The sequence below is a fragment of the Vibrio kagoshimensis genome (genome assembly GCF_050337535.1).
Classification (GTDB): Bacteria; Pseudomonadota; Gammaproteobacteria; order Enterobacterales; family Vibrionaceae; genus Vibrio; species Vibrio gallaecicus.
Map to the genome: position 1 here is coordinate 173,015 of NZ_JAKJSZ010000012.1, position 56,695 is coordinate 229,709.

Here is a 56,695-nt window from a genome sequence, read left to right on the forward strand (position 1 = left end):
GGGCTCGTCAGAAAACAGGGAGCTTGCTGGTCAACTCAAAGTTGGCGCAAAAAATTTAGCAAAACAAGTTAGTCAGTTTAAGTTTTAGCACGTTTATCGCTCTTGGCTAGCTGTTAACGTGAAGTCGTATGTTGAAAGATTATTATGGGTGGTATAGGTGGTATGAATAGGTTGGTTACGCCTCAAAGACTTGCTGATTTATTTGACAGTGCCAGTGAAGGTTTATGGTTTATGAGTGATGATAATGTCGTCCAATTTTACAATAATACATTCTATAAGCAGTTTAATGTGTCATTAGCCCACACAAAGTTTGATGATTGGCTTGAGTTAGTCCACCCTGAAGATAAAAGGCTATTAAAACAAGATGTTGATATTCATCAAAAAGATAAAGTTGACTCTCGGGTAACAACTCGATATCGAGTTAAAAATCGATCAGGTTGTTATGTCTGGATTGAAGCTACAGGATTGAGGATCGAAGAACGTGGTGGGCTTGCTATGGTCGGCACTCATAAAGACATTTCTGAGACTACTCTCCTCAATGACTACTTGATGTACACGGCAGACCATGACTCTGAGACAGGGTTGCCCAATCGCAAGTTGTTCCTTCAAACTTTATCTAAGATGGGTGAGGAACACTGCATTATTGTTTGTTGCTTAACTCATTTACGGCAGTTTCAAAGACAGATTGGAGTTGACGCTACTCGTCAATTAGTTTCAATTTTAGTTTCAACTCTGGATCATTTTCTCTCATCAAAATATGAGTTATATCGTATTAGTTGGGATGTATTTATAGCTGTTGTGAAAAAGTCCTCAAACTATAGGGTGGGGGTAACATTAATGAGTCAAATAGAAAAAGATTTCCAAAGTCGGGGGCAAGAATGTAATTCGACGGTAATGAGTCGACTGGGGGTTGGGTATATTCCCGTTAAAAATATATCTCGGAATTTATTATTGAAAAATATATTTGATTTATCTGAATATGTTCGTTTGGTTCGGTCACCTATCGCGTACTTAGGCGATGAAAAAGAGGGTGTAGATCGTTATTTTCAAGTGCTAGATTCCCTAAAATATGGCATTGACTCGCATCAACTAAGCATCTCTTTGCAACCAATAGTTGAAGTTTCTACAGGGAGTATTATCAGTTTTGAAGCATTAGCTCGCTGGCAGCATGATAAGTTAGGTGATATTCCTCCTAGCGAGTTTATACCAATAGCTGAAAATATGGGCTATATCCATGCACTTGGAATGGAAGTGTTAGAGTTGGCATGTGAATTTTTAGATACGCATGATAGTACAAGTCTCCAGAAGCCTCTTATTAATGTAAATATATCTGGGTATCAGCTTTTGAAAGCAAGCTTTGTTGATGATGTTTTAGCTTCAACATTAAAATTTGGTATTAATCCTGAGCGTGTTGTAATAGAAATAACGGAGTCCTATTTACTTGAAGAAGAGCCTATTATAATGAGCACTCTCAACTCACTCCATAGACATGGTTTTAAGCTTTCTATTGATGATTTTGGCTCTGGTATGAGTGCTTTTACTAGTCTATATCGTCTTCCACTATATCAAATCAAGCTTGATAGAGCTTTGGCTAATGAAGTAATGAAATTGGATGCTTGCTCTAAGCTTGTTGCATATTTATGTGATTTTTGTTTGTTACAAGGTGTAAAACTTGTAGCTGAAGGTGTGGAGAGTAAAGCAATGCTGACTAAACTGACTAGTTTGGGTGTACCATATTTACAAGGTTACTATTTGTACAAACCTTCTTGGGCACATGTTTGGTTGGAGCGTTGTAAGTGATTCTATAGCTTAACCTTTGAGGACATTGTTTCTTCTCTAGAGTTTAGTGACAAAAGCCCTTAAATGCTGACTGATGATGTGAGAGCTACCGCTCGGGAATCCCTAACCCATTCAGCTTGTTCAGTACTTTTTTATTATGGTGTAAGATTTCTCCAATCAGAACGTTGTAATTTTTAAGCTTAATGTAACGCCAAAAAACATCTTAATAAGAACATCGTAGCTGGTTAGTTTTTTAAACGAGGGGGGGGGGGGGGAAATATCTGATTTGGTGTGTGCGTATTTACCTTTGAAGCAATATAGAATGAAGCTTTTATAAGGTAACTATGAATTTACCATTAATTAAAACACTAAAATACCTGTAGCAGATGCCATGATATGCCTGTAATGAAAGCTTAGATACAATACAATTCCAAATATTGAAGTTATTTCAACGATATGGTGAATTTAGAATAGATCAAGTCGTTGAAAATACGGGTCAAAACTCGAAAATTTCGTTACCTGCATTACATGACTTGATAGCAAAACGTTTATTAAGTTTCGATTGGCATGCACCTATTGGCTGGGATACGTTAGCGATCAAACCATTGTTATCCAACAATTGCGTGTTCTAAGTTTAATTCGATTTCACTATCAATCATGGAGTGAAATGAGCTTGGCCTGTTTGAGAAAAATTGGATGAACGAAACGTGACCGAATTCCTTTTTGCTGATATGGACCCACCAATGAATCAAACCCCAACGATAGCTTTTGGGGACGCCAGGTAGATCTTTTGACTCATTGCCGGCGAGCCAGTTTGCAACAGTGAATATTGCATCATGACTCATCTCTGGACTCTTTATGGCGATAGGTTCTTTGCAATTACTGCAACTTTCTTTTAAATCAGACTGCGGTAGTCAAATTCAGTGCCACAGCTACAGCTGTTGACTAAGGGTACATCATGAATGTGGTAGTGATCGTAACCCTCAAAATGCCAAAGGTAGGAGGCATAGCTATTTTGTTGTAGGCACAAAGGGCTGCAGGGTATGGACTTTGTTCGGAGTAAACTGCGAGGAAAAACTTCTGAACCATGAATCACAGCACTAGTGGATGGAGAGTATTTTAAATTTGTTCTGTTTATTGCTAACCCAAGCTGGTCCGGAGCAGGAACTGTTATTAGCCGAGCACGGGTTTATCCTCGTGATGTTCGTAGCAAAGGTTTGATAGCCGTGATGGTCAATGTATTGAAGGAAGCGCTTTGTGGGCTCAAGGAAACGATGACATCATCATATCCACACGGATAAAGAAGCTTTCTAGTGATTCACCTTTGTATGGTGTTGGACGCTGAAGAAACATAATTAAACTACAGGCTCCTTAAAAATCCATAGTATTAATTTAGTCTATTGAACTATAAGAAAAAGGTTCTATTTCAATTCTGTGGGTAGCTTCTCCCCCCTAGCTAATAGAGATTGTAGTGTAATTAGGTTTAAACACGTTTTTGCCCATTGTGAGCCACGAGAGCTGAATTTTGAATAACAAAAACTAATACATTGCCAGCTCGAACCAGAGTATGGTTACTGATTGTAACTACTTCGTTATTTGATGTAAGAATCCAGAACTTTCAGCACTATTTCCATATCAGCTTCACGTTGCTCTTTGTCTTCCTCTAGTACAACGTGCTCAAGCAAGTGTCCTTTGATCACCTCTCGCATCAAGCCATTTACCGCGCCTCGAATAGCAGCAATCTGCTGCAACACATCTTGGCACTCATGCTCGTCTTCTAGCATTTTTTTAAGTCCATTCACTTGACCTTGTATTTTACTAACTCGGGTATTGAGCTTCTTCTGATCTCTAGTTGTGTGTGACATGGCTTATCTTCTCTATGTTTTAGGCTGAGTGATTCTAATCGATAATGTAGCACTCAATTTATACTGGGGGGTAGTATTTAATACTAGGGGGGAGTATAGTTTGCATCAAATTTGAACTAGCAACAGAGAAAAAAATGGATTTTGTAACGCTGCTCCAACAAGGTAATGGGTGGTTCTTTATTCCCAGTGCTATTTTACTTGGTGCTTTGCACGGTCTTGAGCCTGGACATTCGAAAACGATGATGGCTGCTTTCATTGTCGCGGTTAGAGGGACTGTCAAACAAGCAGTGATGCTGGGGTTAGCTGCCACACTTTCTCACACTGCTATTGTGTGGTTAATCGCTGTTGGAGGGATGTATATCAGCCAGAAGTTTACGGCTGAAGCTACTGAACCATGGATGCAGCTGATTTCAGGGTTCATTATTGTCTCGACAGGTTTATGGATGTTCTGGAGAACGTGGAGCGATGAGCGTGCTTGGCGTAAAGCTCATTCCCATGCTCATGATTGGACCACTCAAGTCGTTGATACAGGGCACGGGCATGTTTCGCTCTCTATCACAGAAGAAGGGTGTCATCATCGTTTTCAGTTGCGAACACTCAAAGGGAAGCCTCTAACGGCTGAAGGTGCCAAGATTTCAGTACCGAGCAATAATTCTCTATGTGCTGATATCTATCACTTTATTGAGCGCAATGGGTACTTAGAATCGGCATCCTGTATTGAAACCTCTGATGATATTTCTGTCACATTGATTATCGGACACCACGATCATACACATGATTTTGATGTACATTTTAGTTCAGATTCTCATTCAGAAAGTGACAACAAGGAATACCAAGATGCTCATGAACGCGCTCACGCTTTAGATATACAAAAGCGTTTTGAGAACCGAGATGTCACTAATGGGCAAATAGTGCTTTTTGGTTTAACAGGTGGTTTGATTCCATGTCCTGCTGCGGTAACGGTTTTGCTTATCTGCTTGCAGCTTAAGGCGATGACACTTGGTGCTACCTTGGTTGTGTCATTCAGCATTGGTTTAGCTCTAACTCTAGTTGCGGTTGGTGTTGTGGCGGCCGTTGGGGTGCAAAAAGCGACATCTAAATGGAGTGGCTTGAACGATGTTGCACGTCGAGCACCTTACTTATCGGGCGTCTTGATCAGTGCGGTTGGCTTATACATGGGGATGCACGGATATACATCATTGATGAGCTAAGATCTGTGAAACAGTTCGCTATTGAGCTTACATAAATAAGCCAGAGACTGTTGATGTTTCAGGTTTGTTATAATATAACAATAGTTATTTTCCTCACTCTCAATTAACTATCTCAATGTTGGCAAAGGTGTATGGTTTCTAAAGCTCTAACACAATGTATTAGCTTACTGATGCTATTTATCATTGCATTAGGCACTACCACATCTGCTATAGGCGAGTTTCGTTCTCATAGTTTGTCGTCAATATCGCAAACAGATAGTAGCCACACACATTCTCATCCATCAAGCCATTCACATGATGTCGATAGTGAATACTCATTTCACCATGACGCGAGCAATCATAATCACACGTATGACAGTGCAACATTAAAAGCGGTGGCTCATACAGTCTTTATGAGAGTGATGGTATCAATCTATGGTGGGAAAGTCAGCGGTACGCCTGTCCATAAACCCTTCAGAATAGAGCGTCCTCCAAGAGCATTGTTGTTTACTTGATAACTGCCGTAATCAGCGGTGAAAGAAGATTCAACAAACAATGGAGTTACTATGAACTTACTCTCTTTACGCGAAGTGATTACGTTGCCTATCGGTATGGCGACGTCGCTTCGTAAGAGGATACTTTATCTCGTTTTAGCCTTACTTACGGTGATGAGTACTGACGTATTTGCACATGCCGTCGCACAGGGTGATAAAGGCTATATCCAAGAAATCACAGGCACCAATATCATTGCGTTTATGTATCTAGGTGCGAAGCACATGGTGACAGGATACGATCATATCTTGTTTTTATTTGGCGTGATTTTCTTCCTCTATAAAATGAAACACATCGCTTTGTATGTGAGCCTTTTTGCGCTAGGACATTCGTCTACCATGCTGCTTGGTGTGTACTTCAATATTGGCATTAACAGTTACATTATCGATGCCATCATCGGGTTATCTGTGGTCTACAAGGCATTGGATAACTTAGGCGCGTTTCAGCGATGGTTTGGCGTACAACCCAATACAAAACTTGCAACCTTGTTGTTCGGTTTCTGTCATGGTTTCGGGTTGTCGTCGAAGATCATCGAATACGATATTTCTCCTGACGGATTAATTCCTAATCTACTGGCGTTCAACATAGGTGTAGAAATTGGGCAATTGATTGCCTTAGGCACCATTTTGATTGTTATGGGCTTTTGGAGGCGACATACCAGTTTTTATCGCCAAGCCTACTCAGTCAATGTCGTTATGATGAGCTTGGGTTTCATGCTTATCGGTTATCAACTAACGGGCTACGTTGTTGCTCAGTAAAAAGAAAAAGGAATCAATCATGTACAACACAGATATGCCAAATCGTGCCCAGCTACCGACAACTAAACAGCTTGTTCGCTCAACCTTTATCGCACTAGCAACCGCTATTGTTCTGCTCATCACAGTCATTCTGCCTGCTGAGTATGCTATTGACCCAACAGGTATGGGCAGAGCGTTGGGATTAACCGAAATGGGTGAGATTAAGGCTCAACTAACCCAAGAAGCAGAAAGAGACCAAGTTAATAGCGTTGTGGTTGCCGCGACAAAAAAGGCTCAAATCGAGCCTATGAATGCCGAACTCGAAGCTGCTCCTCAGCAACTTGAGATAACTTCTACAAAAGCGGAGGTCGCTGCTGCCGTCGAGCCTGTTTGGAAAGACAAGATTATGCTTTCACTTAATCCAGGAGAAGGTGCAGAAGTTAAGTTGGTCATGGAAAAAGGCCAAGTTGCTCAATTTGAATGGACATCGAAAGGTGGCCCTGTCAACTACGACACTCATGGCGATGGCAATGGAAATTCGATCAGCTATGAAAAAGGACGTGGTGTACCCAATGACGAAGGGAACTTAGTCGCGGCTTTTACTGGAAACCACGGTTGGTTTTTCCGTAACCGAAATGACAACGTTGTTATGGTTATCCTGAGAACCAATGGTGATTATGCGGAAATGAAGCGTGTTCTGTAGCTGAGAACTTAGCCTCTATCGAATTTCGAGTCGTAGAGGCTATTTTTTACGTTTACCATTAGTTTTTCTATTGAGCGCTAACTCACTTTTGTCCAGGAATGTGTTTGAAGATTTATTGGTTAAGATTTATTGGTTAAAAATAAATTTTAAGCTTGCCTAGACTGGTGTGATGAAAGTAACTTTCTTACTGCTGTAGTTTGGCGAAAATGTATAATTCACAAAATTATCAACTTATGGTTGTTTTGGTCGATATCAACATATGGTTGTTTTTTTGGTAACTTTCTGAAATGAAAGGAATTACATTTATCACATTATGGTTGTTTCAACATTTGAATTTTTAAGAATTGAGCCACTTTAGAGTGGCTCTTTTTTTACCTGAAATTTGGCAAGTGGCGACAGGTTACAGGTTTGAAAGAGGATTATGGATAATTGCTTCAGATAGGTGATCAGGTGCGAAGTGAGCATAGCGCATTGTCATACTGATATCGGCGTGACCTAGAATATCCCTTAGCACTAAAATATTACCGCCATTCACCATGAAGTGACTTGCGAGCGAATGACGCAAAATATCGGAGGCTTGCTCTGAGGTTGGTTTATATATCTCGTTGTAAGACCCTTCAGATATGGGTACAGAGCAACTCTTCTTCAAAGCAAAGCGTTCTGAGTTTGGTCTTGATAGGGAGAAAGCGGATTTTCATTACATGTGGGTAGCTGAAAGCCCAATGAATGAAGATGGAGAGCCGAACCCTCACGTACATTTATTACTGAAGTGGACTGTCGATAAAAAGTATTTTCGAGATTGGGCAAAGCGGCTGGAATCTTTATGGGGTCATGAAATGGCGCATATTGAACGAATCAAACATCCTAAAGCGGCGAGTTCTTATCTTATTAAGGCGGTAGGTTATGCCGCGAAGGGTACAAATGCTGATCAGGGTTTAATTAAAGGTAACCGATACAGTATTGCTCGGGTATCAAGAGCACCCAGCTGGGAAACCCTTGCCTCATTTGATGCAGATAATATGACGGCAATTATCAGGGAGCTAGATTATAGGCTAGAGCAGTGGAAGAAACCGCTTCAAAGGTCAATTTCTCGAATCAATAAGCAAAAAACTCAAACCATTAAGGCATCCAGCATTGCCAGAGAGCAGGGGAAATCAGAGGTACATCTTAAAAAACTGCAGGCTCTAATTATCCGCTTAGGACATGCAGCAAAGAAAACCGCGCAAGAAATGAAATCAAAACAGATGCACGCCTCAAGTGGGAATAGGTTTTCGCTGACTTTTGATGGTGACGAAGCTAAAGAACGTATGGATAAGTTTTTATTGTGGGCTGCTGGTGCTCGCGGTTGGTCGATGGACTGCCGAGATATAGATTGTAGTGATCTTAAAAAAGAAGCAGATGAAGCATACCAAGAGCAGTTTAGTCACTTTCAAGATAGGTGGGCGTATTGGAAATCGGTCTTTGAAGATAGTCCACCAATCCAAGATGTTGATGAAGACGAGCGAAGCTATTGGTTGGGTGTCCAGGAAGGGTATTTGTCAGCGCAGAATGAAACGACGTTACATTGATTGGTTGTCGAATGTCTAGATATAGAGAACGATGATTTAAAATCATATTCGAATGTGTATTATGAATTGGTATGTAGTACGTCAGCGAGGTCAGTTAAAAATAAGGAGTATTTTTAATGTGGAAAAAAAAGCCGAATTTCAAAAGAAGTCACGGTTACTCGTTTGCTGAAAGAAAGGTTACACGCAACTCGCGAGGAAAGATTAAAGCCATACAAGAAGATTGGAAAGATTCATCATTAAAAAAGCTTCTTATTAGTTTAATTAGCATACTTTTTCTAGGTATTAGGAAAGGGCTATTTATTGCTTCGTTAAGTGTGAGTATTGGATTCGTTGGGACATTTTTATCACAAAGAGATGCATACTCAAGCAGAGTGCTTTCTGCTTGGTCAATTTTGGGAAGCGGTATAGGAGGAGGTCCACAGTCAGAAGCATTACGTTATCTATCATCATGGAAATGCTATGGGCTTGACGCCTTTTTGTCGTCAGATCTAAACGGTTTGGATTATAGCCTTTTTGGTGAACATAGAATTAATTTACCCAGAGTTATAGCCCCAGAGGAAGAATCATTTTATGAACAATTTTTGAAACATATTTGCATTTATCCTAGTAGCTTTGACAGTTTTGATTTCTCATCAAAAAACAATGCTGATGAACCCCGAAATAAAATACAGTATCAACATTTAGATCTTAAATATTTAAATTTTTCATATTCCACTTTAAATTATGTGAGCTTTCGTAAGGTGTATTTTTATAAATCATTGTTTACTAAAGCAAGTTTTGATGAGTCCTTTTTTTCAGAAACTAAATTTAAGAGCGTATATACTCTGGGTTTGACCCGGTTTAAAAAGACTTTTTGGGCAAATTCGGAAATCCTAGACAGTACTGTACCGCGTTCAAATTTCTCGGGTTCTACATTTTTTTTTGGTGTTGTGTTTAAAAAAAATAATTTTGAGCATTCTAGTTTTAATGACTCTGATTTTGGATTCGGCTCTAGTTTTCAGAATAATTATATGGAACGGGCAGATTTTAGAAATTCTGTATTTAGCTCTTCTTTCTTTGGTAACAATATCGAAAAAGCCGATTTTAGAGGCGCAGAGTTTTCATCCAAGATTGAACCATGTGACTTTTTTAAACAAAATACAAATTGGGAATTAGCATATAGAGATGAGGAATATGCTTGCGGAGCTACTGTTCCGGATCCAACAGAAAAAGATAGATTAGAAGCAAAGAAAGTATCTAAATGACGCCTTACAGATAGTTTTAATTGATATCAGTGAATTAGAAATGACGTTAATGGATAGGAAGAAAGTCTATATTAATATTGAGATGAGAATTCACTGCGCTTGATACTAATAATTAATTGCCTACAGAATTGAAAGTTGCTGTTTAAGCTGCTGCTCTGGCGCTAATGCATTCACTACTTCAAAAGCTAACTGTGAAGTTGTCTTTGCTGAAGGGCTAAGAGTATGACTGAAGGTTAGTTCATCACGAAGGAGTGACCGCATTCGGAGTCAATACAACTACAATATAAGTCGCTATAACTCGCTGAAATACGGTTGGATTTCTGTATGCGGGCTTTCTCGCCATACTCGGGAAAACTACTCTCATTTGGGCACCATAAATCTAGTAAGGTATCAATAATACTTCACTATCAATATTATTAATACTGACCAATACAGTAGTTTTATTTAACCCAGCAAGGTAACTGTAATACCCCTAATATTGTATGGAATAAAATAGTTACCGTTTCATTATAAGTAGTTTGGTTTGCCAGTCTTACGAAAAATTATACGATCTATATCATCCTATTGATTCTTTTTATAAATTTACTCTTGCTAATTCATTGATGGGAATGATAATTATTGCCATTCAAATGGAGATATATAATGAATAGAAAAGTTTTAGCAATTTCAGTGGCTTTGATTCTCAACACCCCTTTATCAGTTTCAGCTTTATCAATTGTTCAACCAGGAAGTGAACCAAACAATCGAGGTGGTTTACCTGGAGTCGGTCTTTGTGGGACAGCAATATGTACAGATGGCAATGGTGGTGAAAACGATTTTTCAGGAAATAGTGATCGATTTTCAGGTTATGCTACGGAACTGATTTATCCAACGAATGCAGTTGGTGGTAAGTTTAGTATCGATGGTCCAGATCTATTGAGTAGTGTTTGGGGAGCATTTACAGCTGGGGGAGGAGGTCTTCCACCTTGGGTTACTCTTGTTAAAAGAAAAAATGGTACAAGTTGCACTTCTAATTGCGGTACTGGCACCGGAGGAAGTGGTTCCGGGGGAAATAGCACCGGAGGAAGTGGTTCTGGGGGAAATAGCACCGGAGGCAGTGGTTCTGGGGGAAATAGCACCGGAGGAAGTAGCACCGGAGGCAGTGGTTCAGGGGGAAATAGCACCGGAGGCAGTAGTTCAGGGGGAAATAGCACCGGAGGCAGTAGTTCAGGGGGAAATAGCACCGGAGGCAGTAGTTCAGGGGGAAGTAGTACCGGAGGAAGTAACCCAAATAATATGGATAAAGTATTAGATGCAGTGGACAAAGCTTTAGATAGATTAAGAATGGAACTTGGTGGCAGTTATCATTCCGATGAATCTATTACACCGGCAACAGAGACAACAACCTCAATAGATGAAAATGGGAATCCAGTAACAACAGAGACTACAGGAGAAGGGAAAAAAGATGTTCGTACTTTTTCATTTAGTTTCTCAATTGGTGGTAAAGAAGAACGTCGAGCTCTGGAGTTCAGCTATGGTATTGGACATAGAAATCTTATTTTTCAGATGGATGGTTCTAATCCATGGCATTATATACGAAGACCTAGTTTAGCAGAGTCTGGTTACTCCTTTGACGTCACTAAAGGTAATTACTTTAAAACTTCAAATGACGAATTTAAGTTTTATGAAAGTACTCATATGGAGAATGCGAGCAGTACATTCACTTTTTCTGGAAATAAGTTTGCATTATCAGATGAAATTGGCGAGCGGTATGGTGCTTTTGAAATGACTATATTTGATTTGGCCAACTCATCGCAGATGAAGTTAATAGATGTAATGTCTGATCCTATTATCGGTGGGCAGATTTCATTCTTACCTATTGGGGTTATATATTCAGAAGAATTAATATTTAATAAGTTAGACTCGTTAAATACATCTGAAGAAAGAAAGAGATTTTCAAAAGAAATGATGGCTGTAAATTTAGCTTGGCTGTCATCTTTGGATGGATTTAGTGATATAACCCTTTATGATTTTATTAACGACCCTTTAGTCGGTGATAATTTTAAGAAAATGAGACTTTATCAATTAGCCGATGCTAATGTTATTGATGAAATATCTCGTAAGGGTTGTGTTTATATTAAATCTATCGATTATGAAGTTTGTCCGAATTAGTGTTAAGTAATTATAAGCATTAACAACACTATCAATTACAATGTTCAGTTAAGCACCATGAATCTATCAAGTGATAGGTTCATGGTGTGTCTATCTAGATAAATATAGCAATGTAGTTACCTAAAAAGAGACTGCTTTTACTATATCCCCGCCAACTTTCTCATTGAGTTCAATTAAATCGGGTAAGTCGTCACTAATTCCCTTAGATTTTATTGCCTCTGCTTTGATCTTATTTTGCAATGCGATTTTCGCATCTAAATGAGCTATTTTTACTTCAGTTATTTTGGCTAGTAAGTTACTGCAGTGCTTTTTGATTTCATCATCGTAGTTCTTATCAAGAACTACGCCTAGGCACATTGCTGAGTAGTCATCTGCATTAAGAATTTCCGTGACAATTTCTTTCACTGCCAATGATACTTCAGTAGTAATTGCACTGTTCGCGGAATTATTAGTTGTAACTATCGATGCATTTGCTTGGCCACTTGCAACTATTGACTTGGAGTTCTTAATGCTTTCGTCATATAGAGCTTTTTTATTTTTTAACTTAGCCAAATCTTCAGTAGCTTTCGTCTTTTTAACTTCATCTGTTTCAGACTTGATTGATGCTTCAAGTTGCTCGATCGCATTATCATTTTCTTCAGAAATCAATAACATTTCATCTAGGTCTCTTGCCACACTGGCAACACCATTTGTACTCACAGTTGCCCCTGGCGCCTTAACAACACCCGTTAACTGTTCTATCGCTAATAAGGCAACCATATTCTTTTGGTACCTTCGGACGAGAACTGCATAAGTACTTTTATCAATAGCTCCACTCATGTGCGCTTCACACAATCTATACATACCATCTCTAAGGAGTTGTATGCTTTGTGTTCTCAATCCGGTATAAGTTGCACCTTCTTGAAATGCGGTAGCTAGTTTGATTTTTTGTGGAATGCTCAATGAATTCTCAGATGCGTAAGCAGACATACTGTCAGGACTTGGCTCTGCACAAACCACAGTCCAAGAATTTTCTTCTGTTACTCCATTTACAGTTGTTTTAAAGGTGCGATTTGAAGCGAAGACTCCTCTTTGTTTGATGTCTATTAAGGCACCTTCTCCTTTATCTACCTCAATAGTCCTATGAACACTGCTTAAATTACCGCAGCCATAGATAAAAGGGATAAGCCCGATTGTTAGCCATAACGTTTTATTAATTTTCATATTAATTCCCATGCTTTATATCCATCATCACTTCATATAGACCAGAAAATCAGATCATGTCGTTATGCAGTGAAGATAAATGCATAAATTAAGCTACTTTGACATAAGTGAGACCGTTTCCACGGAAAACGCACTAATCCTCCCCACCTGCGAGGTGTTTGATCTGCTTTTTTTCGCAATTCTGTTTTGCGAAATTAACTGGAGGCTTAATCGGGCTGAATCATGATGCTGTAAGGGCTTCGAGAGGTGGTAATGATGCAATTTTTGATTAATAAGAATTTCAATCAGTGAAGTTTTTTGCGGTTAATTGAAGTTCTGGCGATCACTATAGATCTCTTTGTGTGTTTAGACGATCTCTTGTGATTTGCGTTAGCCCTTATAGAGTAAGGGCTGAACACTAGTTAGTGGCTAACTAAAATTGCACAAACCTATGCAATGAGTGAGTACACCGCAATGATTTGGCCTGAACATAAACGCTTTGCTGGCTATGGCAGTAACTGGGGAAAAGTGACAGAAGTAAAAGTGGAAGAAGTCGACGGGAAGATGCGCTTGTTTGCCAAGCTTGAACCTAACCAATACTTACTTGAAGCGAATAAGTTTGAGCAGAAGCTGTTTACCTCGATTGACCCAATCCAGACTATAAAGGACAAGGTAAGTGTTACCTCATGGGTATTGCTGTGACTGATTCCCCTGCATCCTCTTGTACGGTAATTTCAATTAGTCTTGCTCTGTATGAGTGTGTTCTGTGGTTGCAGCGTTACTACGAGAATCAAAAGAGCGGAGCATACGCGAGTAATAGTGTTGAGTGGCTTTGACATTTGGTATACCTCTTTAAGTTGGGTAGATTTGTTCTACTTGAAGCAAAGTACACTTGTCGGTATTTTTAGATAAATGTAGCTATATTTATAGTCTCAATAAATAGAACAATAAGGATATCAAAATCCAACTGTACGGTTTTTATTGAGGGCTGGTTTTTTGTGACTCAAATAAGTGGCTGTGGCTTATCAAAAAGATAGCCTTGTGCTAGATCGATGTTCAGTTGCTCCGCCATATCGAGCTGTACTTGCTCCTCAATTCCTTCAGCTAAAACAGCTCCACCGTAGTCATGAACCGCTTTGACGACCGCTTTTATTTCATCGACTAGAGTAGGATCAAACGTAAGTCTGCTGATGATTTTGATGCAAAGTTTGACAACCTCTGGTTTGACTTCATCGATCAGCGCCAAATCAAAAAATCCGCAGCCAACATCGTCAAGCCAGAACTGATAGCCTTGCTTTCTCAATTGAGCCATTCGCTGTTTTATTGGTTGCCAGTCTCGTATCGGTAAGTGTTCAGTGAGCTCAATCTTAATTCTTTCAGCCAGTGCGTAGCGGTTTAGTATCTGAAATACGGTTTTATCTAACAACAGGTTAGGAGCAAGATTAACGGTGTAACATCCTATAGATGTATGGGCGGCAATGTTTGCAAGATGAACTTCGAGGATGACAATTTCCAATTGCCTGCTGAGCTGTTGTGATTGAGCAGCGATAAACAACTGATCGGGTCGATGCCACAAGGAGTCTGAAGGACCACGAACTAAAACCTCATGCCCATAAGTGGTCTGGCGTTTAAGATCTCTAATAGACTGAACATATGAATACAGTGAACGCTCACTTAAGATATCACTCAGTGAAACAGCAGTCCCTGTTTCAAGTGGTGTTTGGCTTTGGTTCATGTCGCAATTCTCCTTGCTTGCTTACATGCTATCGGAGCTAAGCATTTCTTTTCTGGTCCGTTTTATCATTCAGTTGCAGATAAGATAAAGAGTTGACGATCTGTTCCGCGAGTTCATGATTGTTGCCCGAGAGGCTTATTGATAGCTTGGTGTCTTCAACTAGGGCTTCCATGTTTTGCTTAACCGTGTTGGAGTCGGACAGTTGAGCCTCAATGGCGTCCATGATGGTTTTAGAAGCTGTTTTACTATCAAGCGACATGTTCATCAAGTTCTGCATGTTATGCATGGTGTCTTTGGTTACTTCTGAGCTGAGAATAATGACGTCCTCAACCTCTTTTTGTTTGTTGAAAATGCTGTCTGATATCTTTGAAATCGATGCCATTTCAGTATCGATGTTCTCAGCGGACTGATTCGCCGTGTTCGCAAGTTGACGGACTTCGTCTGCGACTACTGCAAAACCGCGGCCGTGCTCCCCAGCTCGAGCGGCTTCAATCGCGGCATTAAGCGCCAACAGGTTTGTTTGTGCAGCGATACCTTTAATAGAATCCACCAATTGGGTGACGTTCTTGTTAATCTCATCCAGTGATTCGAGCAGTTCGCTAAACTGGCAGATCTTTTCTTTAGAAACCAATACCTGTTCTTCCAAAGCCTCCAGCTTGTCGATGGTATTAGCCGCAGTTTCTGCCGTTTGACTAGAGTATTGATGGCTCTCACAAGACAGCTTGTTAATACTTTCTGACTGCTCGATGAAGTGATTCACTAACTCATAGCTCTGTTCAATTGACTTCGCACGACTTCGTGATGCTTTCTGAACATTGGCCGCATTGACGTGAATTTTCTTCGCATAGTCGGTGGGATCATTCTGTTTGAATAGAGAGTACTTTTCAGAAGTTTTCTTCAGTTCTGCAAGATGGGTAGTATGAACTTCGACAGTATTCGATGACTGTTTTTTAAACGAAAATATCATTATTAGACGACCTTCTTTCGGGATTGAAGAGTTGCAGAAACGCTGGCTTGGGTAGACACACAAAAGGGTACGCAGTAAGTCATTAAGATCTTAATGATCAGCGTTGCGTCAATGTTGCTGGAGAGCAATTTGTCACCGTGATTAATGAACATAAGAATGGTGCCAACTATGATAGAAACCTTGAGTGAGCGTTTCAGTATCGTAGGTTCGCCTGCGGTTTTAATAAACTGAGCTAAAGGCATCTGCAACCTCTGTTTAGATGAATATTGTTTTGGTGAATCATACACCTTGTTGAACGATTGTTCAAATTAAGAGTGGTGTTCAACTGCAACTTACGTAAAGTTAATTGCAGTAGTATATTCAATCGCTAAAAATTCTATGTGCCTTAGAAGTGTTCTTTCGCATTGAGGCTTTATTGCGTAATTCGATTTAAGTAATTGTTTTTAAATAAATTAATGATAATTCAGACTAATGGTGAGACCTTACTAAAATACAAAACACTTACCGGAAGGTAATATGTTTGATCGATTCTAATAAAGTTTGTTAGGGACTTTTTATGAAATAATGGAAGCGCCAACGTATTATTCGTTGGCGAATGTTCAATAAGTGACGTCACCTATTTTTGTGTCGAGAACCTTGCGTGATAAGGCGTCAATTCATCCCCTTCCATTGTTAAGGGAGCGTAGAGGTTAGGTCTACGACCTCTGATCCAGCGTTTGCCTGTACACATGTTTAGATCTTTCGCATTGAGTTCGGCAATAACCATATCATTATCGATGCAGTCAGTTTCAACGATAATTTCACCATATGGATTGAGCACCATTGCATTCCCCGTTCTAACTTCATCCATATCAACCCCAACACCATTACTAAAGATCAGGAACATGCCATTGTCATGGGCACGCGCAGGTAGCCAACGCATTAACCATTTTCTTCCTTTAGAACCTTGCATTTCAGAACGAATCGAATCTGGATCTCGGTGACGATTATGCCAAAGTTGGGGATCAATCAACCCCATCGCATTAGGGCTGCGAGAGTTCGTTCCGCCTGTTTGATGAGGCGCGACTAGTATATCAGCCCCTTTTAATGCTGTTATTCGAGCATTCTCGACTAAATTATTATCCCAGCAAATCAAGATTCCTACACGGCATCCATGTGGCGTATCAAATACAGTGTATTCATTGCCACTTTTCATGTGTTCACTGACAAACGTATGCAGCTTTCTGTGTTTGGCTATCTGACCATCAGGCATTGCCATTACGTAAGAATTATAGAGATTTCCGTCCTTGTCCTTTTCAATTAAACCTGCGCCGATGCTGAGTTGGTATTGTTCAGACATTTTTAGCAAGCGTTGAGACGTTTCCCCTTGTGGAATGAACTCGGACAAATCATTGATCTCTGATTTTTTAAGTTTCGAAACATGCCAATAACCAGTGACACACATTTCAGGGAAGGCGATGATTTTTACCCCTTGTTTAGCCGCCTTTTCTGCGTAACTTTGAATGACCGATAAGTTGTAGTTTTTGTCGTTCGCATGGTGGTTAAATTGGACAGTCGCAACACGGATATCTTTCATAATTGTTCCTTTTACTTGGTGAATATCAACCATTTTAAAAAACACTTTTGATTCCGTATAATGAATAAAATTCCTATTATTAATGAGCGCATGGAATGGATTTTGTGGACTTACGTACATTTTGCCAGTTAGCGGTAGATGGTAACTATCGAATAGCTTCAGAGCACTTACACATCACTCAGTCAGCTTTAACTAAGAAGATTCAGCGCCTTGAAGCTTTTTGTGGAGTGGTTTTATTTGAGAGAGGAAGACAAGGAGCCAGTCTAACTGCGGCAGGCGTAGCTCTTTTACCTGAAGCGCAACGAATTGTATCGAGTTTTGAATCTTATAAATCACTAACTCAACGAGTCGCCAAGGGAATTGCAGGAAATCTCAATATAGGTTTTGGTATATCTTCCTACCATCTTGCTCCAGATTACATAGCTAAGTTTAAAAAACACTACTCAGAGATCCATATTACGCTAAACGATATACCATCTCAAAAGCAGTCAGAGCTTCTACTTCTAGGGGATCTTCATCTCAGTTTTAGCCGACTACCAACTGTAGCTCCGCTGAAGGGGGTAAAGCTCTGTACAGATCACCTAGTGCTTGCGACGCATAGAAGTCAAATCATAGACAAAAACAAACTATGGTTTTCGTTAGATTCAATCGATTATTTACAGCTTAACCCTGAGCGAGGGAAGGGACTAAGCCAACAAATAAACATGCTATTAGAGGAGCATGAGAAAAAATTGAATATAGTTCAGGAGGCCGATGATATTCAAACATTGTTGGCACTAGTATCAGCAAATTTGGGCTTCACTATTGTTCCTGCAAGTGTAAAGCATATTGCGAATGAGCATGTCGTTTTTTGGGAACTGTCAGGGGAAAATAGCTCATGGGATGTCGGTCTAATTTGGAATGAGCAGTTAGAGAGCTTTGCAAAAGATAATTTCATTCAATTTGTCGAGAAGATGACAATTGAACGGCGTTGATTCTATTGTTTGTGGTAACTCATTTCTGTCCATTACTGCACCGTTCTTTGTTTAGCGGTAGAAATAGAGCGTTCCTTTATTTCAAGCCGTACTAAAGAAGCGTTAGATGCCAAACGTAAGCTGGGCATCATCTGTGGTAGAACAAGAAGACTGGCTAAAAACTTAAAGCTCGATAAGCAAAAAGATAAAGTAGTGGAATACTTACGTAAGGGATTAAGCCAGGCATCGATTGCCAAGTTGCTCGATATTTCAGCCAGTACGCTCATTGACTATCTTCGCTGGCAAGACCTTAAAGCGAAACTAAACGTGGGTTGTGAAACGAGCGTATAGTTGGATGCGTACATTACTATTTATGATTTTTTTGCATGTTGCTTTTAATTAAGAAGTAAGAAAAAAAACCGCCAACAAAAGGAAGTAACAATGAAAGAGCGATTATAAAAACTCTATTTTTCATGCTCTTATCAATAATGGCTATAACTATTGGTGTAAATGAAGTGAAGAATACACTTCCTACGGTTAGCCATAGGAAAAACCAAGACACACTTTCTTTGTTAACTATTTCAGGGAAAAACTCTTGACCAATTAATCTAATAAACAATGAAAAAGCAAATGTTATCATGGAGTACTTTAATAACCGTATAAACATTACTGCGAAACCTCTAATTCTGCGAATACCAAGCCACCAACTGCAGCTTCAAATTTATTTATACCCATAAAAGAAGACGATACCTTGTCTTCTTTTCTCGCTCTGGAATTACATTCATACTCTTCCTGATAGGGCTAATGCTGGGATGAAAGTAATATAAATACTCTATTGTTTATATAAAGCTCATTGATATTAATGATTTGTGTCACGCTTTATAAGGTGAGGAGGTCCTATTGTGCGTTTTTTCTTATTGGTGATGACTCGCATGGCTTTGGTTTAGAGAGTAAGTACAGGATATTGGTCGACCAAAGGGGGAAGGTTAAGGACTATAGAGTGTGATGAAAATCTAATATCAGTAGAGAGTAGCTTACCTTTATTTTTACCGATTACATATAGGGTTACATTGCCCACAAAGGTGTACCTTTTGAACGCTACCAACTTGTCGGCTCAAAGTGTTCATTTACTCTTCACTTTGCTAATGGGTCATGTTTCCAGCCCACGATCTGCATGAACGTATAAAAGAAGCACATCGTGATGAGATGAGCAAACGACAGATTAGCATTGAGCTAAATTGCAGTCGAACAACGGTGTATAGAGTTATATCTAGTGACAAAGACCGAAGGGGATAAAGTATGAATACCTCAAGTATCAATACTGGACACCAAGCTAAGTGCCTTTTCCATACCTGTACTAATTCAATAGTTGCTAATTTAGGAAAATCATTGATTTAACGCCATCAAGGTTTCGCTGTAGATTTCTATCAGAAGAATGATTTACCATAGATTGATATTCAACACGTATTACTTAGCTCGTTCAGTTGCTCTGTTAATAAAGCGGGTAGTGTGAGGTTGAAGTGGTTTTTTCTCGAACTTAAATGGACTTTTGATGCTCGCCATTCCCTTACCATTTGTCGCTGCGCTGCTGTTATTCATGATTGGCATACTACTTAGATATCGTTACCCACAAAACAGTCAAAAGCCATTTTGGTTTATCATTCTATGTGCGTTAATGATCTCTGTGGTGGGGCTACGATGGACGGTAGATATTGCGTTGTTTCGTTTCCTACAGCCAATTCTCGGTGCGAGTGTACCAGTGGCGGCTTGGCTCTGCTTTGCGGGGGCTCATCGAAGTAAACCCAACACACGTGTGCATTGGTTAGGGCCCATTATTGTTCTGGTTAGCTCATTTTTGTACCCGCATATCTGGGTTGGGACCGTTGATGTATTGCTGATCTCGCTATACCTAGGTTATGGCAGCTTGCTGTTGAAGTCGTCGTTCAGTATGCCGGAACAAGTAAGGCTAACCGATGTATCGAAAGTCTTGATTGCGGAGCGGGTTGCAGGAGGGCTTCTGCTATTTTCCGCTTTGGTCGATGGTGTACTCTCTTACGATATCTTGTTGCTGGGGGCACAACACACTAACTTAATCCTATCGATTGGGTATCTGGTTCTTATTCCTGCGGTTGTGGCCACCGTGATTGTTGTCAGTCTAAGTACGCCTTATTCGATAGAACACAACCAAGCGCACGTTCAACTTCACATGTCACTCGGGTCTTCACAAGAAGCTGATAAGTCGCCAACTGCGCTGGTGAGTAGCTTGGATGAAAATGAAGAAACCGCGAATATCGTTGCCAAGCTCGATACATTAATGAGGGAACACCAAGTATTCAAGGATCCTGACTTGTCTCTCAATAGGCTAGCGAGAAAATTAGGCATTCCTGCCCGAAAAATATCATCTGCGGTTAACCAAACTCATAACGAGAACATTTCGAAGGTGATCAACACCTATCGAATTGAGCATGCTAAGGCGCTACTGAAGCAAAGTGATGAAGCGATAACTGAGATCTTCCTAAGTTCAGGTTTTCAAACTAAGTCCAATTTCAATAGGGAGTTTTCAAGAATCACTGGGCAAACTCCGAGTGAGTATCGAAGTTCACCGCAAGTGTCAGATTGACTTTGCTTGTTGTTCTGTTTATTGATTCAGAAAACCAACAATGTCATTTAACATCAATTGGTGTAGTTCACTGCGTGAAGCGCCTAAGCCGTCTTTGCAAATAATCCCATCACCCGGCACTTCTTCTTCAAGCATAGCAACTGCTTCCGCTTTACAGCGTTGAATAAAGCTAAAATGTGTCGCGTTTTCGTAGACTTTATATTGCCTCGAGTTAAGAGGCATGTGCTCGGCAATGTAGCCAGACTCTAATGCCTGAGGGAGATCTCCAATGTCGATCCCAGCAGCCAGTATTAAGGTTGGTACATTGATGTCTTCTAAGCTATTGACAGAAAAACTCCGAGCAAGGCCCAAATCAAGGCTAACCACACGGTGAATTCGTGGATCTGAAAGGTCTATATTGCTTGGTTCTTTAGCTTGGACTTTGGATAACCCTAACTCTTTAGACAGCCCACAAGTTCTCGGATTCTTATATTTATTACATTCCGATCCAAATGTTGCTCTATCCATTTTCGCTCCACCCAATAGCATCACTGTCCAACCCCCCAATGAATGCCCGATTGCTGCAACATCGTCAACGTTAGCAGACTGTTTCCAGGGGGCTTTGGATAATAAGTAATCTAGAATGCGTGACATATCTCGTGGTCTTTCCCACCATTTCGCTGCCAGCTTGGGGGAATGGTTGAAAGAGGTGGTTCCTGGGTGGTCAACGGCCGCTACGATGTAGCCATGACCAGCAAGTTCGGTCGCCAACCAGTTTTGGTTTCGCCAATTTCCTCGGTAGCCGTGTGATAGCAGTACTACTGGAAAAGTACCTGATTGAATTCGTGCATCTTTGATGACTTGCGTACCTATGAAAGCAGGGTTATCGCCAATCAAGATTGTGTCTGATGCATCTTGTGTGGGATACCAAATGGCGGTGTCTAACGGTCGTTCAGGGACGTCTGTTAAGACGATTTGAGTGAATCCGACACCGGAAGCGATGGCTGAATTGCAAAGGAAAAGGAAGGGTACGAACAGTAAATGTGTCCATTTCATGGGAGTTGCTCCAATTGAGGTAATTGGAACTAATATGGGCTAGACCTAGGTATCACGAGACCTCAAACACGATCGAGGACGCCCTCAATCATGTTTAAGTACCGAATTTAGCGAGTTGGTCATGGTTATCTACCTTTAGACCGCTTTTTTACCATTCTCTTTCATGAGTAAAATAGACAATGACTATCGAGGGAGTTTTAAAAATTGGCGGTCGAAGAGAGTGTGGGTATTAGATGAGGCTATTAGTTGAATAGATGCCACAAGGGCTATTAATGTTAGCACGGTGCAGTTGGAATCATTCTTGTGTAAGCTTTAACAAGCATAATTCATGTTCCAATAGCTAATATCGGTCCAATAACTAATGCCGGTCAAGCTCATAAAACATTATAAGTTTCCAAAGGAATACAGTTTGAATAATTATTTTGAGAGCCCTTTTGTGGGTAAATCTCTGAAAGAACAAGTCACGAATCCAAATATTATCGTGGGTGAGCACAGTTACTATTCTGGCTATTATCATAATCATAGTTTTGATGATTGTGCGCGTTATTTACGCGCGGATAGGACTGATATTGATAAGCTGATTATTGGGCGTTATTGCTCGATAGGTTCTGGCGCGGTGTTTATGATGGCTGGTAATCAAGGGCACCAAAACAATTGGGTAAGCACGTTTCCATTTTTCTATCAGGATAATGAGAACTTTGCGGATGCAAAAGATGGCTTTGTGCGTTCGGGTGATACAGTGATTGGTAATGATGTGTGGATTGGCACGGAAGCTATGATCATGAGTGGTGTATCTATCGGAGACGGCGCAATTATCGCAAGCCGCGCTGTCGTAACTAAAGATGTTGCTCCGTATTCAATTGTAGGCTCGAACCCAGCGAAACATATTCGTTATAGATTCTCTGAAGGCGAGGTAGCCCAATTATTAGAGATGAAATGGTGGGAGTGGAGTGATGAGCAAGTAAAGGGAGCCATGGGCTTAATGTGTTCATCAAATATCGATGGTCTATATGATTATTGGAAAACGTTAATTCGTACGTAATATCCATTTTATCTGATGATTTACACATGGCACTTTAGAGCCTTTTTTTTGGTGTAGAGCAGGTTTTGGAATTAAATAGCCAGTGCGTTAGGCTTGTAACCGACCTGTCACTTAACAGATATCATACTTCTGGTTTGCTCGTAGTAGGTAGGAATATGGAAAAGACCAATCAACAATTGCTGCAAAACACATTCTCGGCTTTCATTTCTTTAAACCAAGCCGATATGGATATAGCAATTCCTTATTTTACATTTCGCTATTGCCACCCTAAAGAGTACCTCTTTTTAAGCGGTGAGCTTCCACTCGATGTCCATTTTGTTCTGAATGGTGTTGGTCGATATTTTTATATTGATCAAAATGGCATCGAGCGTAATAAATCGTTGGTTAGAAAAGGCGGCGCTTTTGCAAGCATCAGTTCGATTGTTGAAGGTAGCCCTAGTCCATTCTTTGCTCAGGCTCTTACAGAATGTGTTATCGCTTCGGTAAGCTATTCAAATTTGGTGAAGCTTTCTAAATCCAACAATAATTGGGGAGACTTTGTTCGTAAGATGTTCGAGCGTTTAGTGCTAAAGAAAGAAAAAAGAGAGGCTGGGTTTCTTATGCTGTCGGCAAAGGAACGCTACTTACAATTTTTAAAAGAATTTGGTGCAGACAGCCAAGAAATTCCACTTCGTCATGTCGCCATGTACTTAGGTATCACCGATGTTACTTTGTCGCGTATCCGCCGCGAGATGGGCTTAACCTAGGTTCGGTAGGCTTTACACAGGTTAGGTGGAATTTATATAGGTTCGTGGACTTAACATAGGTTAAGGAGGCGTTAACTTGTTTTTTATATGCTCTCGTTTTCGACAACGGAGTATCGACATGAAAAAACTACTACCACCAGTTCTGTTCTTAATTTTTATCATTGCAATGGGCTTAATGTGCTGGAGTATTAGCGCAACTCATTTACTTGTCTTTCCTTTTAACCTTATTGGCTTACCTATCATTAGTGCAGGTTTGATGCTCGCGATGACAGGTAAACAGTTATTTAAGAAACTAGAAACCAATATTATGACGTTTGATGAGCCAACCATGTTAGTCACAGAAGGTATTTACCAGTACACAAGAAACCCTATGTACTTGGGCTTTACTATCGCAATGCTCGGTTTTTCAATGCTCATGGGGGCTTCTGTTGTGTCCTTATTAATGGTGGTCATATTCCTATTTATAACGGACAGGTGGTATATCTCATTTGAAGAACAAATGATGCACACTAAATTTGGTAAAGATTACGAAGAATACTGTCGAAAAGTGCGTCGGTGGATTTAAAGCCTAGAAGTTTGCAGGCGCTTCTATTTGAAGGCGCCTCTAAATAGTAGATGCTGCACGATGACCGTGATTAACTTGTGAGATTTTTATGAGAATTACATGAACGGGTCGTGAGACTTGAGGTTCATCCTATAAGTGTTCTCAACAAAATGGATGGAATCGATATGTTAAAACTCTCTCAACTTGGACTTATTATCTCCGCTTCTGCTCTAGCTATGAATATCAACGTTATTCAGGCTGCAGAAATGGAAATTACGGTTACGAATGCAACAAAGGGTATTTATTTTACCCCTCTGATAGTCGCTGCGCACAGTGGGGATGTACGTATGTTCCGGCTCGGTGAAAGCGCTTCTTCAGAACTAGAAGCGATGGCTGAGGGTGGTGACATCTCTGGCTTATCTTCTTTAATTGGCAATGCGGGTGGAGTGGTAGTAGAAAATCCTGCTTCGGGTATTTTGGATCCAGGCATGGCGACTACATTCAATTTAGACAGTGGAGATATGGGGTACTTGTCATTAAGTGCAATGTTGTTGCCAACTAATGATGGATTTGTTGGGTTAGACAGTTGGACTATTCCTTCTGAAGCTGGCACATATAAGGCTTCTCTCTATGGTTATGATGCGGGTACTGAGGCGAATGATGAGCTGGCAAGCAGTATGCCTAACCCTCCTTTTATAACTTTTGGAGCTGGTGGTACTGGGGTAGAAACTGCTAATAGCAATAATACGGTTCATATCCACCCTGGTAATCTTGGGGATAGTGACAATGCTGGTGGAATGAGTGATTTAGATAGCAGCTCACATCGTTGGTTGAACCCTGTTGCAACCATCACAATCGTTGTTAAGTAAGGGGGCTGTATGAATAAGCGAATTTTAATTGCGGCATGTGTCGCTATTACATTAGCGGGTTGTGGCGATGATAATGACACTACAAAAGCGCGTTATAGCATTAGCGTCACGAACCTTACCGCTAACCAACCTATGTCCCCCCTTGCAATAATGACTCACACAGAGGAATACAACTTATTTGAAGTAGGAAGCGCGGCATCGATGGAACTGGAAACTCTTGCTGAAGGAGGAAGCAATGCGGATCTCCTTGCATTGTCAGATTCTGAATCAAGCGTTGGAGCCTCTGTTTCTGGCAATGGCTTATTGTTACCTGGATCCACCGATAGTGTCGAACTGACGGTGACGTCTTATTATCCCTACTTATCGATTGCCTCGATGCTAGTCAATACTAATGATGCATTTGTCGGAGAAACCGGTCTAGATGTCTCTGATTTGAAGGTAGGTGGTAGTTACTCGATGAGCATGAGTGTTTGGGATTCAGGGACGGAAGCTAATGATGAGCTTTCTGAGACGATCCCCGGACCTGCTGGTGGCGGTGAAGGTTTTAATGCCGAGCGAAATGATGATGACCGAGTAACGTTTCATTCAGGTGTTATTAGCCAAGATGATGGTCTTAGTTCGTCAACGCTTTCTGCTAACCATCGCTTTCTAAATCCTGGAGCTCAGCTTGTGATTACAAGGATTGAATAATTAATATGAAAGAAAATGCTCCCTATCTCGGTCTGCATGAAGGTATGACTATACTGGGATAGGGAGATGTCATGGAAAACAACCTCAATGCTCAAAGTGCCAAGATATTGCTTGTCGAAGATGATAATGATCTTGCTGAACTGATACAAATGCACATCAAATTTCAAGGTCATCAAACCGTTCGAGTAACAAGTTGTCGGCAAGCTCATATTGCTTATCAAGATGAACCCTTTGACTTACTTGTACTGGACCGAGGTTTACCCGACGGTGACGGTTTGGATATTTGTCACCAACTTCGTCAAAATAATGATTGGGTTCCGGTATTGGTATTGACGGCGCGCGGTAGTGAATTAGAAAAAGTTGAAGGGTTAGAGGCTGGTGTTGACGACTATATTGCTAAGCCGTTCAGTGTGCTTGAATTCCAGGCTCGAGTTCGCAATATTCTGCGAAGAAATCAATCTAATTCAACGGATATTCCAGAATTAATTGAACCGAAAAGCACAATGGATTTTGGTTGCTTGACGATAACGCCAGAGCTCCATCAAGTGTCTCTTAATCACGAAGATGTGCCATTGACCGCTACAGAATTTACTTTGCTCCAGTTTCTCGCTAATCGCCCAGGGAGGGTATTCAGCAAAGATGAGCTTTTAGAGCATGTCTGGAATACAAACCACACGGGATATTATCATACAGTTTGCAGTACCATTAATCGTTTGAGAACTAAACTGTCTGAGTCAGAAAAAGAGTTGTCTGAGTCGGAAAAAGATACGCAATTTATTCAGACGGTATGGGGCGTTGGATACAAGTTTCAGCCAAGAGTATAGGGTGTCGAGATGAAACAAAAACCGTTGAGTTTTAAATCACGATTGGTGATATTTACAAGTATTTGGTTTTGCTTGACTGCTTTGGTGATCGCAACAACGTACAACTGGCAGAAAGAAACAACCGAGCAATTCACCAAACAAAGCTTACATAAAGATCTTGCCAGTCATATGCGAGATGACAACCCATTAATGATCGGCACGGATTACAACCCGAAGGCGTTGAAGTCGATATTTCATACTCTTATGTTGATGGGACCAGATTTTGAGATCTACTTTTTGGATAGCCAAGGAAAAATCACCACTCATGCCGCCCCAGAGGAGGCTCAGTTAATGGGGTATGTTAATCTTAACCCCATCAAACGCTATTTAGGTAATCAAGCCTTTCCCATTTTGGGTACAGATCCCCGTAACCCTGATGAAAACAAGGTATTTTCAGTGGCTGCGATTGAAGAATTAGGATCAACGGTCGGTTATCTTTACGTGGTAATAGGCAGTACACGCCACACGGCGATCGCCAACTCAATTGTGAATACCCCATACTCAGCGCTAACTGCGCTGGTTCTTTTTTCCATTTTAGGCTTTGCGTTTAGTGCTTACTGGCTTGTAAAACAGAGTTTGCTCAAGCCAATTCAGCAAGTGACTGATCAGCTTCAGAAGCAAGCTGGACATGATTTTCGTCTCAATGCCGACTTTACCTATCGCGTACCAGAGTTAATTCCCATAGCAGAGTCCTATCATTTGATGGCAAAACACATCCAACAACAATTTTTGTTGTTGGAATATCAAGCCTCAGCGAGAAAACAGAGCTTATTGCAGCTGAGTCATGACTTAAAAACCCCCCTTTCTAGTGTGTTAGGTTACCTAGAAACCTGGAAGATGACTCACCCAGAGTCAGACCCATTGATTGATATTGCTTATCGAAATTGCAACAAGTTATCTATTCAACTGGAATCTCTGCTTGATTCTGCGAAGCAAGAGGCAAAACTACCTAGTTATGAGTATCAATTGGTTGTGCTAAAACCATTACTTGATGAGTGCGCTGAAACTATGCGTAGTCATTGTATTCGTAAAAATATCTGTTTGCAGATGGAGGTTGAGGAAGGGTTGGAAACCATTGGAGATAAGCAATTGCTAGAACGTTTGATATTGAACTTACTGGACAATGCATTTCGTCATAGCCCTAAGGACGCCGAGATTCAATGTCAAATCACGGCGGATTCAAACAATGGAAAAATTTACTTTGTCTTCCGTAACTTTATTGATAATGAAGCACCAAATGGCTCGCTGGGGATAGGCACTCGCATCGTTAAATCCATCCTTATGCTGCATTACAGTGTCTTACAGACTTCTCAGGTAGATAATAGGTTTGAACAAAGCTTTTACTTAAACTCACCGACCTGACCTAACAGCAGCAGAGTAATACCTCACAAGTGAGAGTGACAAGTCGACATTCATAAGCGGCTGCCACAAGGTCACAATTTCATATTTTGGAAATGTATTAAATAATAATGGGAATTTGAAAAGCGAATGTGGCACCTCCAATTGGACTCATATCCACGTGGTGGACCATTTCAATTAAGTGAGCAGATTCATTCACTTGATATCCTAGAATCTCTGCTTGTTCAAACAAGCCCTCAATTGCAGCCAAGTAGGCTATATCAGACACTAAATAGACCTCACAGCAGAGATAATAGCCTTCAGGAATGAAGTAGTCGTAATGCTCACTATCCACTTGCCAGTCCCCAACAGTAAAAGAAATATCTTTCCACTTTCGTTCTAATTCTGAGATTGGTGCTGTACTCATTAGCCGAGTACTTTTCTCACCAAGAGTTTCAAACACGTCATCCCAGTCAAAGTTAGGTATATCTTTAACTTTCATACCTCTCGCGGGGTACCATACCAGTTCGGTTGGCATTTCTTGAGCTAGCTGTTTTTCAATGGACTGATTAGAACCTGGGTGTGACAATTTATCTAATAGTTGAGCCATATCTGCTGACGTGCCTGATACTACAAATTGATGAAGACTTTTCGCCGTCATCCCTAATTCTCGTTTTAAAACCTTTGCCATCGCTTGAGATGAGGAATATCCGCATTCGTGAGCAATATCCGTAATTTTTAATAGCGTCTCTGAAGAAAGTAGTGACACGGCATATTGCAAGCGCACCCGACCTAAATACTGCCCCGGTGTTTCCCCAAATAACTGACTAAACTGCCTGTGAAAGTGATAGGGCGAAATGGCACTTTCTTGTGCGATTTGCTCCCATGACAAACTCTCTGCTAATGAGTTATGCATCATGAACAATGCCATCTCAAATCGCTTTTTATGGTGTGCAGGTAAAGTCTCAAGTAGCGTCATTTCTGGTACTAACACATAAGGCTGTTTATTTGCTGGATCAGTCATAGGGAATGTGAATGAGTATGGGTAACTTTCACTATGACGATTCGCCTTTTTAAATGCAACTTGTCCGATTGGATTCCCCTTATTAAGTTGGCTTAAGTAGATGGTTGGCTTGGGTCGCTAAATCAGTTTTTCTGTTGTCTAGAGACTGTTTACTGCTGATCCCCAGTAAAACAGGGATCAAAATCAGTGTCACAGTGGTGGCAAATAACTCCCCAAATACCAATGAAATGGCCGCTGGTTTTAAGTATTGCGCTTGTTCGGCGCTTTCACTTAATAATGGGAGTAGCCCACAAACAGTGGTAATTGTGGTTAGGAAAATAGCTCTCATTCGGCTTGTACCTGCAATGATTAAGGCTTGATTAAGAGGTACACCATTTCTGAATTCAGAATTAAAACGCGTGATCAAAACAAGGGAGTCGTTAATGACAATTCCCGTCATTGCCATCATGCCGAACATAGACAAAATACTGATGGGTAAATCCATCAAGTAATGCCCAAAGATAGCTCCGGAAAATCCAAAGGGGATCACTGCCATAATAATCAAAGGTTGCCAGTAAGATTTCAGTGGGATCGCTAATAAAATGTAGACCAGTAAGAGCGTTAAAATCATAGCGGACTGAAATCCTTGTTGGACTTCACCCATTTCTTCAAATTCTCCTCCTGCCTTTATGGTCACATCAGGGTAACGGTTGTGAAGAGTATCGATAGACTGATTTAAGAGTTCCATCGTTGCTTCTGGTGATTGTACCGCTCGGTTTTGATTCCAATAGACATTGACTACTTGTTCTCGATTGCGGCGGTACAATACCTCAGGTACTCGTTCTACGGTAAAGGTGGCAATTTCACTTAAAGGAAGTGTTTGCCCACTTGGTAACATGATAGGAGTGTATCGAAGCTGAGTTTGCGTCATACGTTCACTTTGCGGGTATCGAACAATAACTTTTGTTTCCTGCCCTTGTTCTAATAAACGATGGATCTCTCTTTGCCCAAAAGCATCTCCTGCAAGTTGAGCAATTTTGTCTTGAGTGAGCCCTAATTGGCGACCATAAGAATTGAGGGTTATGCGAACTTGCTCTTGCCCGCCTTTGCCGTCATTAAATACATCAGTCACACCGGGTAAGGCGTCTAACTGGGTTCCTACTTCTTGAGCGACTCGTTTAGCGAGCTCACGGTCAGTGGCGGAAACGGAAATGAAAGTGCCACCTGCAGGTTCTTCTGCTGCGGTGAATTGAGATGAATAGGCACCTTCAATCGACCCTGTAAGTGACCGCCATTCATTGGTTAAATGATTACTGGGTAGAGTAGACAGTGCTTCACTGCTTAGTTCGGCTGTCACTTCTATTTCGCCATAGCCATCAGACCAGGCGAGTAAATTAACAAGCGGCTCATCAATGAGTGCGAATTCTTGTTGGAGGGTTTGATTGAGTTGTAAAGCGGTACGCTCTAGTTTATCTAGTGCTTTTTCTTGTAAAGGCAAAGGCGCACCGTCTTCTAATGTTACTTTTGCAGTGATATAGCGCCCTGGTATTTCAGGGAAAATAGCACTACGAATGGTGCCACTCGCCCACATGCCATAAGCTAGGATGAAAAAGGCACAGAACCCGAGTAACGACGCGCATTTATTGTGTAGAGAATATTGTAAGACCGGGCGATAGTAATGCTGAGTGATATGAGCAAGGCCTGCTTGAGCACCGTTTTGTACGCGAGAAATAATCCCTGTTTTGCTCTGTTGTGTGTTTTTCGTTTTCATTTCGGCAAGATGAGAAGGCAAGATAAATTTACTTTCTATCAATGAGAAAAACAGAGCAAAAATAACCACGGCAGAAAACCCAGCCAGTATTTTAGCGAAGTCATTGTTAATCCAGAGCATAGGTGAGAAAGCCGCGATTGTAGTGAGCACGCCAAATACTGTGGCGACAGACACTGATTTTACGCCTTTCCATGCGGCTTCTCTTGAATTGGAAGTTTTTCCTCGCTCAGAATGAATCGCCTCTCCAACTACAACTGCATCGTCCACTAAAATTCCTAGCACCAGAATAAAGCCAAATAAAGTGATGTCGTTGACGCTATAGTCCATTAAATTCATGGCACTGAGAGTTCCGCATAAAGCGATGGGAATACCGGCTGCTACCCAAAAAGCCAGTTTTATTTCCAGAAAGATCCCCAGTAATAGCATGACAATAAGTAGTCCTTGCCACGCATTGTCACCTAAGCGATAAAGCTGATCTTCGATATAAGGTGCCATATCAGCCATAGTTGAAAGGGATACGTCATCAGGCAGGCGCTCGCGTTCTTTTTGTAGCACTTCTTTGATTGCACCACTCACTTGGATCAGGTTGTCAGTTTGTCGAGTGCTAACCAGAAGCGCGATGGCGGATTCACCATTATTGCGAACGATGGAACCACTGTCTTGATAGTCTCTCGTGAGTGAGGCTATTTCCCCAAGTCGAACTGAGCCTGATGGTGTAGACAGTATTTCGAGTGCACTTAGTTTTTGTAAATCATCAGCATACCCATCACCTCGAATAATCATTCGTCCCTTAACACTTTTCAGTTCACCTGCTCTTGTTTCTAAAGAGGATTGTTCAATTATCGAAGAAAGGGACGAAAGGTTTAGCTTAAGGTTCCTGAGTTTCTCAATGTCAGGTTCTATCAATACTATTGGATCTCGGCTTCCCCAGTTAGAAACTTTGGATATCTTAGGGTGCTTCTTTAAAGCTTGAGCCACCTGCCTGGCTATGGGTTGTAGCTGGCTATCTGTTCTAGGGGCAGACACAATCACGAAAGAGGCTAGGTTGGTAAATTCATCACGAGTGACTTGGGGTTTCTCTGCTTGAACCGGAAAACCACTTATCGCATTGACTTGGTTTTTTACATCTTCTAGTAACCTATCGAGATCGGTTTCTGTTGTTTTACGAACGCGTATTGTTGAGAGTCCAGTAACCGATGTGCTGGTAATTTGTTTGATTCCAGCAATGCCACTGATTGATTCTTCAACACGCTGAGTGATGCTTTCATCAATTTGTTTAGCACTTCCCCCTGGGTAAGCAACATGAATAACTAAGCTAGACGGGGCAATTTGTGGGAAAGACTCAACGCGTAATTGACCAAATGCTAATATGCTACTGGCTACGATGGCGACCATTAATAAATTGGCCGCAACAGGATTATGAATAAACCATTTTGTTAACCAACTCATTGTGATACCTCCGTGATGTGAGCGTCTGAGGATGCAATTTTAGGAGCTGCTTCAGGAACAATTTGAGGAATAGATTTAGGGGGTGTTTCAAGGGCAGGTTCAGGGGAAACTTGAGTACCTGAAATCATGGACAGTAATGGATAAGCAACGACCTTCCTTGGGAGTTCAGGGGAGTGATTGAAAATCACATAAGCCGAGTTAATGCTCTCTTCTAATATTTGGATGCTTTCAATTCGCAGTTTATCCTCAATGTCGACTGTCCATATATGACCATCTCTTGTTAAGGCGCTCAAAGGTACCTGCATAACAGCTTCACGCATTGCTAATGTGACTGCGATATCTAACTGCTGATTAGGTAAGATCCTTGGCGTGGTCTGATATGGGTTATCGACTGTGAGTACCACTTGCCTTTGGCGAGTGGTATTGTCCACCTGTGGTTCGATATATCTAACCGTGGCAGGGTGTGCTTTCTGCTGTTTATCAATTACTTGAATCTTAGGGGCTTTTAACGCCGCTGAGATGATGTTCCATTGCGGTTCAGGGATGGGAACGTGAATATCTAAACTGTCACTTGAAGCGAGAGTAAATAAAATATCCCCGGTTTCTAATTGCTGTTCTGGGCTAACGGTTCTGCTTAATATGACCGCATTAAAAGGCGCTTTGATCGTGGCATCATTTAGGTGCTGTCGAGCACTAATAACCGCTTGTTTGGCTTGTTTTAGTTCCGATCTCGCGGCGGCAATTTGCGGCTCTCTACGAGCATACGCAGAGCTATTTTTATTTGATAACATTTTCAAAGCGACAGTTTGTTCGTGTTGTTCACGTTGTAAATTAAGAGCCGCCTGTTTCATTAGAGTCTCTGTTTGCGCGAGTTGTGACGCGAGGTGGGTAGTATCTAACTTAGCTAACACTTCCCCTTTCTCTACGATTGCTCCGGGTTCTGTATTGTTCTTTAACCAAGCTAATCTTGCGCTGCTAGGGGCTTTTATCTCAACCGACCAACGAGCTTCACTTATTCCAATAAGAGTAAGTTCTGGCTGGTGGGCTTCTGGTGATACCAATACAACGCTTACGGGCTGTTTTTCCTTTTCCTGAATGACAGGTTTAGTTGGCTCAGGTTCGAGCATATCCACTACACTAAGCGCGCACACAATCAGAATAAGACTTAACGCAATAGGGATGATTTGTTTTATTTTCATTGGTTAGACTCCGATTTAAATTCATTTCTATTGGTTTGAGTGTGAAGAGGTGACCTATCTTTGAGATCTGAGCCATTTTCAAAATCTGAGCTACTTTCAAGATATGGCTTTCTTTCCATGCATGATTTCTTATCAGGGCAAGAGCTAATCTGACATTGTTGATTAAGACGTTGGCTGATATCAGTTAAGCGCGAAAGTGTTTGGAGCGTTATTGGTAATAGAATCGCAGCTTCAAGAAATTCCAAAGAGTAGGTCACAGCAGAGAAGAGTTGTCCTGCGGTTGGTTGTATCAATTGAGTCGATAACCAAAGGTTGGTAATCACGAAGCTAAAAAGAACAAGGAATATCAAGCCATAAACAATGGCTTCAGCATCAGAAATCAGCACTTCTCGGCGCTTAATTCGCTCTAAATGGCGTCGAATACCACGAAAAGGTACACGAGATAATATGGAAACTTGTTGTTCTATTCGATGATTTAAAGAGCGATTTAGCCGGGTGAAATATGGGTGAAACTGAGAATAAATCACAAGCATTGTGATACCCGCAATGATGGCGCTGATCCCAAGGCTGAGATGAAAGGAGCTGAGAATAATAATTGATGCAGTGAGTTGAATGCCTGCGGTCATAAGCGGCGGTACATCATTTTCAAGAAAATCGACCAGCTCTCTAGACATGTCCAACCTAGCATTTCGAATAGACACGCTATTGCTGGGCGGTAACTGATTACGCATTTTAATATCGACAGCTTCACCAATGATTACCCGAATTCGGCCGTAAATACGTGTGTCGTAAAAGCGACGAATAACGGAGACAACAATGAGTGATACGATCAATGCAGAGAGCCAATAAAGATCAGAGAACTCACCCTTAACAAGATCATCAATGGCAAATCCGATGAAGAGGGGAAGCAGCACCATGAATAGGTTTTCAAGTGCGACCAAAAACCAGGTAATTGCCACCTTGGATTTGTTTTGCTTCAGGATTGACCTGACTGTGAAGTGTGAAAGGTCCGGCAAAATAAAGACTCCATTTATCGATTGGAGATCAGTATTTACTATGTGAATAACAAAAAAGTGTCTCAGGTTGCTGAAATGACTTTAACCACCTTCATTAACGCTCTCATTTGTGCCCGCACTTGAGTAACGGCGTATACGTCCATCAGTTTATGAGTAACGTTTAATCGCTAATCGCTAATCGCTAATCGCTAATCGCTAATCGCTAATCGCTACAGCCAGTCTTTGCATCTAATAAACTTATCATTTGTAAAACTAGTGGGTTCTTTGGTTTATGATAAAAGTGCGTTACTGCGGGTAAGCAGTAACGCACTTTTATATCTCAGTTGCAGAAGAACCTGCTTCTACCTGCTTCTAAGGAAGAGTTTAGTATAGAAGAGCTTTGTATCGAAGAAACGAGTCTGTCTATGCAGGTTGCAAAGCTCGCATCTTCATTATGTAGCGTAATCTAAGGAGCATAAGGGTAGCTGCAATGGTTAGCCCGGTCAGGATTCCGACCCAAAAGCCCTTTTCGCCCATTGCTGGAACAATGTAATCGGTCAATCCTAATACCATACCAAGGGGGAGGGCCAATCCCCAGTATGACGCAATCGCTAAAAACATTGGAACTTTGGTGTCTTTATAGCCACGTAATGCGCCATTAGCGGATGTTTGTAAAGCATCACTAAACTGGTACATCGCGGTTAGGGCGAGTAGCGTTGCCGCTGTGGCACTGATAGCTGGATCAGTTGTGTATAGCCTGATTATCCATTCAGGGAATAATAGAAATACCGCCACCGAGAGCGATGAAATAAGCCCTGCGACTAAGATGCCTATTTGGCTGCGTTCAATTGCTCCTAATTCATCTTTTTCACCTAAAGCATGACCAACACGAATGGTAATACCAAATGAAATGCTCATCGGGATAACGTAAGTCATGCTTGAAATGTTTAAAGCGATTTGAGCCGCGGCGATATTTTCAGCACCGATTCGACCAATCATAAGTGCAATCACAGAGAAAATACTGCCACAAACCGCAATGTTCATCCCGATAGGTAAACCTAGTTTCAATAGATGAAGCATTTCTTTCAGTCTTGGTTTTACATCTGAAAAACTGATGATAGTTTTATAATGGTGATGTCCTTTGATATAGGAATACAACATTCCAGACATCAACCAATACACTAAGCTTGTAGCCCAACCGCAACCCACAGCCCCCATTTCAGGGAGTCCAAATTTACCGTAAATAAGGACATAGTTAACGGGTATATTGACCAGTAAACCAACTACCGAAATAATCATCGGCACTTTGGTATTGTTCATCCCTTCACAAAAGCCGTTTAAGGTATAAAACAGAGCTATGCCCGGAACACCAAATGCTAGGGCTAGCGCATAGTCGCTTGCTATAGGGATGATTTTCGAGGCAACACCAATCCATTCTAATATCGGTTTAGCACTGGCTAAATAGATGATAAGTAGAATACTCGCAATGATTGCTAGCCAAACCATCTGGAAAAATTCAATGGAGATATTATTAAAATCACGGGCACCGCGGTGATAAGCCACAACGGGGGTTAATGCCATGATGATACCGCGTAGCAGCAACAATACCGGGATCCAAAGGCTTGTTCCTAAAGCGATTGCTGCAAGATCAGCAGGGCTTACTTGACCTGCCATAGTGGTATCGACAAAGCCCATAGCTTGGGTGGCAATTTGCGTGAAAATGATCGGAATCGATAGGTGCATCAAAGCACCCGACTCTCGGGTAAAAGAACGAAGTTTAGTTAACATGGAGGCTCTAGACACCAATATAAATGCACCAATGATGGCAGGATAGCGAGTGTACATTTTAGGGTGTGCCCGTTAGGCGGCGACAATATAAACACCTTGTTTGCTAGGGTCAAGTTTTAGAATTATTAGTTCTATTTGCTTCTTATTGTCGTAAATGTGCAATCTATGAGTTTCTAGGGGCATTATAATTTTCACAAATACCACATTGATGAGAACCCTATGATTCGCCCATCCATAGAAACAGATATCCGTACCATTTTAGATATTTGGTTTAACGCATCTATTAAAGCGCATGATTTTGTCGCCGCTGATTTTTGGCAATCACAAGTCGATAATATGCGGGATATCTACCTGCCAGCGTCACAGAACTTTGTCTTTGAATTAGGCTCAGATGTCGTCGGTTTCTATTCTTTGTACGAAAATACTTTAGCGGCCATCTTTGTATTACCAGAGATCCAAAGGAAAGGGATTGGTAAACAACTAATAGCCCATGCCAAGGCACAAGTTGAAAATGGTAAAACCGACGAAAAAGAAGAACAAAAACTGATATTAAATGTTTATGCTGAGAATGAAGCCAGCTTTAATTTTTATTTATCTCAAGGCTTTGAGATTGAGAACCTGCATAAGTGCGAGCATACAGGTTGCTTGGAATATATGATGAAATTGAAAAATTAAAGAGTATGGTGGTGAAAAGATAAGCAATAAAAGGAGGGTGTGCTGAGAAGAATTAAGCGTATCTTTCTGTATTCATAGATACTACATTGCTTACTTTTACATTTGCTATCATCAAACAAGGAAGAGCCATTGGATATCGTTAAACTGCTTGAGAAGTCAATGTCAATGGATGAATCCAGTTGGCAAAGGCACTCTAACCCTTGGAGTGTTTATTCTCGGTTTACTCTTTTGCCACTCCTGTCTCTGGCTTTTTGGTCTAGGGATTGGATAGGTGTGTATTCGATTATCCCTATCTTGATGTCATTTCTGTGGGTATGGGTCAACCCTCGTTTATTCAACGCTCCTAAAACCACCAATAATTGGGCTTCCATGGCAACCTTTGGTGAGCGTATTTATTTGAATCGAAATGTAGAAACTATCCCAGAGCATCATGTAAAGCCTATCTTAGTGTTGAAATCTTTAACTGGAATTGGCTTACCTATATTCATTTATGGGTTGTGGGCTTTAGACCTAGGCTTAGTCTTGGTTGGAAACCTGTGGATTATGGTTTTTAAGGCTTGGTTTGTAGATAGGATGGTATGGCTATACCTTGATATGAAAAGTACTAAAACTGAGTATGAACAGTGGCTTAAACTTTAACTTATAGTTATTAAATTAGTCTTTCTCATTTTATTTCCTTCGTTTCGCTTGACCTTCCCCCTAGGGTAACCTTTACACTCACGCCGTAAATTTAAAGGTTAGTTATGACAAACACACTCCGAACAACTTGGATTACCGTGTTCAGCATTATCGCAATGTTGATGTCTAGCTATACCTCAAGTTCACCGGTAATGATGCTTGATATGATGCCTCCCCAAGCCATGGCTAGTATGATGAGCGATTGCCACCTCCCAGATAGCTTGGATAATTATCAAGCTGGTACTTCTTTTATATCCCAGCCAAAAGATCATCATTCTTCAATGTTAGCTAAGAGTGATCATGCTCATCATGATGCTAATTCTCAAAGCTCAAGTGAAAACAAAGCCAGTCACCATTGTCAGGGAGCCTCTGATACTGTGCATACTTGCTGTATGTCGGTTTGCTCTTCTGTTTCATTGCCACTGAATACTTTCTATGTTCCTTTTGAATTATCCCCTTCGCTAGCACAATACCAACCTTTGGTTATTGGCCATAAAGTCTCGCGTATTCAAACCCTGCTACGCCCACCTTCAGAATCTATCTATATCTAAAAAATAGAGCTACATCAGAGAACTGATCTGATTTAGCCGATCTTTTATGAGCGTTATTTAACGCTAGATATGGACAATCATTGTGATTATACATCCCAAAAATGCAGTGCTTTCTTTGAGCATGAGCATCATGGCGGCTGTTATGCCTGCCATTTTATATTCGAATAGTGCTTTCGCTGGCGAGAACCTTACGGTGAACGAAACTTACAATTCAAATCAGCAACTCAAGATTCTTATTGAGATGGCGTTATCTCATGACGCCAGTAGAAAACAGTACTTTTCTCAATCGCAAGCGATGCGAGAGTCTGGTGTCGCCAGTGCAACCTTGATGGATCCGAAACTGAAAGTAGGTTTTGGAGGGCTGCCTGTTGAGTCATTTAAGTTTGATGAAGACCCAATGACCAATATTTCAGTGGGTTTAATGCAGCAATTCGAACGTGGTTCGACACTGGACTTGAATCGGAAAAAGGCGAATCAGCAAGCCAATGTTGTCGATCATCAAGTTCAAGTTCGTGAATATGAAATTGTAAATAGCATGACTCAACTATGGCTAGAACTTGGCTATCTTCAGCATGCTGCACTTCTCATTACAGAAACCCAAAGTCTGATGGTTGAGATGGAGCAGTATGTTAAAACCAATTATTCAATCGGTAAGAGTGAAGCGCAGGATTTACTGAATACTCAGCTTCAGGTGAATAAGCTTGATGAAAAGTTGCAAGCTAACCAACAAATGCAACAACGAGTGGTTGCACAGCTGTCTGAATGGCTCGGTGCCAAATGGTTGGGGGATAAGGGGTTCGATGACAATCGGTACAATTCATCTTCTTTGAGCCAAGTCAGCTATAAATTGGATTGGGGACTCTTAGATTTACGCCTGAAAAATAATACCAGTGATACGCAGTTTTACGCGCTGCTCAATCAACACCCTATGGCTCAAATGGCGGATGCAACCATCTCGGCAAATCGCACGCAGGTGGAAGTCGCAGAACAAGCGTTCACGCCACAATTTGGTGTTGAAGTGATGTATGCCTACCGTCAAGCCGACAACATGATGGGCGAGCCTGCTTCTGATTTACTCAGTGCATATCTGACCATGGATATCCCGTTATTCACCGATAACCGACAAGATAAAAACCTCACCGCTGCTCAATACCAAGTGGGCGCTTCGCAATATCAAAAAGATGCACTGTTGGCACAAATGAATGCCCAAGTGAATGTTTTGATGAATGATAAAACGAATTTGATGGAGCGTATTGAACGATATCAAGAGCGATTAATCCCTCAATCTCAGGCGCGTATTGCCGCTGTAGAAAGGGGCTACCAGAATAATACCGCTCAGTTTGGTGATGTGATCACTGCCGCGACAGATGAGCTGGCACTAAAAATTGAACTGACACGTCTCATTACCGATCTGAACCAAACCAATAGCAAACTTGCCTCGTTACTCGGTGGTTTCGAATATCAAGTGTCTAGCCCTTCTGATCTATCCCTAGATCAAGCTCAATATCCAAATCACCTTCAATACTCCAATCGCGTTCAAACACAAATATCACTCGATACTCAAATAGCATTCAAAAGAAGAACGACACTAATAAGGACATCAAATGACTACATTTAAAACGGCAAGCCTTGCTTTAGTTATTGGTGGGGTTCTGGGCTACGGAGTGAATACCTATTTCACTGGTATGAGTCACGGCATGATAGGGATGTCTCAAAGTAACCAGACACAAAACAAACCGGCAGAAAATGATGAACCGCTGTATTGGGTTGCACCTATGGATCCGAATTACAAGCGCGATAAACCCGGGCAGTCGCCAATGGGAATGGATTTGATCCCGGTATATGCGGAAGACACGAATGGGGAAGATGATAAACCCGGTACGATAAAGATCGATCCTTCGGTAGAAAACAACCTTGGGGTGAAAACCGCTGCTGTTTCTAGAGAGGTGCTTTCACCATTGATTGATACGGTAGGCTACATCGCTTTTGATGAAGGCCAGCTATGGCAGATCAATGTGCGCATTTCTGGTTGGGTAGAAAAGCTTCATATCAACGCAGTTGGCGAACAGGTAAAAAAAGGAGAAGTACTGTTTACTCTTTATTCTCCTGAATTAGTTAAGGCGCAAGAAGAGCTAATTAGTGCTTACAAAACTAACCGTAAGGGAATGATTAAAGGGTCGACTGATAGGCTCGTAACTTTAGGAGTCGACCGCGGTCAAATCAAGGCGATTGCGCGTAAAGGAAAAGCTTCACAAACCATTGAGGTCAAAGCGCCCGCAGACGGTGTTATTGCAAGCCTTAATATCCGTGAAGGTGGTTATCTTTCTCCTGCTCAAGCGGTGATCAGCGCGGGACCACTTGATGAAGTTTGGGTCGATGCTGAAGTATTTGAGCGTCAGTCTCACTGGATCAAAAAAGGCAATTTGGCATCAATGACGTTAGATGCATTACCTGATGGTGAGTGGAAGGGAGAGGTGGATTATGTCTATCCGATTCTTGACCCTAAAACTCGAACATTGCGCGTTCGATTGCGTTTTTCTAATCCTATGGGTCAACTTAAACCCAATATGTTTGCTAACGTCACCTTAAAGCCGGTGACAAATAATGAAGTATTGACGATACCTCGGTCATCTGTGATTCGCTCTGGAGGCATGACCAGAGTAGTTATTGCGGAAGGAAATGGAAAATATCGCTCTGCCCGTATTGAGATTGGACGTGAGGCAGCGAATAACGTTGAGGTATTAAGCGGTTTAAAACAAGGAGACAGCATTGTGACGTCTGCTCACTTCATGCTGGATTCCGAATCTAGCCAGTCTGCAGATCTTTCTCGCATCAACGGAGTTGAAGACCCAATTGACACGGCTTGGGCGAAAGGGGAAATCACTGATGTTATGGCAGGTCACCGAATGCTGACAATTAATCATCAACCTGTTCCTGAGTGGAATTGGCCTGGCATGGTGATGAATTTCAGCGTTGCAGAAGGTGTTGATTTTGAACCATTTAAGCTAGGGCAAACTCTTGAATTTGAAATGCAGAAAGGTGAATCAGGGCAGTATGACATTGTGGATTATAAGCCGCTATCTATGTCACAGACCGGTAAACCTCAAGCCATAAACGAAGTTTGGATAAACGGTGAAATCAGCATGCTGATGGCTGATTTTGGGATGATCACGTTAAACCACCAAGCGGTTTCTGAATGGGATTGGAAATCTGGAGAGATGAATTTCTCGGTCGGAGATGCAGTTAAGTTATCTGACTTTCAAGAGGGGCAAAAGGTTCACTTTTTAGTTGAAAAGCAAGGTTCAGAGTTCTCTTTGAAAATGTTAGATCTTAAATCTCTAGAGACTGTTAATAATAAAAAAGGTACTGCGAGCAAAAAAGCTATTGCCACATTACAACTAGGCGAGGTGGACAATGATTAATGCCATTATTCGCTGGTCTATTGGAAATCGATTTTTAGTCATCATTGCGACAATAGCCATTGTTTTTGGGGGCTTGTATAGCGTTAAAAATACACCTGTCGATGCTATTCCTGATCTCTCTGATGTTCAGGTAATCATAAAAACGAGTTATCCAGGGCAAGCACCACAGGTCGTTGAAGATCAAGTGACCTACCCATTAACAACAGCGATGCTAGCTGTACCAGGTGCAGAAACCGTGCGTGGTTATTCGTTTTTTGGTGATTCGTATGTCTACATTATTTTTGATGATGATACCGATATGTACTGGGCAAGATCTCGCGTTTTAGAGTATCTAAGCCAAGTAGCACCAAAGCTTCCTTCTAATGCTAAACCTACATTAGGTCCTGATGCGACTGGTGTGGGATGGGTATACAGCTATGTGTTGCAAGATAAAACGGGCAAACATGATTTAGCTGAACTTCGTAGCTTACAAGATTGGTTCTTAAAGTATGAACTGCAAACGGTCGCGGGCGTATCGGAAGTTGCGACAGTGGGCGGCATGGTTAAGCAGTACCAAGTGCAAATCGACCCCGCTAAATTACGTGCTTATGACTTAACACTTCAGCAAGTTAACAGCGCAATTAAAAACGGTAATCAGGAAACAGGCGCTTCGGTAGTGGAAATTGCTGAGGCTGAACACATGGTTCGCACTACCGGTTATCTAACCAGCATTGAAGACATTCAATCCTTACCATTGAAAGTAACGGAGAAAGGAACACCACTTTTATTAGGGGACATCGCAGACATTAATCTTGGACCACAAATGCGCAGAGGAATCTCTGAACTTAATGGCGAAGGTGAAGCCGTAGGTGGTGTGATTGTGATGCGATTTGGTGAGAACGCTAGTGAGGTGATTGATTCCGTCAAAACCAAACTAGCAGAGCTGCAACGCGGCTTACCTGAAGGTGTAGAAATTGTCGCAACTTACGATCGTTCAACCCTGATTGATTCTGCAGTCGAAAATCTTTGGAAAAAACTGGCAGAAGAGTTCATCGTCGTTGCAATCGTGTGCGCACTTTTCTTGTTCCATATTCGTTCTTCTATGGTTATTGCTCTGAGCTTACCTGTCGGTATTTTAGGGGCATTCATTGTTATGCATTGGCAAGGGATTAACGCCAATATCATGTCTCTTGGCGGTATTGCGATTGCGATTGGAGCCATGGTTGATGGTGCGATAGTCATGATCGAGAATGTGCATAAGCATATCGAAAGGACGCCGTTAACCGATAAAAACCGGTGGCAAGTGATTGGTAAAGCAGCAGAAGAAGTGGGAGCACCTTTGTTCTTCTCTCTGATAATCATCACATTAAGCTTTGTTCCTGTATTTGCCTTAGAAGGGCAAGAAGGCAAGATGTTTTCACCGCTTGCGTTTACTAAGACGTATGCAATGGCTGCATCTGCAGGTTTGGCGATTACGCTTGTGCCAGTTCTCATGGGCTATTTCATCCGAGGAAAAGTACTTCCAGAGCATAAAAATCCGGTAAACCGTGGTTTAGTGGCGCTGTACAAACCACTGTTGAACTTAAGCTTGAAGTACCCAAAAGTGATGATTGTATTGGCAATTGGGCTAATGGCTTCAGCGTATTATCCAGTGAGTAAGCTTGGTAGTGAATTCATCCCACCATTGGATGAAGGCGATCTTATGTATATGCCAACCACATACCCAGGGATCTCTATTGGTAAGGCGCGAGAACTCCTGCAACAAACGAATAAGCTGATTATGACTGTGCCGGAGGTTGAAACTGCATGGGGCAAAATTGGCAGGGCTGAAACTGCAACCGATCCTGCGCCTTTGACCATGATTGAAACCGTTATTCAGTTCAAGCCGCGTGAACAATGGCGTGAAGGCGTGACGGCTGAATCATTGCGTAAAGAGTTTGATGAACTTATACAATTCCCTGGGTTAACCAATGCGTGGGTAATGCCGATAAAAACACGTATCGATATGTTGGCTACCGGTATTAAAACACCGATTGGTATAAAGATAGCCGGTCCTGATTTAACAGTTATCGAAGGTATTGGAGCTCAAATTGAACCAATCCTTAACAATGTGACGGGAACGGCTTCTGTTTATGCTGAGCGAGTCGCTGGTGGGCGTTACGTCACCATCGATATCAAGAGACGTTCAGCAGCTCGTTATGGTCTGAATATTCAAGATGTCCAGCAAGTAATCTCTACAGCAGTGGGCGGTATGAATGTGGGTGAAACTGTTGAAGGCTTAGAACGCTACCCAATCAATGTTCGTTACCCGCAAGATTACCGTGACTCAGTCGTGAAACTGCAAAACTTACCTTTGGTGACTGCCAATGGTGCACGTATCGCTTTAGCTGATGTCGCGGACATTCGCTATGAAGACGGTCCTCCAATGATCAAGACTGAAAATGCTCGACCGAATGGTTGGGTATTTGTCGATATTGATGGGCGTGATTTAGGGTCATACGTGGTAGAAGCGCAGAATGCAGTGGCGGATCAATTGGAGCTTCCTGCTGGCTACTCTCTGGTGTGGTCCGGTCAATATGAATATATGGAACGCGCAAAAGAACGCTTGAGTGTGGTCGTGCCTATTACTGTTGCCATCATTATGCTGCTGCTTTATCTGAGTTTTCGCAGGGTAGGTGAGGTCATGATCATCATGCTCACTTTGCCACTCGCGATGGTCGGTGGTTTGTGGTTGATGCATTTATTGAACTTCAATTTTTCTATCGCAGTTGGGGTTGGTTTTATTGCGCTTGCTGGAGTGGCTGTTGAAATCGGCGTCATCATGCTGGTCTATCTCAACCAAGCTTGGCATTACAAAAAACTTGATGCTACCGAGTCACAAACAAGGCTTGAACAAGGCGATCTAATTGATGCCATTCGCGAAGGCGCTGGTCTACGAGTTCGTCCTGTGATGATGACAGTGCTGACGGTGATTATTGGGTTGATTCCCATTATGTACGGTGAAGGTACAGGCTCAGAAGTCATGCAACGAATCGCTGCGCCAATGATCGGCGGTATGGCTTCGGCATTAATACTCACGCTGCTTGTTCTACCCGCACTATTCATGCTCTGGAAACAGCGAGAAATGAGCAGTACACACGACAGCGAAGATACATCAACTGTATCGAAGGTAATTCAATAATCGAAGTCGATTTAATCACAAAACCAGTTCAATCACTGGCCAAGAGTCATTGAACCAAACAAATTTGAATATACAGCCCTTGAGTATGGCACTGTTTTAAAACTGTGCTCAGGGCATTATAAAGAACTAAGGAAGTACCATGAACAAAACACTTATTGCTATTGCCCTAACATTTGTGACCTCAACAGCTTTTGCTGAAATGAACCACGCGAACATGGACCATAGCAATGTAGATCAAAGCGATATGGATCATTCGACTATGGAAATGGGGAGAATGGATCATTCCAATATGATGATGGACCACTCAAAAATGGACCACTCTAATATGATGAACATGGAAGGAATGTCTGAGGTAGGAATGCCTGCAAAAGGCGCAAAACCCGATAAAGTAGTCCATGTGATATTAAGCGATGATATGAAAATTACCTTTAAGAAAGAGGTAAATATTGAACCCAATGATGTGGTGCAATTCGTTGTAATGAATACAGGTAAGATTGACCATGAGTTTTCGATTGGATCGATGAAAGAGCAGCTAATGCATCGTGAGATGATGAAAAGTATGGGAAATCATGAGCATGATTCTGGAAGTACAGTGACAGTAAAACCGGGTAAAGCAAAGCAGATGCTTTGGCACTTCCATGGGGATAAAAATGTTGAGTTTGCTTGTAACATTCCAGGGCATGCAGAGGCAGGAATGGTAAAGAAAATCGTTATTTAGCCTTTAATAACGTTTTAGCTTTTATCTGCATTTAAGCATTGTATCAATGCCTAAGCGTTATCAAGGTCTAAGTTTTATCAACGTTTAGTCAGATCGCAAGTTAGCTAGATAAAAAGCTAACAATGTTTAACCGAGACTTAAACCAAGAGCCTCTAATTTGTTAGGGGCTTTGTCGTTCAGTAGAGTAAATTGTTTCAGTATTTTGCGTCTTTTATTAGCGATTTTCGTCTAGTTAAAGTAACCAATAAATATTAAATAATGGTGGCATAAAATATTATCAGGGCAGTAAACCATCACCGAATCAAATGCTTTTTACTTTAAAGTTTTTGATAATTCCACTAGTATCGAAATATAGTGATAGAGTATCGAAATTGAGGTAAAAGCTATGCTAGCGGAATGGTTAACACATAAAGACCACTTGAGAAGTTACATAGTAAAACAGACGGGTGATTTAGATCTAGCTGATGATATTTTGCAAGAAGTATATATAAAAGCCAGCCAAAAAATAGAACAGTTAGAAGCAAGGGATAAACTGAAACATTGGCTATACCGTATCACTCATAATACGATTATGGACTTCTATCGCTCACATCAGAATCATGAAGAGTTAGTTGATAACCAAGTGGAAGAAGAGGTGCCTGACGAAGTTGTGAACCTTCAAACCATGGGGCAGTGCTTGAGACTTATGTTTGATTGCTTACCGGAAAAGTACCGTGAAGCGATGATCCTTTCGGAATTGGATGGGTTATCTCAGCAGGCTGTTGCTGATCAGTTAGGGTTATCACTTTCTGGTACGAAAAGCCGAATCCAGCGTGGTCGGGTTAAGCTTAAAAAGATTCTCACCGACTGCTGTAATGTGGAAGCTGGGCGAGAAGGTATAATAGACTTTTACCCCAAAGATAAGTGTGTTGATTTTGCAAAGAAAAATGGTGCAAATTAGGCTATGTTTGGCATTTTGATGGTTAACTTACTTTAAATAGAAATCGATCCGTAATATGGGTCGATTTTTTGTTTAAATCAGTTTCTACTATCCGCAATTGATAGTTTCTACTACAAAAATAGCACGCGAGCTCTGACGGCAGTAAGTGCAGCATCAGATAAATTAGAGAGTTTTTTCATAATGAATACCAACAAAAGCCAATTTATATCGCAGCAAGTGATTGAAGATGTATGTGAGTGGGAAATCATGCATGGTGTTGCTTTTCGTCAGGATGATAATACAGCAAGACATGTACCATTTAGTATCGCTCCAATGACGATGGAAAGCCAAGTTTATAGTCATTTACTCGCGGTGACGCCATTAATCGCTAAGTTAGTGAGTAACGTGTCAGAAGATCATGAGTTCTTGCAAGAATCCCTTCGTGATATGGCAAAAGCTGACCCTTTCTTCGGGCGTTTAATTGAGTTACACCAGCAAGCCCACGGCGATGTATCTCAAAGTGATGAAGCGGCTCGCCAGTCATTATTATTGATGCGAACTGACTTTATGGACGATCGCCAGCATGGTGCAAAAGTGATTGAGTTTAATGGTATTGCGGCTGGCATGGGACCATTCGGACAACGCGCGACAGAGCTACATCGCTTTGTAAAAGACCAATGGAATGACGTATACAATACGTGGCTAGAAGATGATTCAGCGGTCCCTGCTGATAATCAAGCTTTGGAGCAACTGGCTCATGGGATTGCAACGGCAACCAATAAAGTAAAAATGCACTTCTCGGCATTAGATGATGCAAACGACCAGCAGAAACCAACGTTTTTGATGATTGTTCAGAAAGGCGAGGATAATGTTTACGATCAGCACCTTCTGGAAGTAGCCCTGCAAAACCGTGGTGTGAGAACGGTAAGACGTACATTCGAGCAGTTGAGCACTCAGCTATCGAGTGGTGAGAATAAGCGCCTTATTTTGAATGGTGTAGGGGCAATCGATACGGTTTATCTAAGAGCGGGTTATCAATATTCAGATTACTGGGCTCCGGATCTAAACGAACCTATTTGCTGCCATACGTTAAGCCAAACGCGTTTGTTCATTGAGAAACATTATGTAGCAATGAATGCCACTATTAGCCAGCAACTGGCAACCAGTAAATCAATGCAAATGTTACTGACTATTATGCCTTCAGAAGATTATGCTCGTTGGGGTTTAACACTTGAAGAAGCGCAGTTAGTGAAAAGTGTATTGGCGGAGATGAAGCCTATTTCGACAGAAACCATTGAATGGTTCAACTGCCATGCGGACAAAAAAGAATGGGTGCTTAAAAATCAAGGTGAGGGTGGTGGCCACTGTGTATTTGGTGAAGACATCAGCGACACTCTCACTAAGCTAAAACCAGAAGAGTACGATGCGTGGGCATTGATGCAACGTTTGTATCCGCATGAACGAGACACACCCACAATTGCTATTCGCGATGGTCGGCAAACGTTGGTGAAAGACCTTGTGAGTGAGATAGGTTTATTTACAGCGCACTATCAAGGTGACGCCGTAACAGGGTTGGGTGGTTACGCTGGTTATCTAATTCGTAGTAAGCCTGCAAGTGAGAATGAAGGTGGTATTCATAGTGGTCAAGGTATTCTCGATTCACTTGTTCTCATTTAATTCATATCAAGAGGTTTAGATTAATTGTAGCCTTTGGGTAATTAGACCTTCAGAAGTGTCATTATCCATTGGCAGATTTTATAAACATCAGCATTATTCACTTTTTTGCAAAGCATCCATCACCCTTTCGATTCACATTTCGTTTAGTTATTCAGCGACTCCCATAATACGTAGCTTCAACTTGGTAAGGAGATCATTTCCGAGCTTGAGTTTATAGACCTTCTTGAATCTATGAAAAAATCTTATTTATTTGAGCTAGGTTATAAGTCAGAGTTTTAAAGTGTGAACTAACAATCACATCTTGTTGATAGCGCTTTGCTTAATATTACGCCTGATTATTATGTATGATAATAACACATAAAAGGATTAAATAAATGAAACAAACTCTTGCTCTGACTGGTGCTATTTTACTTGCTATGCCTGCATTGGCAGATGTTGCTAATAACGGTGTGGATTCCCCAGTTCCTGCTGATAAATTTGATATGCGTAACTGGAAAATTACGATTCCTTCAGACATCAATGAAGATGGTAAAGTCGATGAAATTGAAGGCGTAGCAATGATGAGCTACTCTCATTCAGACTTCTTCCACCTAGATAAGAACGGGCATCTTGTCTTTGAAGTGCATAACAAAGCGATCACGACTAAAAATTCAAAGAATGCGCGTTCTGAACTGCGTCAAATGCCTCGTGGGGCTAATTTTGATAACATTCTTACTGACGGCAAGCTGAACCAGTGGGCTCTTTCTAGCCACCCAGAAGCGGATCAATACAGCGCAGTAGGTGGCACTTTAGAGGCAACGCTTCAGGTTAACCATGTTTCTCTGCATGCAAAACACCCTGAAAAATATCCAGCGCACTCTGTAGTTGTAGGACAAATACACGCTAAAAAGCACAAAGATCAGATCAAAGCTAAAACTGGATATGGACACGGTAACGAGCCTCTTAAGATTTTCTACAAGAAGTTTCCAGACCAAGAATACGGTTCAGTTTTCTGGAACTACGAACGTAACCTAGAGAAGAAAGATCCAAACCGTGCGGATATTGCTTACCCAGTATGGGGCAACACTTGGGAAAACCCAACTGAGCCAGGAAAAGCAGGTATTGCTCTAGGTGAAGACTTTAGCTATCGAATAGAAGTTAAGGGCACAATGATGCACCTAACTTTCGAAACGGCGAGGCACAATACAGTGACTTACGACATTGACTTAAGTAAAGGTGTGGATGATAAAGATCACCCAACAGGTTATGCAGCAGATGACTTCTACTACAAAGCGGGTGCATACGGTCAATGTAGCGTACAAGATTCTCACCCAGTATGGGGACCTGGTTGTGAAGGTACGGGTGATTTTGCTGTTGATAAGAAGAATGGTGACTACAACAGTGTGACGTTCTCTGCTTTGAAGTTGAACGGTAAGTAACCTCACTTTCCACCAACATTTATTTGTTAAAAGAAGCCTTTTGGTGCGCTAACCCGTAGTAAAAGGCTTTTCTATTTCGATGTCAGGTTTTTCTGTTCTTTCTTACCTATTCGTTTATTAACGACATTCTTGGTAATCAATCGAACATCAAGGTTTGACACTGATCACTCATATCGTTAGCCTGAGCGGCAAAGTAACTTGTCTTAGCTGATGGGTTACTCTGCATTACCCTATCTATCCAAGGAACAAGATTACATGAGTGAGCTAACACCACAGCAAGAAGAAGCTATTGCAACGTTTAAAGAGAACCTTCATCTTCCTGGAGGTGGTTTCCATCTTCTTATCATTGAGTTGTGTAAAGAATTTCAATTGCCTTTCCAAAAAGTACGTAATGTATTGATGAAAGCTCAAACAAAAATCGAAAAGAAGATTCGTCACGATTTTAATGCCGTATGTGAGAGTGATTTAACTCAAGAGACTTGGTTGGATGCGATTCGAGCTAAATTAGGAGAGATGGCTCAAGACCATGTGCCTGTCATGGACAACTTATTAGCGAGTGAAAAATACAAGAAAGTATTGGCGACGCTTACCTCACCTATTCAAAATGAATACGAGCGTGAAGATATTTTAGAAGAGTTAATGCAAGTGTATGAAAAAGAGGTGTTTAAGCCTTTGCTTGCTATGCTGCATACAACCAAATTGTATTGGAAACTGATGCTCGCAGAAGATTTAAATAAAATGACTGAAACATGTCGTGAGCAATTCGCCGATTATCCACAGCATATGGAAGCTGCCGAGCTTTTATTTAAGTTAGATAAAAAAGTGAGAGCCGCAAAGCTAAGTGAATAAGTGTTTAATTCACTGATGTAGCTGTCTTTTACTGCGTCTTTTACTAAAATCTGTATTTCCACACCTCTAACCACTTCTCTTCATCAATAGGCTTACTACTAAGCCTATTGATTCTATGTCAGCCGCGAATCGTGAACTTTGACTTTATGGCTATTTCAGTACTTGTTTAATTTTATCTATAAGAGTGTTGTAACGGTGAGGGAGTTCTCTATTTCGTTTCTGTACCAAATATAGAGCTTCTTCCACCTTTTTGGTTGGAGGAGCGATATAAAGGTTTTCTGCTTGAGGGAAGTTTCTAACAGCACTCTCAGGTAGAACCGTGAAACCTAAGCCTTTAGATATCGGTACCAGAATTTGGTGTAGTTGGTTGATATAACCAGCTTTTGGTAGCGAATTTATGTTTATCTTTGATAGCTCTTCATCGCCACACAAATCAAAATAAAGCGATAGATAGTGATGAGAATCGGGGTGGCAGATCAAACCAACAGAAAACAATAACTCCGATGTTACAGCTTGTCCCTCATAGGATTTAGGTAGGACTAAGCACAGGGCTTCTTTTCCGATAATTTCATTTTGAAATAAGCTGCTACTGGGTATGTGTGTGACTATGCCAAGCTCAATGCTGCCTTGTTGAATGTCGTTCAACACTTTGTGGTTTGGCGCAGCTTCAAGGTGGAAATACATTTCGGAATGTTCTTTTTGCAAATCCAATAACTTGGGATAGAGCAATAAAGACAAAGACCCAGAGCACGATAATAAACATTGGCCTGAATAAGGGTTATCAAAACATAATGATTCGAATAGAGCGTGCTCATCTTTAGCGATTTTAATGGCGTATTGATAGATTATTCGACCCTGTTCGGTCAGTTCAAAACTCTTGTTTTCTCTTGTAATTAAAGGGTGATTACAAGCATGTTCTAGCTTCTTGATATGCTGGCTCACACCCGGTTGAGTCATGTAGAGTTTTTCTGCGGTCTGAGTGAAATGACCAACATCAACTAGAGTTTTGAATGTGTGTAACCAAAGAGGGTTAAGCATGCGCTAGGCTCAATAAATAACAAAAAATTATTATTATTGCAAAATATGATAATTTCAAGATGTCATTTTGTCTTCGTGTGGCTCAACGATAAATTCATTTGTACCAAAGTGTGTTTTCTGTTCTAGTGAATTGATATTCAATCTCAGAGGATAAGTGATGAAAACAATTGGCATGCTAGGTGGAATGAGTTGGGAGTCTACATCAAATTATTATCGTGAAATTAACCAGTTAGTCAAAGCTCAACTGGGTGGTTTCAATTCTGCCAAAATTGTTATGTACAGCGTAAATTTTGAAGAGATTGAAAAATTACAAACAGCAGGTGAATGGGATAAAACCGGTATAATTCTTAGTAATGCGGCTCTTTCACTGAAAGCGGCAGGTGCTGATTTTTTAATGATTTGCACGAATACAATGCATAAAGTCGCGAATCAAGTGGAACAAGAAACCGGGTTACCACTTTTACATATAGCTGATGCGACTGGCGAGCAGTTAAAAGCACAAGGTATTAGCAAGGTTGGTTTGTTAGGTACTGCATTTACAATGGAACAACAGTTCTACAAAGGTCGTTTACAAGAAAAGTTTGGTATTGAAGTCATCGTACCTAATGGTGTTCAGCGTAAGCTAGTTCATGGAGTGATTTATAACGAATTGGTTCAAGGTGTTTTAAATAACCGATCAAGAAATGATTTCATTACGGTGATAAACGACCTACAGGAAAGTGGTGCAGAGGCAGTAATCTTAGGTTGTACTGAAATTGCTATGTTGGTGAATCAGAATGATACGAAAGTTCCTTTGTTCGATACTACCGAAATACATGCTCAGGCGGCCGTTGACTACGCATTAAGCTAATACGATTAAAAGTACATTTAGAAGACGTACATTAAAAACGTATATTTGAAAGAACCGGATTAGAGGTGAATCAACACAGTGTTGGTTCATCTTAGAAAATACAAGGATTGTGTGATGAATAGAAATGTTTGGTTATTATCGCTTTGCCAAGCACTGCTAATGACAGGAAACATATTGTTGATTTCCGTGATTGGATTAATTGGCAAACAGATTGCACCGAGCACCAGTATGATTACATTGCCTGTTGCATTGCAGTTTCTTGGTTTGATGGCTGCCACTATCCCTGCATCCTTGATATCCGGAAAATTAGGGCGTAAACGGGGTTTTAGTATTGGTAACATGGTCGGGATTACAGGTGCGAGCCTTGCGACCTATGCTTTATATCAGCAGCAATTTTACCTATTTTGTTTTGCTACATTTTTGCTGGGTATCGGTATTGGTTTTGGCACGCTTTATCGCTTTGCGGCTATTGAGGTTTGCGATGAAAATGCACGACACCGAGCAATATCCATATCTATGGCTGGTGGAGTATTAGCGGCTGTTTTAGGACCTAACTTAGCTATTATGTCGCAAGAATGGTCACAGGACGGTTTATACATAGGCGCTTTTGCTTCACTTATCCTTTTGAATATTTTCGCTCTAATCATTCTACAAACGATTCAATTTCCCGAAACCTCATATCATTCCTCTCGAGAAAAATCAGACTCGATTGGTGAGATCGTAAAAGCACCGAACTTTATTGTTGCCGTTTTTGCAGCAATGGTTTCCTACGCGGTCATGAATATTCTCATGACAGCAACACCACTTGCGATGATTGGCTGTGGGTTTAATTTTACGAAAGCGGCAGGGGTGATTGAATGGCACGTATTGGGCATGTTTGTACCTGCTTTCTTTACGGGGCGACTAATTGAAAAGTTTGGAGCACGACATGTGATATTAGTTGGTGGATTACTGTTTGTTGCATGTATTGCTATCAATATACACGGTCAATCTATTTGGCACTTTAGAGCTGCTCTAGTATTGCTTGGGGTAGGTTGGAACTTCATGTTTATAGCCGCGACAGGTATGTTTAGCCAAGCATACAAGGAAAAGAACAAAGCTAAAGCACAAGCGTTTAATGAGTTTGTCGTGTTTAGCTGCGTCACGGTTACTGCACTTTTATCGGGTTGGCTTGAATCTACCGTTGGTTGGCAAAACTTGAATCTTTATGTGCTGCCGTTTGTGCTAATGGTCATTGTCATCTTTGCGGTGAATGCTAAGCAGTCTCGCGTTATGGCTTAATCATTGATAATTGATACTGCTAAGAACACAGTATTTAACCCGCTAGTAACGAGCTTTACGTACGAATTAGTATGCTCTGAACTCATCTATAAAAGTTCAGAGCATGTTAACTAAAGACTTTTACTTTTGTTAAGCGACACTTCGATAGAAATATTTTTCACAGGTTTGATCACTTAGCTTTCTTAGCCCTAATGAGATTAGAGCGACAACAACAACTGAAAAGACTAACCGCCCCCAAAATATGGTGTTGAAGTCTGCACCTATCAACATAATCAATAATGTATCTTCAATCAGACTGTGTAGCAGATTAAGCAGCATAATTGAGGTGAATACATCTCGCGCGGCAATATGACCACGTTTAGCTTCATTGATCAGTAAACCCCCACCGAAAGATAAACCTAACGTGACGCCAATGATGGTGAGATTGGTTGCTTCTTTACTGATGCCTAAAATACGAAGAAATGGTCTAAGTAACACAGCCATTAATTTTTCAATACCAAGCAGCTTTAAGATTTTAAGTAAAAATAATAAGGCAGAAATAACGAGGAATATAACAGCAAAGTTTTTTACTTGGCTTACCGCCCAAGCTAAATAACTGGTGTCTGTGACGGTTTCTGGCTGCCATAAAATGACCGCGTGTTCTGATAGGAAACCACCAGTTTGATAAGTCAGGTTAAGTAACCAAGCAAAAAAGAGACTACCACCAATACGCACAAAAAGAGTGGCAGCAAGGTTTACCCCTGCTTTTTTTGCTATTGCAGCCTCTATGGGTAAGGAGTGCGCTAAAAGCATCATGCTGCCCAATATTGACGCTTGAGCCACCGTTAATGGCATGTCTAAATTGATGAACACGATTAGACCTGCATAGATATTCGTGAGCATTGTGGTTGCCCAAACCAAGCCAAGTTCTTTGGGGAGCCCTACTAACTCCATAATGGGGCTCAACCAACTACTCAGTAATACATTTCCTCCTAATTCTTCGACGACTTTTATCACTAGGATGATAGGAATCATAATTTTAAAAAGGGTGTATGTAACATCAAAAATGTCACGAATAAGTTCTTTAAAAAAGAGTTGAATCGGTTGCATTGGCTCTGTCCATGAAATGTGGCGAATAGTGATATGTTACACAGCATTTCTCTATCAAGATTTCGTTTTCAGTTTACTAAGATGTTAAAAAATTATTATTTGAGTTATTTTGAGAAATTATAGGTAATTAAATTGGCTCAGTGAGAAATTATGGATATAGATCGTATAGACAGGAATATCTTAGCAACCTTGCAAAAAAACAATCGAGTTTCAAATATTGTGTTGGCGGAGTTAGTTGGGTTATCGCCTCCTGCGTGTTTAAAGCGAGTTAAACGCCTACGCGAAGAGGGGGTCATTATCGGTGATGTTTCGATTATCAACCCAGAGTTGGCTGGCAGCACTATGACTTTGATTGTGTCTGTCGAAATGGAGCGAGATAGGGCTGATATATATCAAGTGTTTAGACGTTCTATTTTGAATGCTCCTGAGGTGACCCAATGCTATCAGATATCAGGAAGTTATGACTTTATGTTAGTAGTGACAGTAAAGGATATTCTGGCTTATGAGCAGTTTGTAGAGCGCGTTTTGCATACGGATTTAAACATCAGAAAGTTTCATACATCAGTTTCTTTGAGAACAGTTAAGTTCACTACGGCAATCGATCTAGAAAAATAGCGTAAAGTTTAGGCTGAAAATACTAATTATATGGATGTGGTGTCATTTTTATCACTAAATAAATACATTTTTTACACTTATCTATTTTATAATGTTATTTGATTCGTTAATTAGTAGTACTGTGAGATAACACTATGAAAGTGGTTGAAAGTCCTAAGCTTTCTGTTGCTATGTTGGCACCAAAATATTGGCTGATTTGGTTGGGTTTTGGTTTATTGGCATTAACTGTGAATGTTTTACCTTATTGGGCATTGCAAAAAATTGGCTTTGGAATAGGTAGCCTATCAAAGCTTGTATTGGGAAGGCGGTCTAAGGTTGCGTATCGAAACTTTCAGTTAAGTTTTCCAGAATTATCGGATGATGAGATAAAGAATCTCGTTAATGATAACTTTAAAAAGACAGGCTTAGCGTTAATTGAAACGGGAATGGCTTGGTTTTGGCCCGATTGGCGAGTGAAAAAGCATATGGCTGTGATTGGACAGGATATGCTGATAGAACAAGAAAAGAATAACCGTGGTGTTTTGGTTGTCTGCGGACACTTTCTGAACCTGGAAATGACAGCTCGTATATTCAGTTTCTTTGCACCAGGCTACGGCGTTTATCGTGCTCACACGAACTTAGTGTATGAATTCATACAGCATAGAGGTCGAACTTGGAAAGGTCACCAGATGATCGATCGGTCTGACTTAAAAGGTATGATTCGAGTGTTAAAGTCAGGTAATCGCTTATGGTATCTACCTGACCATGATTATGGAAGAACTAGCTCTGTATTTGTTCCTTTTTTTGGAGTAAATGAAGCGGCAACAACATCGGGTTCAAGTTTCCTTATTGATATGAGTAGATGTGCTGTAATGTCCGCTGTGACCGTTCGTAAACAAGGTCAATATACATTGGAAATTAGCGATGACTTAAGTGCTAAGTTCCCTCGAAAGTCTCCTGAAATTGCTGCAAGGTTAATGAATGAAGAGATTGAGAGAATGATTAAAAGAGACGTAAGCGCGTGGATGTGGTTACACCGCAGGTTTAAAACTTTGCCTGAAGGCTATCAAGGTGGCTGCCGTTACTCTTAATTTCCGTTAGCTTAGCCATAGATTTACTATAACGTTCGTTTTTGGCTGCAATTGTTTGAGTTAATTATTTGAAATAGCTTGCGCATAATTGAGCTTGGACATAATTGAGATGATACGCTAAATAAAAAGCCCCCTGCATCAGACATGCAGGGGGCTTTTTTGATTCTATAACTTCTATCTAGTTGTGTAATAATTTAAGCCAATAATGTAGACGCTCAAGTTATTTTCACAACCAACTAAGGTGAAGTTGAATCTCGAGAGACTCAACTATCACACTGTTAAGCTAGAATTTCTTTCGCTGTGTTTACTACATTTTCAGTAGTGAAACCGAACATCTTGAATAGCTCACCTGCTGGTGCAGATTCGCCAAATGTTGTCATACCGATGATCTTGCCACCGAAGCCAACGTACTTGTACCAGAAGTCAGCGATGCCAGCTTCTACAGCGATACGAGCTGTAACGTCAGATGGAAGTACAGACTCACGGTACTCAGCGTCTTGCTTATCGAACGCGTCAGTTGCAGGCATAGAT

At 41.1% G+C, this 56,695-nt stretch carries 51 protein-coding genes and 3 pseudogenes (1 of these 54 only partly in view); 36 read left to right on the plus strand and 18 right to left on the minus strand.

What is annotated here, in order from left to right; all coding sequences use genetic code 11:
- Both L4C37_RS13230 and L4C37_RS13235 read left to right on the plus strand, forming a co-directional pair.
- A protein-coding gene (locus tag L4C37_RS13230; RefSeq protein ID WP_429768874.1) for a methyl-accepting chemotaxis protein crosses the window boundary here: on the plus strand, positions 1-88 show its 3' end. Its footprint begins 1,796 nt before the window's first position; 88 of the gene's 1,884 nt are visible here — the last part of the coding sequence; its start codon lies off the left edge, out of view; the stop codon is at positions 86-88.
- Positions 89-144: 56 nt separating this feature from the next.
- The gene (locus L4C37_RS13235; protein ID WP_429768875.1) at positions 145-1,800 is read left to right on the plus strand and encodes an EAL domain-containing protein; all 1,656 of its coding nucleotides are present in this window, start codon (positions 145-147) and stop codon (positions 1,798-1,800) included.
- Between the two features lie 1,571 nt (positions 1,801-3,371).
- Here L4C37_RS13235 and rcnR read toward each other — a convergent pair.
- On the minus strand, positions 3,372-3,644 hold the full coding sequence (rcnR, locus tag L4C37_RS13240) for a Ni(II)/Co(II)-binding transcriptional repressor RcnR (protein ID WP_429768876.1): 273 nt from the start codon (positions 3,642-3,644) through the stop codon (positions 3,372-3,374).
- Between the two features lie 134 nt (positions 3,645-3,778).
- On the opposite strand from rcnR, the gene L4C37_RS13245 reads away from it, so the two are divergent.
- The 4 genes from L4C37_RS13245 to L4C37_RS13260 all read left to right on the plus strand — a co-directional run bounded on the left by L4C37_RS13245 (position 3,779) and on the right by L4C37_RS13260 (position 6,826).
- A complete protein-coding gene (locus tag L4C37_RS13245; RefSeq protein ID WP_429768877.1) occupies positions 3,779-4,855 on the plus strand; it encodes a nickel/cobalt efflux protein RcnA in 1,077 nt (358 codons plus the stop codon).
- A 131-nt stretch (positions 4,856-4,986) separates the two neighbouring features.
- Positions 4,987-5,349, plus strand: coding sequence for a hypothetical protein (locus tag L4C37_RS13250; RefSeq protein ID WP_429768878.1), 363 nt, complete (start codon positions 4,987-4,989; stop codon positions 5,347-5,349).
- A gap of 51 nt (positions 5,350-5,400) precedes the next feature.
- Entirely contained in the window at positions 5,401-6,144 is a 744-nt protein-coding gene (locus tag L4C37_RS13255) for a HupE/UreJ family protein (protein WP_429768879.1), read from the plus strand.
- 19 nt (positions 6,145-6,163) lie between these two features.
- Entirely contained in the window at positions 6,164-6,826 is a 663-nt protein-coding gene (locus tag L4C37_RS13260) for a transmembrane anchor protein (protein WP_429768880.1), read from the plus strand.
- Positions 6,827-7,226: 400 nt separating this feature from the next.
- On the opposite strand, the pseudogene L4C37_RS13265 reads toward L4C37_RS13260, so the two are convergent.
- A pseudogene (locus L4C37_RS13265) lies at positions 7,227-7,472 on the minus strand (tyrosine-type recombinase/integrase); the annotation flags it as partial.
- On the opposite strand from L4C37_RS13265, the gene L4C37_RS13270 reads away from it, so the two are divergent.
- Both L4C37_RS13270 and L4C37_RS13275 read left to right on the plus strand, forming a co-directional pair.
- Positions 7,450-8,394, plus strand: a complete 945-nt coding sequence (locus L4C37_RS13270; RefSeq protein ID WP_489686373.1) for a rolling circle replication-associated protein — start codon at positions 7,450-7,452, stop codon at positions 8,392-8,394. The pseudogene L4C37_RS13265 and the gene L4C37_RS13270 sit on opposite strands and share 23 nt — an antisense overlap.
- Positions 8,395-8,510: 116 nt before the next feature.
- Positions 8,511-9,638 (plus strand): pentapeptide repeat-containing protein, encoded by a 1,128-nt coding sequence (locus tag L4C37_RS13275; protein WP_429768881.1) that lies wholly within the window; start codon positions 8,511-8,513, stop codon positions 9,636-9,638.
- Between the two features lie 120 nt (positions 9,639-9,758).
- On the opposite strand, the pseudogene L4C37_RS13280 reads toward L4C37_RS13275, so the two are convergent.
- A pseudogene (locus tag L4C37_RS13280) lies at positions 9,759-10,033 on the minus strand (ogr/Delta-like zinc finger family protein).
- Positions 10,034-10,280: 247 nt separating this feature from the next.
- Here L4C37_RS13280 and L4C37_RS13285 point away from each other — a divergent pair.
- On the plus strand, positions 10,281-11,789 hold the full coding sequence (locus tag L4C37_RS13285) for a hypothetical protein (RefSeq protein ID WP_429768882.1): 1,509 nt from the start codon (positions 10,281-10,283) through the stop codon (positions 11,787-11,789).
- 120 nt (positions 11,790-11,909) lie between these two features.
- Here the strand turns inward: L4C37_RS13285 and L4C37_RS13290 are convergent, their stop codons facing one another.
- Positions 11,910-12,992, minus strand: coding sequence for a hypothetical protein (locus tag L4C37_RS13290; protein WP_429768883.1), 1,083 nt, complete (start codon positions 12,990-12,992; stop codon positions 11,910-11,912).
- Between the two features lie 405 nt (positions 12,993-13,397).
- Between L4C37_RS13290 and L4C37_RS13295 the strand changes: the two are divergent.
- Positions 13,398-13,693 (plus strand): annotated as a pseudogene (locus tag L4C37_RS13295) (GPO family capsid scaffolding protein); the annotation flags it as partial.
- 281 nt (positions 13,694-13,974) lie between these two features.
- On the opposite strand, the gene L4C37_RS13300 reads toward L4C37_RS13295, so the two are convergent.
- From L4C37_RS13300 to L4C37_RS13315, 4 genes are all read right to left on the minus strand, one after another.
- Positions 13,975-14,706: an EAL domain-containing protein gene (locus tag L4C37_RS13300; RefSeq protein ID WP_429768884.1), complete on the minus strand. Its 732-nt coding sequence runs from the start codon at positions 14,704-14,706 to the stop codon at positions 13,975-13,977.
- Between the two features lie 37 nt (positions 14,707-14,743).
- Positions 14,744-15,673, minus strand: a complete 930-nt coding sequence (locus L4C37_RS13305; RefSeq protein WP_429768885.1) for a methyl-accepting chemotaxis protein — start codon at positions 15,671-15,673, stop codon at positions 14,744-14,746.
- Positions 15,674-15,675: 2 nt separating this feature from the next.
- The gene (nrtS, locus tag L4C37_RS13310; protein WP_273297004.1) at positions 15,676-15,915 is read right to left on the minus strand and encodes a nitrate/nitrite transporter NrtS; all 240 of its coding nucleotides are present in this window, start codon (positions 15,913-15,915) and stop codon (positions 15,676-15,678) included.
- A gap of 374 nt (positions 15,916-16,289) precedes the next feature.
- Positions 16,290-17,282 carry a nitrilase family protein gene (locus tag L4C37_RS13315; RefSeq protein ID WP_429768917.1) on the minus strand — a complete coding sequence of 331 codons (993 nt, stop codon included), beginning with the start codon at positions 17,280-17,282 and terminating at the stop codon, positions 16,290-16,292.
- A 62-nt stretch (positions 17,283-17,344) separates the two neighbouring features.
- Between L4C37_RS13315 and L4C37_RS13320 the strand changes: the two genes are divergently transcribed.
- Both L4C37_RS13320 and L4C37_RS13325 read left to right on the plus strand, forming a co-directional pair.
- Positions 17,345-18,223 carry a LysR family transcriptional regulator gene (locus L4C37_RS13320; protein WP_273297003.1) on the plus strand — a complete coding sequence of 293 codons (879 nt, stop codon included), beginning with the start codon at positions 17,345-17,347 and terminating at the stop codon, positions 18,221-18,223.
- A 192-nt stretch (positions 18,224-18,415) separates the two neighbouring features.
- Positions 18,416-18,553 (plus strand): hypothetical protein, encoded by a 138-nt coding sequence (locus tag L4C37_RS13325; protein ID WP_429768886.1) that lies wholly within the window; start codon positions 18,416-18,418, stop codon positions 18,551-18,553.
- 16 nt (positions 18,554-18,569) lie between these two features.
- Here the strand turns inward: L4C37_RS13325 and L4C37_RS13330 are convergent, their stop codons facing one another.
- The gene (locus L4C37_RS13330; RefSeq protein WP_429768887.1) at positions 18,570-18,842 is read right to left on the minus strand and encodes a hypothetical protein; all 273 of its coding nucleotides are present in this window, start codon (positions 18,840-18,842) and stop codon (positions 18,570-18,572) included.
- Between the two features lie 512 nt (positions 18,843-19,354).
- Between L4C37_RS13330 and L4C37_RS13335 the strand changes: the two genes are divergently transcribed.
- Together L4C37_RS13335 and L4C37_RS13340 are read left to right on the plus strand one after the other, a co-directional pair.
- A complete protein-coding gene (locus L4C37_RS13335; protein ID WP_429768888.1) occupies positions 19,355-19,498 on the plus strand; it encodes a helix-turn-helix domain-containing protein in 144 nt (47 codons plus the stop codon).
- 253 nt (positions 19,499-19,751) lie between these two features.
- The gene (locus tag L4C37_RS13340) at positions 19,752-20,822 is read left to right on the plus strand and encodes a helix-turn-helix domain-containing protein (RefSeq protein ID WP_429768889.1); all 1,071 of its coding nucleotides are present in this window, start codon (positions 19,752-19,754) and stop codon (positions 20,820-20,822) included.
- 18 nt (positions 20,823-20,840) lie between these two features.
- On the opposite strand, the gene L4C37_RS13345 is transcribed toward L4C37_RS13340, so the two are convergent.
- Positions 20,841-21,857, minus strand: coding sequence for an alpha/beta hydrolase family protein (locus L4C37_RS13345; protein ID WP_273295170.1), 1,017 nt, complete (start codon positions 21,855-21,857; stop codon positions 20,841-20,843).
- Positions 21,858-22,266: 409 nt separating this feature from the next.
- Here L4C37_RS13345 and catB point away from each other — a divergent pair, with 409 nt between their 5' ends.
- From catB to L4C37_RS13380, 7 genes are all read left to right on the plus strand, one after another.
- A complete protein-coding gene (gene catB / locus L4C37_RS13350) occupies positions 22,267-22,899 on the plus strand; it encodes a type B chloramphenicol O-acetyltransferase (RefSeq protein ID WP_429768890.1) in 633 nt (210 codons plus the stop codon).
- 155 nt (positions 22,900-23,054) lie between these two features.
- Complete coding sequence (locus L4C37_RS13355; RefSeq protein WP_137372214.1) at positions 23,055-23,645, plus strand: Crp/Fnr family transcriptional regulator; 591 nt, start codon at positions 23,055-23,057, stop codon at positions 23,643-23,645.
- Positions 23,646-23,763: 118 nt separating this feature from the next.
- Entirely contained in the window at positions 23,764-24,210 is a 447-nt protein-coding gene (locus L4C37_RS13360; protein WP_372267939.1) for a methyltransferase family protein, read from the plus strand.
- A gap of 164 nt (positions 24,211-24,374) precedes the next feature.
- Positions 24,375-25,058, plus strand: a complete 684-nt coding sequence (locus L4C37_RS13365) for a spondin domain-containing protein (RefSeq protein ID WP_429768891.1) — start codon at positions 24,375-24,377, stop codon at positions 25,056-25,058.
- Positions 25,059-25,067: 9 nt separating this feature from the next.
- Positions 25,068-25,748 (plus strand): spondin domain-containing protein, encoded by a 681-nt coding sequence (locus tag L4C37_RS13370; protein WP_429768892.1) that lies wholly within the window; start codon positions 25,068-25,070, stop codon positions 25,746-25,748.
- A 71-nt stretch (positions 25,749-25,819) separates the two neighbouring features.
- Positions 25,820-26,572, plus strand: coding sequence for a response regulator transcription factor (locus L4C37_RS13375; RefSeq protein ID WP_273295159.1), 753 nt, complete (start codon positions 25,820-25,822; stop codon positions 26,570-26,572).
- 24 nt (positions 26,573-26,596) lie between these two features.
- Positions 26,597-27,973 (plus strand): sensor histidine kinase, encoded by a 1,377-nt coding sequence (locus L4C37_RS13380; RefSeq protein WP_429768918.1) that lies wholly within the window; start codon positions 26,597-26,599, stop codon positions 27,971-27,973.
- Positions 27,974-28,070: 97 nt separating this feature from the next.
- On the opposite strand, the gene L4C37_RS13385 is transcribed toward L4C37_RS13380, so the two are convergent.
- The 5 genes from L4C37_RS13385 to L4C37_RS13405 all read right to left on the minus strand — a co-directional run bounded on the left by L4C37_RS13385 (position 28,071) and on the right by L4C37_RS13405 (position 36,154).
- A complete protein-coding gene (locus L4C37_RS13385; protein WP_429768893.1) occupies positions 28,071-28,973 on the minus strand; it encodes a helix-turn-helix transcriptional regulator in 903 nt (300 codons plus the stop codon).
- A gap of 82 nt (positions 28,974-29,055) precedes the next feature.
- Positions 29,056-32,172: an efflux RND transporter permease subunit gene (locus L4C37_RS13390; RefSeq protein ID WP_429768894.1), complete on the minus strand. Its 3,117-nt coding sequence runs from the start codon at positions 32,170-32,172 to the stop codon at positions 29,056-29,058.
- Positions 32,169-33,371, minus strand: coding sequence for an efflux RND transporter periplasmic adaptor subunit (locus L4C37_RS13395; protein ID WP_429768895.1), 1,203 nt, complete (start codon positions 33,369-33,371; stop codon positions 32,169-32,171). The genes L4C37_RS13390 and L4C37_RS13395 overlap by 4 nt, the downstream gene beginning before the upstream one ends.
- Entirely contained in the window at positions 33,368-34,387 is a 1,020-nt protein-coding gene (locus L4C37_RS13400; RefSeq protein ID WP_429768896.1) for an ABC transporter six-transmembrane domain-containing protein, read from the minus strand. The genes L4C37_RS13395 and L4C37_RS13400 overlap by 4 nt, the downstream gene beginning before the upstream one ends.
- A gap of 402 nt (positions 34,388-34,789) precedes the next feature.
- On the minus strand, positions 34,790-36,154 hold the full coding sequence (locus L4C37_RS13405) for an MATE family efflux transporter (protein WP_429768897.1): 1,365 nt from the start codon (positions 36,152-36,154) through the stop codon (positions 34,790-34,792).
- A 219-nt stretch (positions 36,155-36,373) separates the two neighbouring features.
- Here L4C37_RS13405 and L4C37_RS13410 point away from each other — a divergent pair, with 219 nt between their 5' ends.
- The 11 genes from L4C37_RS13410 to L4C37_RS13460 all read left to right on the plus strand — a co-directional run bounded on the left by L4C37_RS13410 (position 36,374) and on the right by L4C37_RS13460 (position 50,221).
- Positions 36,374-36,829 carry a GNAT family N-acetyltransferase gene (locus L4C37_RS13410; protein WP_429768898.1) on the plus strand — a complete coding sequence of 152 codons (456 nt, stop codon included), beginning with the start codon at positions 36,374-36,376 and terminating at the stop codon, positions 36,827-36,829.
- A gap of 129 nt (positions 36,830-36,958) precedes the next feature.
- Entirely contained in the window at positions 36,959-37,468 is a 510-nt protein-coding gene (locus L4C37_RS13415; protein WP_429768899.1) for a DUF6653 family protein, read from the plus strand.
- Positions 37,469-37,572: 104 nt separating this feature from the next.
- Positions 37,573-38,058 carry a hypothetical protein gene (locus tag L4C37_RS13420; protein WP_429768900.1) on the plus strand — a complete coding sequence of 162 codons (486 nt, stop codon included), beginning with the start codon at positions 37,573-37,575 and terminating at the stop codon, positions 38,056-38,058.
- An 88-nt stretch (positions 38,059-38,146) separates the two neighbouring features.
- On the plus strand, positions 38,147-39,676 hold the full coding sequence (locus L4C37_RS13425) for a TolC family protein (protein ID WP_429768919.1): 1,530 nt from the start codon (positions 38,147-38,149) through the stop codon (positions 39,674-39,676).
- A complete protein-coding gene (locus L4C37_RS13430) occupies positions 39,663-41,480 on the plus strand; it encodes an efflux RND transporter periplasmic adaptor subunit (protein ID WP_429768901.1) in 1,818 nt (605 codons plus the stop codon). The genes L4C37_RS13425 and L4C37_RS13430 overlap by 14 nt, the downstream gene beginning before the upstream one ends.
- A complete protein-coding gene (locus L4C37_RS13435) occupies positions 41,473-44,640 on the plus strand; it encodes an efflux RND transporter permease subunit (protein ID WP_429768902.1) in 3,168 nt (1,055 codons plus the stop codon). Before L4C37_RS13430 ends, L4C37_RS13435 begins: the two co-directional genes overlap by 8 nt.
- A 139-nt stretch (positions 44,641-44,779) precedes the next feature.
- Positions 44,780-45,358, plus strand: coding sequence for a copper-resistant cuproprotein CopI (gene copI, locus L4C37_RS13440; protein ID WP_273295588.1), 579 nt, complete (start codon positions 44,780-44,782; stop codon positions 45,356-45,358).
- A gap of 385 nt (positions 45,359-45,743) precedes the next feature.
- Positions 45,744-46,298, plus strand: a complete 555-nt coding sequence (gene sigZ / locus L4C37_RS13445; RefSeq protein ID WP_429768903.1) for an RNA polymerase sigma factor SigZ — start codon at positions 45,744-45,746, stop codon at positions 46,296-46,298.
- 180 nt (positions 46,299-46,478) lie between these two features.
- A complete protein-coding gene (locus tag L4C37_RS13450) occupies positions 46,479-47,954 on the plus strand; it encodes a glutathione synthase (protein ID WP_429768904.1) in 1,476 nt (491 codons plus the stop codon).
- Positions 47,955-48,328: 374 nt separating this feature from the next.
- On the plus strand, positions 48,329-49,372 hold the full coding sequence (locus tag L4C37_RS13455) for a polysaccharide lyase family 7 protein (RefSeq protein WP_429768905.1): 1,044 nt from the start codon (positions 48,329-48,331) through the stop codon (positions 49,370-49,372).
- A gap of 255 nt (positions 49,373-49,627) precedes the next feature.
- Positions 49,628-50,221, plus strand: coding sequence for a hypothetical protein (locus L4C37_RS13460; RefSeq protein ID WP_273295592.1), 594 nt, complete (start codon positions 49,628-49,630; stop codon positions 50,219-50,221).
- A gap of 150 nt (positions 50,222-50,371) precedes the next feature.
- Here the strand turns inward: L4C37_RS13460 and L4C37_RS13465 are convergent, their stop codons facing one another.
- Positions 50,372-51,259, minus strand: coding sequence for a LysR family transcriptional regulator (locus tag L4C37_RS13465; protein WP_137372234.1), 888 nt, complete (start codon positions 51,257-51,259; stop codon positions 50,372-50,374).
- Between the two features lie 157 nt (positions 51,260-51,416).
- Here L4C37_RS13465 and L4C37_RS13470 point away from each other — a divergent pair, with 157 nt between their 5' ends.
- Together L4C37_RS13470 and L4C37_RS13475 are read left to right on the plus strand one after the other, a co-directional pair.
- Entirely contained in the window at positions 51,417-52,109 is a 693-nt protein-coding gene (locus L4C37_RS13470) for an aspartate/glutamate racemase family protein (RefSeq protein WP_137372235.1), read from the plus strand.
- Positions 52,110-52,223: 114 nt separating this feature from the next.
- The gene (locus tag L4C37_RS13475) at positions 52,224-53,390 is read left to right on the plus strand and encodes an MFS transporter (RefSeq protein ID WP_429768906.1); all 1,167 of its coding nucleotides are present in this window, start codon (positions 52,224-52,226) and stop codon (positions 53,388-53,390) included.
- A gap of 129 nt (positions 53,391-53,519) precedes the next feature.
- Here L4C37_RS13475 and L4C37_RS13480 read toward each other — a convergent pair whose 3' ends face one another.
- Positions 53,520-54,479 (minus strand): hypothetical protein, encoded by a 960-nt coding sequence (locus L4C37_RS13480; RefSeq protein WP_429768907.1) that lies wholly within the window; start codon positions 54,477-54,479, stop codon positions 53,520-53,522.
- A gap of 150 nt (positions 54,480-54,629) precedes the next feature.
- Between L4C37_RS13480 and L4C37_RS13485 the strand changes: the two genes are divergently transcribed.
- Both L4C37_RS13485 and lpxL read left to right on the plus strand, forming a co-directional pair.
- The gene (locus L4C37_RS13485) at positions 54,630-55,094 is read left to right on the plus strand and encodes an Lrp/AsnC family transcriptional regulator (protein ID WP_429768908.1); all 465 of its coding nucleotides are present in this window, start codon (positions 54,630-54,632) and stop codon (positions 55,092-55,094) included.
- Between the two features lie 134 nt (positions 55,095-55,228).
- Positions 55,229-56,164, plus strand: coding sequence for an LpxL/LpxP family Kdo(2)-lipid IV(A) lauroyl/palmitoleoyl acyltransferase (gene lpxL / locus L4C37_RS13490; RefSeq protein WP_429768909.1), 936 nt, complete (start codon positions 55,229-55,231; stop codon positions 56,162-56,164).
- A gap of 278 nt (positions 56,165-56,442) precedes the next feature.
- On the opposite strand, the gene L4C37_RS13495 is transcribed toward lpxL, so the two are convergent.
- The coding region (locus L4C37_RS13495; RefSeq protein WP_277869691.1) for a transketolase-like TK C-terminal-containing protein at positions 56,443-56,695 on the minus strand (253 nt) is incomplete at its 5' end.

Bases quoted from the DNA above. Each gene is read 5' to 3' on its own strand.
- L4C37_RS13270 (WP_489686373.1), top strand. From the start codon at position 7,450: ATGGGTACAGAGCAACTCTTCTTCAAAGCAAAGCGTTCTGAGTTTGGT.
- rcnR (WP_429768876.1), bottom strand. From the start codon at position 3,644: ATGTCACACACAACTAGAGATCAGAAGAAGCTCAATACCCGAGTTAGT.
- L4C37_RS13300 (WP_429768884.1), bottom strand. From the start codon at position 14,706: ATGAACCAAAGCCAAACACCACTTGAAACAGGGACTGCTGTTTCACTG.
- L4C37_RS13485 (WP_429768908.1), top strand. From the start codon at position 54,630: ATGGATATAGATCGTATAGACAGGAATATCTTAGCAACCTTGCAAAAA.
- L4C37_RS13405 (WP_429768897.1), bottom strand. From the start codon at position 36,154: ATGTTAACTAAACTTCGTTCTTTTACCCGAGAGTCGGGTGCTTTGATG.
- L4C37_RS13355 (WP_137372214.1), top strand. From the start codon at position 23,055: ATGGAAAAGACCAATCAACAATTGCTGCAAAACACATTCTCGGCTTTC.
- L4C37_RS13275 (WP_429768881.1), top strand. From the start codon at position 8,511: ATGTGGAAAAAAAAGCCGAATTTCAAAAGAAGTCACGGTTACTCGTTT.
- L4C37_RS13255 (WP_429768879.1), top strand. From the start codon at position 5,401: ATGAACTTACTCTCTTTACGCGAAGTGATTACGTTGCCTATCGGTATG.
- L4C37_RS13370 (WP_429768892.1), top strand. From the start codon at position 25,068: ATGAATAAGCGAATTTTAATTGCGGCATGTGTCGCTATTACATTAGCG.
- L4C37_RS13290 (WP_429768883.1), bottom strand. From the start codon at position 12,992: ATGAAAATTAATAAAACGTTATGGCTAACAATCGGGCTTATCCCTTTT.
- L4C37_RS13420 (WP_429768900.1), top strand. From the start codon at position 37,573: ATGACAAACACACTCCGAACAACTTGGATTACCGTGTTCAGCATTATC.
- L4C37_RS13260 (WP_429768880.1), top strand. From the start codon at position 6,164: ATGTACAACACAGATATGCCAAATCGTGCCCAGCTACCGACAACTAAA.
- L4C37_RS13390 (WP_429768894.1), bottom strand. From the start codon at position 32,172: ATGAGTTGGTTAACAAAATGGTTTATTCATAATCCTGTTGCGGCCAAT.
- lpxL (WP_429768909.1), top strand. From the start codon at position 55,229: ATGAAAGTGGTTGAAAGTCCTAAGCTTTCTGTTGCTATGTTGGCACCA.
- L4C37_RS13330 (WP_429768887.1), bottom strand. From the start codon at position 18,842: ATGATAACATTTGCTTTTTCATTGTTTATTAGATTAATTGGTCAAGAG.
- L4C37_RS13455 (WP_429768905.1), top strand. From the start codon at position 48,329: ATGAAACAAACTCTTGCTCTGACTGGTGCTATTTTACTTGCTATGCCT.
- L4C37_RS13385 (WP_429768893.1), bottom strand. From the start codon at position 28,973: ATGACTGATCCAGCAAATAAACAGCCTTATGTGTTAGTACCAGAAATG.
- L4C37_RS13435 (WP_429768902.1), top strand. From the start codon at position 41,473: ATGATTAATGCCATTATTCGCTGGTCTATTGGAAATCGATTTTTAGTC.
- L4C37_RS13235 (WP_429768875.1), top strand. From the start codon at position 145: ATGGGTGGTATAGGTGGTATGAATAGGTTGGTTACGCCTCAAAGACTT.
- L4C37_RS13360 (WP_372267939.1), top strand. From the start codon at position 23,764: ATGAAAAAACTACTACCACCAGTTCTGTTCTTAATTTTTATCATTGCA.
- L4C37_RS13450 (WP_429768904.1), top strand. From the start codon at position 46,479: ATGAATACCAACAAAAGCCAATTTATATCGCAGCAAGTGATTGAAGAT.
- L4C37_RS13375 (WP_273295159.1), top strand. From the start codon at position 25,820: ATGGAAAACAACCTCAATGCTCAAAGTGCCAAGATATTGCTTGTCGAA.
- L4C37_RS13245 (WP_429768877.1), top strand. From the start codon at position 3,779: ATGGATTTTGTAACGCTGCTCCAACAAGGTAATGGGTGGTTCTTTATT.
- L4C37_RS13480 (WP_429768907.1), bottom strand. From the start codon at position 54,479: ATGCAACCGATTCAACTCTTTTTTAAAGAACTTATTCGTGACATTTTT.
- L4C37_RS13395 (WP_429768895.1), bottom strand. From the start codon at position 33,371: ATGAAAATAAAACAAATCATCCCTATTGCGTTAAGTCTTATTCTGATT.
- L4C37_RS13410 (WP_429768898.1), top strand. From the start codon at position 36,374: ATGATTCGCCCATCCATAGAAACAGATATCCGTACCATTTTAGATATT.
- L4C37_RS13320 (WP_273297003.1), top strand. From the start codon at position 17,345: ATGGATTTTGTGGACTTACGTACATTTTGCCAGTTAGCGGTAGATGGT.
- copI (WP_273295588.1), top strand. From the start codon at position 44,780: ATGAACAAAACACTTATTGCTATTGCCCTAACATTTGTGACCTCAACA.
- L4C37_RS13315 (WP_429768917.1), bottom strand. From the start codon at position 17,282: ATGGTTGATATTCACCAAGTAAAAGGAACAATTATGAAAGATATCCGT.
- L4C37_RS13430 (WP_429768901.1), top strand. From the start codon at position 39,663: ATGACTACATTTAAAACGGCAAGCCTTGCTTTAGTTATTGGTGGGGTT.
- L4C37_RS13465 (WP_137372234.1), bottom strand. From the start codon at position 51,259: ATGCTTAACCCTCTTTGGTTACACACATTCAAAACTCTAGTTGATGTT.
- L4C37_RS13470 (WP_137372235.1), top strand. From the start codon at position 51,417: ATGAAAACAATTGGCATGCTAGGTGGAATGAGTTGGGAGTCTACATCA.
- L4C37_RS13305 (WP_429768885.1), bottom strand. From the start codon at position 15,673: ATGATATTTTCGTTTAAAAAACAGTCATCGAATACTGTCGAAGTTCAT.
- L4C37_RS13285 (WP_429768882.1), top strand. From the start codon at position 10,281: ATGAATAGAAAAGTTTTAGCAATTTCAGTGGCTTTGATTCTCAACACC.
- L4C37_RS13460 (WP_273295592.1), top strand. From the start codon at position 49,628: ATGAGTGAGCTAACACCACAGCAAGAAGAAGCTATTGCAACGTTTAAA.
- L4C37_RS13345 (WP_273295170.1), bottom strand. From the start codon at position 21,857: ATGAAATGGACACATTTACTGTTCGTACCCTTCCTTTTCCTTTGCAAT.
- nrtS (WP_273297004.1), bottom strand. From the start codon at position 15,915: ATGCCTTTAGCTCAGTTTATTAAAACCGCAGGCGAACCTACGATACTG.
- sigZ (WP_429768903.1), top strand. From the start codon at position 45,744: ATGCTAGCGGAATGGTTAACACATAAAGACCACTTGAGAAGTTACATA.
- L4C37_RS13365 (WP_429768891.1), top strand. From the start codon at position 24,375: ATGTTAAAACTCTCTCAACTTGGACTTATTATCTCCGCTTCTGCTCTA.
- L4C37_RS13250 (WP_429768878.1), top strand. From the start codon at position 4,987: ATGGTTTCTAAAGCTCTAACACAATGTATTAGCTTACTGATGCTATTT.
- L4C37_RS13475 (WP_429768906.1), top strand. From the start codon at position 52,224: ATGAATAGAAATGTTTGGTTATTATCGCTTTGCCAAGCACTGCTAATG.
- L4C37_RS13335 (WP_429768888.1), top strand. From the start codon at position 19,355: ATGTTTCCAGCCCACGATCTGCATGAACGTATAAAAGAAGCACATCGT.